The organism is Mycobacterium shinjukuense, from assembly GCF_010730055.1.
In the GTDB taxonomy this organism is placed as follows: domain Bacteria; phylum Actinomycetota; class Actinomycetes; order Mycobacteriales; family Mycobacteriaceae; genus Mycobacterium; species Mycobacterium shinjukuense.
In genome coordinates this window covers 2,131,641-2,189,311 of record NZ_AP022575.1, presented here as the reverse complement: position 1 = coordinate 2,189,311, position 57,671 = coordinate 2,131,641, and the positions used below count along the sequence as shown (strand labels likewise).

Sequence of the window (57,671 nt, the reverse complement as noted above, 5' to 3'; positions counted from 1 at the left end):
CACCCCGGCGCGCCGTCATCGCCCGCAGCGGGCGGTTCCCGAGGCGTTCGGACCCGATTACTTGGCCGAGCTACGGGCGCGACGGCGGCAACGGCGGCAACGGTGTCAACGGCGGAGCCGGCGGTACCGGTGGCAAGGCCGGCCAGTTTGGCCCGCCAGGGACAAACGGAACGCCGTGACTGGACATGGCCAACCGGCCGTCACCTTCACCGGGGTCCACGGGCAGCCACGTAGACTCGTCTGGCGAACGAGCGACAGGAGAGGTATGACACTGCGATGAGCGGCCATTCCAAGTGGGCCACCACCAAGCACAAGAAGGCCGTCATCGACGCCCGCCGCGGCAAGATGTTCGCCCGGTTGATCAAGAACATCGAGGTCGCCGCGCGCGTCGGTGGTGGTGACCCGGCCGGTAACCCGACGCTCTATGACGCGATCCAGAAGGCGAAGAAGAGCTCGGTGCCCAACGAGAACATCGAGCGGGCGCGCAAGCGCGGCGCGGGAGAAGAGGCCGGCGGCGCCGACTGGCAAACCATCATCTACGAGGGTTACGCACCCAACGGGGTGGCGGTGCTGATCGAGTGCCTGACCGATAACCGCAACCGCGCCGCCAGCGAGGTCCGGGTGGCGATGACGCGTAACGGCGGCACCATGGCCGACCCGGGTTCGGTGGCCTATTTGTTCTCCCGCAAGGGCGTGGTCACGCTGGAGAAGAACGGATTGACCGAAGACGACATCCTGACGGCGGTGCTGGATGCCGGTGCCGAAGAAGTCAACGATCTCGGCGACAGCTTCGAGGTGATCTCCGAACCCGGCGACCTGGTGGCGGTGCGGACCGCGTTGCAGGACGCCGGCATCGACTACGAGTCGGCCGAGGCCAGCTTTCAGCCTTCGGTCAGCGTCCCCGTCGACATCGACGGCGCCCGAAAGGTTTTCAAGCTGGTAGAGGCGCTGGAGGAGAGCGACGACGTGCAGAACGTGTGGACCAACGTCGACGTGTCCGACGAGGTGTTGGCGGCGCTCGACGAGGAATGAGGCCGGTTGCCCAACCGGCCTGACCAACCGGCCCGATGGGTGCTAGCGGTATTGCTCGGCAAGCGCGCGCGGGGGATCGCTGTGTTGTTTGCCGCGCCACTGCAGCGCTCGGATCGCCACCGCAACTTCGACGGTGGTGTCGCTGAGGGGGCGGGGGAGGAGCCGCTGAGCGGTCTCCAGCCGGTGCAGCAGCGTGTTGCGATGGGTGAAGAGCAGCTTGGCCGCGCGCGAGGCGTTGCACTCCGCGCTGATGTAGGTCAGCACCGTCGTGTGCAACGTCGAGCTGGCCGACTCGAAATCCCCGAGGGTGGTCTGGATGAAATCGTCTGCACCGTCGGGATTTTCGGTGAGCAGCGCGACCAGCTGAACGTCGGCGAACAAGGCGACCCGTTGGGGTGACCGCAGCCGAGCCACCATGCGCTGCGTGGTGAGCGCGTCGAAGTGGCTGCGTCGGAAGCCGTCGATTCCCGGCAGGGTGGTGCCGATCGCGATCCGGGTGTGTGGCGAGTCGGCGAGCATGTCCCCGACCTTCTCCAGGTCGACGGCGTCGACGTCTTTGACCCACACCCAGCGCGTCGCGGCGCTGGGCACCACGACCAGTGGCTGCGGGCATCCGACGGCTTGGCCGAATGACTCCGCTACCCGGTCAAGGTGGTCGGGGTCGTCGTTGGCCTCGTCGCACCACAGGATGGCGGCGGTATGCGAGCGGTCGAAGGCGTAGTCCAACTGCGCTTGGGCGCGTTGATGGCTGATGGGTGCGGCGTCGAGGATGAGCTCGACGATTTTCCGGCGCTCGGCGCGGATATCTTGGGTCAGGTCTGCATACTCGGACTGCATCTGGGCGGCGATGCCGGCCAGCGTGGCGTCGACGAACTCGTTGGCCGATCGAAAAGGCACGTCGAGCAGCTCGCGCAGTTCCTTGGGGTCGGAGGTGAGTTGAAACGCGATTTCCGTCCAGCGCCGCCAGGCCACGTTGTGTCCGATGCGGTACACCTCGAGCGCCGACGCGTCCAGGCCGCGGCGCACCAGATCCCGGGCCATGCGCAGCGTCTCGGGGCTGAGATTCGGCGGCACCGGCGCGCCGGGATTGCGCAGGATGGAGGAGGCGAAGTGAACGAGATTGCCGCGGCTGGACCGAGTTACCACCGCCGCCAGGGCAGGATCCTGGGCGATCGGCGGGCAGGCGGCCAGCGTGGCGCGATCAAACTCTTCAAGCCATTCCCGCGGGGGGTTAAGGGCCATCCACGCGCCCTTGCGAATCAGCTCTTGCACCCGAGGTGACGGCGGTTGCCATTCCACCCGCTGATCGTAGGTCATCTGTGCACTTTGCACGGTCGGTTCGGACGGGATCGAGCAGCGGGCGGCGACCAACTAGTCGTACCCGTGGCGCATGTCGTCGACGATGCGCGGATTGTCCAGCGTCGAGGGCGCCACCGGGCGGGGCCGGGTGTCGTCGGAGAACACCGTGGCGGCCTGCAGCACCCGCTGGTCCAGGAAGCGCAGCGGGGGCGCATCATTCGGCACGGTGGGGGTGGGCGCGGCGTCACCGCGGCGCGCCAGGACGAAGCCCCAGTCGCCGAACGTCGGCACATGCACGTGGTAGGGGGTGGCCGCATAGCCCGCGGCCTGGATCGTCGAGACGGTGCGCCAGAACGCCATGCGCGTCGAAAACGGGCTCCCCGCTTGCACACTCATCAGCCCGCCGGGTGCCAGCACCTGCCCAACCAGGGCGTAGAACTCCGTCGAGTACAGCCGGCCCAGCACCGGTGTGTCGGGGTCGGGCAGGTCGACGATCACCGCATCAAAGCCGACTGCTTCAGTGGCGCGCAGCCAGCTCATCGCATCGTCGATCACGACGTGCACGCGCGGGTCGTCCAGCGCGCCGCCGTTGGCGTCGCGGATGATGGTGCGGCCCAGCTCGATGACCGCGGGGTCGAGCTCCACCTGCACGATCGACTGCACGCCGGGCTGGCGCAGCAGTTCGCGGGCCGCCAGGCCGTCGCCGCCACCGAGCACCAGCACCGAGTGTGCTCCGGCGCCCAACGCGGGATAGACCAGGCTTTCGGTGTAGCGGTATTCGTCCCGGGTGGAAAACTGCAACCCCCCGTCCAGGTACAGGCGCAGGTCGGCGCCCCGGCGGGTGACCACGATTTCCTGGTAGGCCGAGTGCCGGTAGGCGATGATCGGGTCGGCGTAGAGCCGTTGGCGGCTGGTGGTCTCGATGTCGTGTGCCCGCACCAGCAACGTCACTAGCAGCGTCAGTGCCGCGGCCAGCGAGCTCAACGCGGCCACCAGCTGCCCGATGGACACGACGTGTCGCAGCAAGAAGATGGACACCATCGCCGCGGCCACCAGGTTGACGACGCCGGTGGCCGCCGCCCCGCGGATCATCCCCAGCTGCGGCAGCAGCAGGAAAGGCCAGATGAGCCCGCCGACCAGCGCGCCCAGGTAGTCGGCCGCGTTGAGGTTGGCCAGGGTGCGCCCGGAATCGGCGGGGCCGGCCACTCGGCCGCGCTGCAGCAGCGTCATCAGCAGCGGCACCTCGGCGCCGACCAGCCCGCCGATCAGGGCGGTGCCGATCGCCAGCACCAGCGTCGACCCGCCCGGCTCGTCCAGGAACGCGAAGGCCACATACAGCGCCGCCGCCGACAATCCGCCGATGATGCCCAGGACCGTTTCGAGGGCGATGAAGGTGACGGCCGCACGGGCCAGCAACGGCTTGACCAGCAGGGCACCCACGCCCAGCGCGGCGATGTAGCCGGCGACGATCAGCGAGGTGGCGACGATGCCGCCGCCATTCAGGCTCGCCGACAGCGTCAGCAGCGCAAGCTCGTAGACGATGCCGCAGGCCGCGCACGCCGCGACGGCCGCCAGCAGCACGGCCCGCCAGCGCACCGCAGACTCGGCGGTTCCGACCCGGGTGGATGTCATGACAGCGCGGCGGCGATCACCCCCGCCACGGCCAGCAGCATGGCGGCGGTGGCGAACGCCGCCGGATGCAGCTGCGGTGCGTCGATGTGGTCCCGGAACCGCCCGGGCACGGCCGTCTCGAGGATCACCAACGCCACCCCCTGCAGCGCCACCCCGATGATCCCGTACACGGCCACACCGATCAGTCCCTGGCCCAGCTGGTTGGAGCTGGCGTAGATGGCGGCGATGATCACCACGGCCAGCGCCGCATACATCGCCGAGGCCAGCACGACCGCGTTGGGGCGCCGTTCGATGAACACCAGGCGACGCAGATCCCCCGGGGTCAACAGGTTGACCATCGCAAAGCCAGCGACCAGGACGGCCGCGCCGACCAGGAAGTACAACACGGTGGCCAGCACACCGTGCAGGATCGCTGTGACGTTGACGGTGCCGAAGTCGACTCCGGCCTGGTAGCTGGCCTGGTAGCTGGCCTGGTGCATGAGGTTCTCCTTATGGCGTGGTGGTCTTATTTGCTTCCGCCGGGCCCGCCGGGGCTGCCTCCGGAGCCGCCCGACGGCGACCCCGGGGTAAACCCGGGGCCCAGGAAGATGTAGGAGCCGTGGCTGTAGCCCGCGCCCAGCGGTTCGACGCGGATGCTGCACGGGTAGGTGCCGTCCGGGCCGACGATCACGATGTTGTTGCTGTAGCGCAGGTACTGGTTGTCGCCGCTGGCCGCGCGCGCCGCGGGGGCCTGGTAGTGGGCGAGCGTGTCGGCCACCTGGGTGGCTGATCCGGTGCACAGGTACCGCGTTCCGCGGGCGTCCCGGGATTCTTCGCGGTAGTGGGACGCGATATACGAGCCGATGTTCCTGTTCAGCAGTACCAGTCCGGAAACCAGGGACACCGTGGCGGCGACGGCCAGGGCGCCGGCGGTCAGCAACAGTCGGTTGCGGCTCACGGACGCCACCGGCTGGTGGTGTGCACGACCGTCCCGCCGGACCCAGAAGGGTGCCGCGGGTACAGGTGCCACGTCTGCCACTGCCAGCCGCTGCCGTCGGGGTGGCCGGCCAGCGCCGTCATGGCGGCGTCGTCGCCGGGAAATACCCCGCCCAGCCAGCCGGTGTCGGTGGTGCATCGGGTGCGCAGGTGTTGTGCGAGCAGGCGAAACGTCGCCTCGTCGTGGGTGTCGACCCGGGATTCCAGCCGGTAGCCGGGTGCCCGGGTGTGCGCGGGCAGGCCACCGCCATGGTCGCGCGCGCTGCAGGAGACCAGCTCGGTAAAGCGTCGGCCGCGGTGGTCGACGGCGACCACGTGGGAGGCCCCGAGGACGCCGAGCAGCAGGCTGCCCCCTTGGGGGTGGTCCAGTCGGCAGGTGGCCAGCGGCCGCGGGGCGGGCGCGTTGAGCGCCAGCCCGAGCCGGGCCCCGGACACGTCGGCCGGAGCCACGGCCAGGTGATGAAGCGCCACCGCGACCCTGGTCCTAGTCGGCGGGCGGCGGCGCCGGGTAGATGATGAGTTCGCCGGCCAGCACGGGCTTGCCCGTCGAGATCTCCCAGGGCATGTCGGGCGCCCAGCGCTCGAAGGACAGCAGCGCGGTCTGGTCGGCGTTGGCGTAGTCGACATAGTCCATCTCACCGCCGGCCGGCAGGCCGGTCGTGCCTTCCGTGGTGTAGCCGGCGTGGCCGCGTTCGGACACCCGGAAGGTCATCCCGTCGACCACCGGGTGGCCATCGGGCTCCACCGAAAGATCGCTGCGCTTCACCCACAGTCTCAGCTCGAGCCGTCCGTCGTCCTCGTCGACGCCCAACCACAACGGCTGCTCGCCGCCTTCGAGCAGGTGCTCCCACCACACGAACGGACCCTGGCGGAAGGTGACCGAACCGCGCACCACATAGTCCACGCCGCCGTGGCTGACGATCGCACCGGGACCGAGTTGGCGGGGGCCGAATTGTGCCATCGCGTCCAGGGAGAGCGGGTCCTGGCGCCCGCCCGGTTTGGTCGCCGTCTTGGGCCGTCTGATCACGATGACGAGGACGATGATCGACGCGATGAACAGCGCCACGGCGAGCACCACCAGCAGTGATCCCACGCATACCCTTTCGTGCTGCGGCGTTGAGCGATCGTGCGGTAAAGGTAACAGCTTTGGTGGGACCAACGGGCGGGGCAAGCCCTACAGCAGCAGATGGACACGCGTCAGGTCACCAGCTCAACCTCGACGCGCAACCGCTCGTATGTCGAGACCGCACGCACGTCGCGAGTCAACAGGGTGGCGCCAGCGGCCTTCGCCGTCAAGCCGACCAGCGCGTCGTAGGTTGCGCCACCGGCGACATTGTGCTCGGCGAGATGATCGATCAAGGCGCGATGTAAGCGCGCATCCAGCGTCAGATAGTCGCTCGACGTGATGTCGGTCAAATAGGTGTGCACGGCAGCGGGGGCGACACGGTGCGGCGGTGGCAGACGCGTCAGAACCGAATAGGTTTCCACCGCCGTGTGCGCGATCAGGTGCACGCCACGGCTGAGCGCGCGCACGGCCGACTCATGCCCTTGGTGCCAGGTCGCGAATCCGGCAACGAGGACACTGGTGTCTGCTGTGATCACCGCCGGACGCGATCGAGCGTTTCCCGAACGATTTCGTCGGTCAACGAGGGCAGCGGGCGTTCCGGCCGGGCGACCAGCACCGAACCTTCCCGAACGAGCTCGACACCGGTCGGTGCTGGCTCAATCTCGATGCGCCCGTCGCGCTCGGTGATCTCCACCTGCTCGTTTCCGCGTAAGCCGAGGCGGTCGCGAATCCGCTTGGGGATCACGAGACGCCCCGCCGCGTCGATGGTTGTACGCATGGCAGAAAACCTACCATTATTCTTGCCACGGGCGTGTCCTGCCCGCGGATGTCGGCGTGATCCGCTAGCCTATCGAACAGCTGTTCGGGCCGTGGCGCTGAAGGGGGTTGGGAGCATGCGGTGCGGGTGATGGGTGTCGATCCCGGGTTGACGCGATGCGGGCTGTCGCTGGTCGAGAGACGTGGTCGGCAGCTGGTCGCGTTGGATGTCGACGTGGTGCGAACCCCGGCCGATGCGCCGTTGTCGACGCGGCTGTTGACCATCGGTGACGCCGTCGAGCACTGGCTGGACACCCACCGCCCCGACGTGCTGGCCATCGAGCGGGTGTTCTCCCAGCACAACGTGACCACCGTGATGGGCACCGCGCAGGCCGGCGGCGTGGTCGCCCTGCTGGCGGCCAAGCGCGGCATCGACGTGCACTTCCACACCCCCAGCGAGGTCAAGGCCGCGGTCACCGGCAACGGTTCCGCGGACAAGGCGCAGGTCACCGCGATGGTCACCAGAATCCTCGGGTTGCACGCCAAGCCGACACCGGCCGACGCGGCCGACGCGCTGGCGCTGGCGATCTGTCACTGTTGGCGGGCGCCGATGATCGCTCGGATGGCCCAAGCCGATGCGCTGGCCACGCGGCAGCGTCGCGGCGACGCCGCCAAGGTGAAGGCCGCCCGATGATCGCCTCGGTGCGTGGTGAGGTGCTCGAGGTGGCGCTCGATCACGTGGTGATCGAGGCCGCCGGGGTTGGCTATCGGGTAAACGCGACGCCGGCGACGCTGGCCACGCTGCGGCCGGGGACCGAAGCCCGGCTGATCACCGCGATGATCGTGCGCGAGGATTCCATGACGCTGTACGGGTTCACCGATGTGGATACCCGCGACCTGTTCCTGACGCTGTTGTCGGTGTCCGGCGTCGGGCCCCGGCTGGCGATGGCGACCCTGGCGGTGCATGACGCCCCGGCGCTGCGCCAGGCGCTGGCCGACCGCGACGTTGTCGCGCTGACCCGGGTGCCCGGCATCGGCAAACGCGGCGCCGAACGGATGGTGCTGGAATTGCGTGACAAAGTGGGCCCAGCCGGGGCGTCCGCTTCCGGCGCCTCTGCGATCAATGGCCACGCGGTGCGCGGCCCCGTGGTGGAGGCCTTGGTCGGTCTCGGGTTTGCGGCCAGGCAGGCCGAGGAGGCCACCGACAAGGTGCTGGCCGCAGATCATGACGCGACCACGTCGGGCGCGCTGCGGGCCGCGCTGTCACTGTTAGGTAAGGCGCGATGAGCTCCGGGGACGCCGCGGACCGCGACGTCTCGCCGGCGCTGACCGTCGGCGAGGGCGACGTCGACGTCAGCCTGCGGCCGCGCTCGCTGCGGGAGTTCATCGGCCAGGCCCGGGTCCGCGAGCAGCTGCAGCTGGTCATCGAGGGCGCCAGAAACCGCGGCGGCACACCGGATCACATCCTGCTGTCGGGTCCGCCGGGGCTGGGCAAGACGTCGCTGGCGATGATCATCGCCGCCGAGCTCGGGTCCGCGTTGCGGGTGACGTCCGGGCCCGCGCTGGAACGCGCCGGTGACCTGGCCGCGATGCTGTCCAACCTGGTGGAGCACGACGTGTTGTTCATCGACGAGATCCATCGCATCGCCCGGCCCGCCGAAGAGATGCTCTACCTGGCGATGGAGGACTTCCGGGTCGACGTGGTCGTCGGCAAGGGCCCGGGGGCGACGTCGATTCCGCTGGAGGTCGCGCCCTTCACGCTGGTCGGCGCGACCACCCGGTCCGGCGCCCTCACCGGCCCGCTGCGCGACCGGTTCGGGTTCACCGCCCACCTGGATTTCTACGAGCCCGCCGAGCTGCAGCGGGTGCTGGCCCGCTCGGCCGGCATTCTGGGCATCGAGTTGGGCGCCGAGGCCGCCGCGGAGATCGCGCGCCGCTCGCGGGGCACCCCGCGGATCGCCAACCGGTTGCTGCGCCGGGTCCGGGATTTCGCCGAGGTGCGCGCCGACGGTGTCATCACCCGCGATGTCGCCAAGTCCGCGCTCGAGGTGTACGACGTCGACGAGTTTGGCCTGGACCGGCTGGACCGGGCGGTGTTGTCGGCGTTGACCCGCGGTTTCGGGGGCGGCCCGGTCGGGGTTTCGACGCTGGCGGTGGCGGTGGGCGAGGAGGCCGCCACGGTGGAGGAGGTGTGCGAACCGTTCCTGGTCCGCGCCGGCATGGTCGCGCGCACGCCGCGGGGCCGGGTGGCCACCGCGCTGGCGTGGACCCACCTGGGCATGACCCCGCCGGCCGGGGCGGCCGGTTTGAGTCAGCCGGGGCTGTTCGAGTAGCCAGCGGGACGGAAGCAAGCACGCCGGCTTGGTGCGCACACCTCGTCGGGTGGCGCTACCTGGGTCCGCAGACCGGCTATGACGATCCGTTGCTGCCGTTGGCGCCGATCAGTGTGCCGCCGCTGCCGCCGGTCCCGCCAATACCACCGACGGCACCGTTGCCGCCGTTACCGCCGAAACCGAACAGCCCCGGGGTGAACGAGCCGTTGGCGGTTACCCCGACGTTGCCGCCGTTGCCGCCGTCGGCAGCCAGGGCGCCGTTGCCGGCGTTGCCGCCGTTGCCGCCGAACCCGAGGCTGAGCAGGCCGCCACCGTCGCCGCCGTTCCCGCCTTTGCCACCAGTCCCAACGGCGGTGACGCCTCCGGCACCGCCATCGCCGCCGACGCCTACGCCGATGAGCGCGGAGCCCTGGCCGCCGTGGCCGCCTGCGCCGCCAATGCTATTGGTGGCGAAGCCACCGATGCCGCCGAGACCGCCGGCGCCCAGGCCGATGAGCGCGGCGCCCTGGCCCCCGTGGCCGCCCGCGCCGCTAGCGACGTTGCCGTTGGCGGCGCCACCCATGCCGCCGAAACCGCCGACGCCCGCGCCCAGGAGCACGGCGCCGATGCCGCCCTGGCCGCCCGTGCCGCCGGTGTCCAGGGAGAAGCCGCCCAGGCCGCCGGAGCCGCCCTGGGCGTAACCGATCGAGGCGCTGCTGTTACCGCCGGCGCCACCGTCACCGGCAACGGCCCCGGGGTTGGTACCGGCACCACCCATGCCACCGTTACCACCCAGGCTGAACAGTTGACCCGATGCGGCACCGCCGGCGCCGCCGGGGCCGCCGGCATCGTTGCTCGTTCCGCCGGCGCCGCCGTCACCGCCCAGGCCAACGAGTAAACCGCGTCCCAGGCCGCCGGCCCCCCCGGCGCCGCCGGCGCTGTCGCCCGATCCGCCGGGGCCGCCGTCGCCACCCCAGCCAAACAGCCACCCGCTGGCGCCGCCGTTGCCGCCGGCCCCGCCGATTCCGTCGGGGGCGAAACCGCCAGCCCCGCCCCTGCCGCCCCAGCCGAGGAATGGGGCGCTGCCGCCAGCCCCACCGGCACCACCTTTGCCGCCAAAAACGTTCGTCGGGCCCCCGGCGCCACCATTGCCGCCGTTGCCGAGCAGCCAGCCGCCGCTGCCGCCGGCCCCGCCGGCCGCGGCGGGCCCACCGGCACCACCATTGCCGCCGTTGCCGATCAGCCCGGCGGACCCGCCGTTACCGCCGGCCACGCCGGCCGTTGTCTGCGAATAACCGTTGCCGCCGTTGCCGAGCAACAGGCCGCCGGGTCCGCCGTTGGGATTGGCCGCGGTGCCGTTGGCGCCGTTGCCGATCAATGGGCGGCCCAACAAAGCCTGTGCGGGCGCGTTGATCGCGTCGAGCAACGGAACGCTGGCGGCCTCGGCAGCGGCATAGGATCCGCTGGCCGAGGTCAACGTCTGCACGAACCGGTCGTGAAAGCCCGCCGCCTGGGCGCTGATGGCCTGATAGGTGCGCGCATGGGTGCCGAACAACGCCGCGATCGCCGCCGACACCTCGTCGGCTCCGGCGGGCAGCAGCCGCACGGTCGACGCCGACGCCGCCGCGTTGGCCGCGCTCAGCGACGCGCCGATGCTGGCCAGGTCCTGCGCCGCGGCCGCCAGCATCTCCGGAGCCGCGATCACATATGACATCACTGCCTCCCCACACGTCGTGTGCTCGGCGCCAGGCCCCGGTCCGAATCGTCGATGGCCGGTGCGCTGCGAGTTTATGCGGACGGCGCAGCAGTGTGGGCCATTTCGCGGAAATCGGCATCGGGTGTTCGGCGGGCAGGCGGACCGACTATGACGATCCGTTGTTGCCGTTGGCGCCGATTAATGTGCCGCCGCTGCCGCCGGTGCCCCCGGTCCCGCCGTTGATGCCGTTGCCGCCGTTGCCGCCGAAGCCGACCAGCGCCGGGGTGAACGCGCCGTTGGCGACTACCCCGGCGTTGCCGCCGTTGCCGCCGTTGGCGGGCGCGGCGCCGTTGGCGGCGTTGCCGCCGTTTCCGCCGAACCCGATGCTGAGCAGGCCGCCGCCGTCGCCGCCGTCACCGCCAGCGCCGCCGGTCCCACCGAAAGCGGTGCCGCCGGCACCGCCGACGCCGCCGAGGCCCATGCCGATCAGCGCGGCGCCCTGGCCGCCGTAGCCGCCCGCGCCGCCATCGCCTCCGGAGAACCCGCCGATGCCGCCGGCACCGCCGGTGCCCACGCCGATGAACGTGGCGCCCTGGCCGCCGTGGCCGCCCGCGCCGGCGGTCACGTTGGCGGCGCCACCGACGCCGCCGAAACCGCCGACGCCCGAGCCCAGGAGCGCCGCGCCGATCCCGCCCTGGCCGCCCGCGCCGCCGGTGTCGTCGGCGAAGCCGCCCAGGCCGCCGGCGCCGCCCAGGGCGTAACCGATCACGGCGCTGCCGTCACCGCCGGCGCCGCCGGCCCCGCCGCTGGCGCCGGCAGCGACGGCGCCGCCGACCCCGCCGGCGCCACCCAGGCCAAGGAGCAGACCCTCTGCGGCGCCGCCGGCCCCGCCGGCGCCGCCGGCGGGGCCGCCCGTTCCGCCGCCGCCGGCGGCGCCGCCCAGGCCGAACAGCAGGCCGCGTCCGACACCGCCGGCACCCCCGGCGCCGCCGGTGTCGCCCGTCCCGCCAGTGCCGCCGGCCCCGCCGATGGCCCCCAGGACACCGCCGGCACCACCGGTGCCGCCGGCCCCGCCAGTCGTACCGGCACCAGCGGCGTCACCGCCCGACCCGCCAATGCCGCCTAGGCCGAGCAGCGGCGCGTTGCCGCCGGCCCCACCAGTACCACCTACCACGCCAAGAATGGCCCTACCGCCGCCGCCACCGGGGCCGCCGTTGCCGATCAGCCAGCCGCCGGTGCCGCCGGCGCCGCCGGCCGCGTCGGGCCCGCCGCCACCGCCGGTCCCGCCGTTGCCGATCAGCCCGGCGGGCCCGCCGTTACCGCCGGCCACGCCGGCCGCCGTCTGCGTATAGCCGTTGCCGCCGTTGCCGATCAACAGGCCGCCGGGTCCGCCGTTGGGATTGGCCGCGGTGCCGTTGGCGCCGTTGCCGATCAATGGGCGGCCCAACAAAGCCTGTGCGGGCGCGTTGATCGCGTCGAGCAACGGAACGCTGGCGGCCTCGGCGGCGGCATAGGATCCGCTGGCCGAGGTCAACGTCTGCACGAACCGGTCGTGAAAGCCCGCCGCCTGGGCGCTGATGGCCTGATAGGTGCGCGCATGGGTGCCGAACAACGCCGCGATCGCCGCCGACACCTCGTCGGCTCCGGCGGGCAGCAGCCGCACGGTCGACGCCGACGCCGCCGCGTTGGCCGCGCTCAGCGACGCGCCGATGCCGGCCAGATGCTGCGCCGCGGCCGCCAGCATCTCCGGAGCCGCGATCAGATATGACATCACTGCCTCCCCACACGTCGTGTGCTCGGCGCCAGCCCCGGGCCGGATCCCCCGGGGACCGGTTGACCGTGAGTTTATGGCGAGGGCGCCGCAGTGGGGGTGGTTTGGCTGACGCCGGGGTGCCGGCGGTGGCGACGACGCGCAGCCCGCCCACGCGGCGCCGGGGCGGGCGCGCCTGCTTACAGCAGCCCCAGCAGGCGCAGGTCGGTGACGTACTTGGTGATGATCGGCGCGCAGACGTGCGGAATGTCTTTGTCGGGGCCGATCTTGGCGTCCTGCACCGCGGCGCGGAACCGGTCGGTGGGTGCGACGGACCCGCACACCGGCTTGTCCGGTTTCTGGTAGTTGTGCAGCAGCGGCAGCAGCGAAGCGTGCCGCTGCCGCTCCGGCAACGCCTGCAGCGCCGTTTCGAACCGGCGCAGCCACTCGCCATAATCACCGATCCGCTGGATGCCACAGCCGGTGTCGATGAGCCAGTCGACGAACTCGTCGAGCCCGATGCCGTCGTCGTAGGGGTTCATCACGTGGTAGGTGTGGAACCCCTGCTCGCTGTGGGCACCTAAGACCGAAATCGCCTCGGCGATGAACTCGACGGGCAGTCCGTCGTAGTGGGCGCGTTGCCGGTGGCCGTCGGCGTCCAACTCGTAGAACGAGCCGGGCGCGATCCCGGTGGCCACCAGGGAAAGCATCAGCCGGGTGAACATGTCGGGCACGTTGAGCTGACCCGCCCACGTGGTGTCGGCCAGGATCATGTCGCAGCGGAAAACCGTGACCGGCAGGCCGCACAACTCGTGGGCCTCCCGCAGCAGCACCTCACCGGCCCACTTGCTGTTCGCATAGCCGTTGGCGTAGCTGTCGTCGATCGTGCGGGTCGCGCTGACCGCCCGGATGTCGGCGTCTTCGGTGAACGCCGCCGGGGTGATCTGGTCGCCCACCGCGATCGTCGAGGTGTAGGTGTAGGGCTTGATCTTGGAGGTCAACGCCAGGCGGATCAGTTCGGCGGTGCCCGCCACGTTGGGACCGAACAGCTGGCTGTAGGGCAGCACGTGGTTGACCAGGGCCGCCGGGTCGACGATCGCGTCGACCGTGTCGGCCAGCCGCTGCCAGGTCTGCGGATCCAGGCCCAGGTCTGCTTCGCCCTTGTCGCCGGCGAGCACCTCGAGGTGATCGGCGGCCAGCTCGCGGTAGTGCCGCAGCAGCGCCGGATCGCCGCTATCGAAGGTTTTGTCGAGCCGGGCTCGTGCCTGTTCATTCGACGTGGCCCGCACTAGGCAGATCAGCGTGCCGTCGACCAGGTTCATCCGCTGCAGCCATTCCAGGGCCAGGTAGCGACCCAGGAAGCCGGTGGCACCCGTCAGCAGGACGGTCCGCACCGGGGCGCTTGGTGCCGGCAGGTTCACCGCCCGAGCAAGCGTGGCGGGGTCAATGAATTTGTCCAACGTGAGGTCACGGGCGTGCACCTCCGCCGCGAAGCGCCCGTGCACCGAGGCGAACGTCGGCCGCTGGGCGCCGGGGCGACGTTGGGTCTCGATGTAGGCGGCCAGGGCCTGCAGGTCGGTGGCCGGGCTGACGATGACGCCCACCGGAACCTCGACGTCGAAGATCTCCTGTAGCAGGTTGGCAAAGGACAAAGCCGACAGTGAGTCGCCGCCCAGATCGGTGAAGTGAGCGTCCGGCCGCGGGTCGGCCTCGCCGGACGGGAGGGTGGTGCCCAGCAGGGCGGCCGCGGCGCGGCTCAGCGTCTCCAGCACCGGCGCGTCGGCGCCGGTTTGCCGCAGCGTGCGCAGCTCGTTGGCCTGGCCGTTCGCCAAGTCGGTGTAGAGCCGTTCCAGTCGCTCGCCGTAGTGCTTCTTGGCCTGCGGCCGCGCCAGCTTGCGAATGCCGGTGAGCAGGCCGTTTTCCAACGTGAACGGCGTCGTCTCGACGATGAAGTCGCGCGGGATCTCATAGGACTGCAGTCCGGCGGATTTGGCGATTTCCTGCAGTGACTCGCGGATCAGCGGCTTGACGCCCGCGACGCCGTGGCGCGACAGCGCCGCCTCGGTGGGGACGATCACCGCCAGCAGATACGCCCGGGCGCTGTTGCCGTAGACGAAGATCTGCCGGATCAGCGGGCTGTCGCCGAACACCGCCTCAAGCTTGGACACGGTGACGAACTCGCCCTGCGAGAGCTTGAGCACATTGTTGCGGCGATCGAGGTAGACGAACTGGTCGGGGCCCACTTGGGCCATGATGTCGCCGGTGCGGTAGAAGCCGTCGGCGTCGAACACCTCGGCGGTGACGTCGGGCCGCTGGTAGTAGCCGGGGAACAGGGCCTGCGTCTTGACCAGCAGCTCGCCGCGTGGGTGGGGCCGGTCGGTTAGGAAGTAGCCCAGGTCGGGGACGTCGACCAGCTTGTAGTCGATCACGGTGGGGCGCCGGATGTGGTCGTCGATCAAGACCATGCCGGCCTCGGTGGAGCCGTAGCCCTCCACCAGATGCACGTCGTGCAGCAGGGACTCGACCCAGGCCTTCATCTCGGGGGAGATCGGCGCCGAGCCGGTCAGCGCGGTGACGAACCGTCCGCCGAGCAGGCCCGCTCGCAGCTCCGACTTCACCTGCTCTTCAAGGGCAGCACGATCGGTGCCGGAGGCCCAGCGCCGGTCGACTTCGCGCTGGAACTCGGCGAACACCATGTCCCAGATGCGTGGCACGAAGCTCAACTCGGTGGGCCGAACCAGCGCCAGGTCCTCGAACAGCGTCGACAGGTCGCTGTTGGCCGCGAAGTAGGCGGTGCCTCCTTTGCACAGCGTCCCGTAGAGGATCTGACGGCCCATGATGTGGCTCATCGGCATGAAGTTGAGCGTGATCGCCGGTTCGGTGCCTAACTCGAACCAGGCGGACGTGCGCCAGAGGTTCGCCACCCGGCTCTGGGGGTACATGGCGCCCTTGGGCGCGCCGGTGCTGCCGGAGGTGTAGATCAGCAGCGCCAACGGGTCCCCCGAGCCGCCGGCAACGGCCGGCACGGGGCGCAGCGCCTGCCCGCGCTCGATCACCTCGGCCAGCGTCTCCACGATCACCGCGGTGCCGGCCAAGCGCGCCCGCGCGGCGTCGACGGCGTCGCGCTGCTCGTCCACCTCGGGACGGTAGTCGAAGACGACAAGCCGCGCCGGCGGGTGACCGGTCAGCACCAATTCGACGGCGTCGGCGAGGTTGGCCACGCTGGCGGCGACCACGGTGGGCTCGGTCTCGACGACGACGTGCCGCAGCTGGGCGATCGCCCCGCCGGTCTGCAGCGGAACCGCCACCGCACCCAGCTGGACCAGCGCGATGTCGATGGTGGTGTAGTCGACGCTGGTGAAGCCCAACACGGCGACCCGGTCGCCGGGCTGGACGTCAGCCGTTAACCCGCGTGCGAACGTGTCGGTGCGGTCGGACAGCTCGCGGTAGGTGATGGTCTCGAACTTGGGCAGCAGTCGCACCGAGGTGCGGCCGGTGTCGGGGTCGGTGACCAGTTGGGCGGCGCGTTGGCCGACGGCGGGCCGATCGGCGTAACCTCGCAGGACGGTGTGGATGATCTGCGGCAATGCCACTTCGGGTGCGTCGATGGCCGCGGTGATCGCCTCGTCGGGCCGAGCGGCGGCGAACTGCGGGTCGTTGGCGTAGTGGTCTTCGATGCGGCGGGCCAACCGCTCTTCGCGCTCTTCGTGGGTGGTGGTCGACATGACACGTCCCCTTGCACTTGCTGAAGGTGTTGACACTCGAGGCGCGGCGCTGCACCCGGGCAATAGAACGTTAGCGAAAGTAAATATATGCCTCAATGGAAGACCGCTGCCAATCGGCTGTGAGATGCGCCACCGGGCGGGCATCAGAGCTCGGCCAGCAGCCCGGCCAGCACGTCCAGGCCCTCGGCCAAGACCTCGTCGGTGATGGTCAGCGGCGGCAGCAGCCGAACGATGTTGCCGAACATGCCGCAGGTCAACACGATGACCCCGGCGGCGTGGGCCGCGGCGGAGAGTTTCCGCGTCAGCTCGGCGTCGGGCTCGGCGGTCCCGGATTTCACCAACTCGACGGCGATCATGGCGCCGCGGCCGCGCACATCGCCGATCCGGTCGTCGGCGGCCTGCAGCCGCAGCAGCGGCTCGGTGATCAGCCGCTCGATCTGCCGGGCCCGCTCGATGAGGCCGTCACGCTCGATGGTCGCGATCGCGGCCAGCGCCGCGGCACAGCACAGCGGGTTGCCGCCGAAGGTGCCGCCCAGGCCACCGACGTGCGGAGCGTCCATGATGTCGGCGCTGCCAGTGATCGCCGACAGCGGCAACCCGCCGGCGATGCCCTTGGCCGTGCAGATCAGGTCGGGCGCCACGCCCTCGTGCTCGCAGGCGAACATTGCCCCGGTGCGGGCAAACCCGGTTTGCACCTCGTCGGCGATGAACACCACGTTGTTGGCGCGGCACCAGTCGAGCAGCGCGGGCAGGAAGCCCGGGGCCGGCACGATGAAACCCCCTTCGCCCTGGATGGGTTCGATGACGACGGCCGCCAGGTTGCTCGCACCCACCTGCTTCTCGATCACGTTGATCGCCCGGGCCGCGGCCAGCTGGCCGTCGGTGGCCATGTCCTTGTCCAACAGGCCGTCCCGGTAGGGGTAGGACAACGGCGCCCGGTAGATCTCGGGCGCGAACGGGCCGAAGCCGCTCTTGTAGGGCATGGACTTGGCGGTGAGCGCCATCGTCAGGTTGGTGCGGCCGTGGTAGGCGTGGTCGAACGCGACCACCGCGGATTTACGGGTATAGGCGCGGGCGACCTTGACGGCGTTCTCCACCGCCTCGGCACCGGAGTTGAACAGCACCGAGCGCTTCTCGCCGGAGCCCGGGGTAATCCGGTTGAGCTGTTCGGCGACGGCGACGTACCCCTCGTAGGGGGTCACCATGAAGCAGGCGTGGGTGAACTCGGCCGCCTGCGCGCGCACCGCGTCCACGACGCGCGGGGCGGAGTTGCCGATGGTGGTCACCGCGATGCCGGAACCCAAGTCAATCAGGCGGTTGCCGTCGGCGTCTTCGAGGACGCCGCCGCCGGCACGCACCACAAATACCGGCAGGGTGACCGCGACGCCCCGGGACACCGCCGCGGCCCGGCGCTTGTTCAGCTCCATCGACGCCGGGCCCGGGATATCGGTGACCAGGTGCCGGCTCTGCTCGAGGCTGGCCACGGACCCTCCTTCCGCGGCTCGGCGGTCCCGTCGCGGATCAAGCCTAGCGGTTGGCCCGCGCCCGCCGAGCGGGGCTGCGCCCGCCGGTCGGTTTGCGACCTGCGGGAATGGCAGACTGGACCGTTACCGGGTGTGTGACCGGCACCTATCGATCCGAAAGACAGGCGTGTTGATGGACAGTTTCGTCTTGTTCCTGCCGTTCCTGCTCATCATGGGCGGGTTCATGTACTTCGCGTCGCGGCGTCAACGACGCGCGATGCAGGCCACCATCGAGTTGCACGAGTCGCTGCAACCGGGCGACCGGGTGCACACCACGTCCGGCCTGGAGGCCACCGTCGTCGACATCACCGAAGACACCGTCGACCTTGAGATCGCGCCCGGTGTGGTGACCACCTGGATGAAGCTGGCAATCCGCGACAAGATCCTGCCGGACGACGACGTGGCGGACCCCGTCGTCGGCACCGAAGACGACGACGAGCCGGCGCCGGTCGACGAGATGCCAAGCGTGTCCGAACGCGACACGTAGGCTCTGTCAGGGGTAACGAACCGACTTCAAGGAGAGGAACGTGGCATCGTCTTCGGCGCCGGTGCATCCTGCTCGCTACCTGTCGGTGTTTCTGGTCATGCTCATCGGCGTGTACCTGTTGGTGTTTCTCACCGGAGACAAGAAGGCCGCCCCCAAGCTCGGCATCGACCTGCAGGGCGGCACCCGGGTGACGTTGACCGCCCGCACCCCGGACGGGTCGGCACCCAGCCGCGAGGCGCTGGCGCAGGCGCAGCAGATCATCAGCGCGCGGGTCAACGGCCTGGGAGTCTCCGGCTCGGAGGTCGTCGTGGACGGCGACAACCTGGTCATCACGGTGCCAGGAACCAACGGCAACGAGGCCCGCAACCTCGGGCAGACCGCGCGGCTCTACATCCGGCCGGTGCTCAACTCGATGCCGGCCCAGCCCGAGGAAGCCAATCCCGCGCCCCAGCAGCCGGGCGGGTCGCCGCCCGGAATCCCGGGTGCTCCCGGCCCTCAGCCGCCCGGTCAGCCCGGGGCGCCCAGCGGCCAACCGGGCACTCCGACGCCGGCACAGCCGGGCGCGCAGCCGCGGCCCTATCCGCAGGAACCGGCGCCGTCACCCAGCCCCGCCCCCGTGCCATCGCCGGCCCCGACCACCGATCAGGTTCCGCCCACCGATGCGCCCGCACCCCCGGATCCGCGCAAAGACCTCGCGGAGCGCATTGCGCAGGAGAAGAAGTGGCGGCAGAGCACCAACCAGTACCTCCAGATGGTTGCGCTGGAGTTCCAGGCCACCCGCTGCGGCAAGGACGACATCCTGGCCGGCAACGACGACCCGAACCTGCCGCTGGTGACCTGCTCCACCGACCACAAGACCGCCTACCTGCTGGCGCCGTCGATCATCAGCGGCGACCAGATCCAAAACGCCACCTCGGGCATGGACCAGCGCAGCATCGGCTATGTCGTCGACCTGCAATTCAAGGGCGCAGCGGCCAACACCTGGGCCGATTACACCGCCGCCCACGTCGGCACCCAGACGGCCTTCACCCTGGACTCCCAGGTGGTCAGCGCGCCGGTGATCAACGAGGCGATCCCCGGTGGGCGGACCCAGATCAGCGGTGGCGACCCGCCGTTCACCGCGGCCAGCGCACGCCAACTCGCCAACGTCCTGAAATACGGCTCGTTGCCGCTGTCCTTCGAATCGTCGGAAGCCCAAACCGTTTCGGCGACATTGGGTTTGACATCGATGCGGGCCGGCCTGATCGCCGGCGCCATCGGTCTGGTGCTGGTTCTGGTGTATTCGTTGCTGTATTACCGGGTGCTGGGATTGCTCACGGCATTATCGCTGATAGCTTCCGGCGCAATGGTTTTCGCTATCCTGGTGCTGTTGGGCAGGTATATCAACTACACCCTGGACCTGGCCGGAATCGCGGGTCTGATCATCGGCATTGGGACCACCGCCGACTCGTTTGTGGTGTTCTTCGAACGCATCAAAGACGAGATCCGCGAAGGCCGTTCGTTCCGCTCAGCGGTGCCGCGCGGCTGGACGCGGGCCCGCAAGACGATCGTGTCGGGCAACGCGGTGACCTTCCTGGCCGCGGCCGTGCTGTACTTCCTGGCGATCGGCCAGGTGAAGGGCTTTGCTTTCACGCTGGGCCTTACCACGATCCTGGACCTGGTCGTGGTGTTCTTGGTGACGTGGCCGCTGGTGTATTTGGCTTCCAAGTCCGCGACGCTGGCCAAGCCGGCGTACAACGGCCTGGGAGCCGTTCAGCAGATCGCACGCGAACGCCGGGCTCGAGCGGGTGCCGCCAGGACGGGACGGGGATAACGCGATGGCATCCAACGCCAAGGCCGGCATCGACGCGGCCGAACTCAGCGAAGCCACCGAGACCGCGGTGCAGCCGACCGGCGCCGAGGCCGCCAGCGAGCTGCCGCACCACGGGTTCTTCTCGCGGCTCTACACCGGCACCGGCGCGTTCGAGGTCGTCGGACGCCGCAAGCTGTGGTTCGGCATCAGCGGTGCGATCATCGCGGTCGCGATCCTGTCCATCGTCGTGCGCGGGTTCACCTTCGGGATCGATTTCAAGGGCGGCACCACGGTCTCGATGCCCGCCGGAACGGGTTCGGTCAAGGTCAGCCAGGTGGAAGACGTTTTCCACCGGACCATCGGCCGGGATCCCGAGTCGGTGGTCGTCGTCGGCAAGGGCGCCTCGTCGTCGGTGCAGATCCGTTCGGAAACCTTGACCAACGAGCAGACGTCGCAGCTGCGCAACGCGCTATTTGATGCCTTTCAGCCCAAGGGCGCCGACGGCAAGCCCAGCAAGCAGGCCATCAGCGACTCGGCGGTGTCGGAGACCTGGGGCGGCCAGATCACCAAGAAGGCGGTGATCGCGCTGGTGGTGTTCCTGGCGCTGGTCGCCCTCTACATCACCGTGCGCTACGAGCGCTACATGACCATCGCGGCGCTGGCGGCCATGATTTTCGACCTGACGGTGACCGCCGGGGTGTACTCGCTGGTGGGCTTCGAGGTCACCCCGGCGACGGTCATCGGCCTGCTGACGATCCTCGGTTTCTCGCTGTATGACACCGTCATCGTGTTCGACAAGGTCGAGGAGAACACCCACGGCTTCCAGCACACCACCCGCCGCACCTTCGCCGAGCAAGCCAACCTGGCGATCAACCAGACGTTCATGCGTTCCATCAACACCAGCCTGATCTCGGTGCTGCCGGTGCTGGCGCTGATGGTGGTGGCGGTGTGGCTGCTGGGCGTCGGCACCTTGAAGGACCTGGCGTTGGTCCAGCTGGTCGGCATCGTGGTCGGGACCTATTCGTCGATCTTCTTCGCCACCCCGCTGCTGGTCACCCTGCGGGAACGCACGGAGCTGGTGCGCAGCCACACCCGCCGGGTGGTCCGACGGCGCGGCCCTGACCAGCAACCGGAGGCCGCCGACGACTCGCCGCAGGTGGTGACCGAAGCCCCCGCCCGGCCTGGCCCGCCGTCCGGCAAGCCGGCGGTGGCCACCAAGCCGGCGCCCGGTGCCCGGCCGGTGCGGCCCACCGGCACCCGGCGTCCGACGGGCAAGCGCGGCGCCGGCCGGCGGTAGTCCGGGATGGCCAGCTGGGCTCGCCGGTGCGGCCTCATCGGCGTGGCTGCGATCCTGGCCGCGGCATCGGCACTGACCGGGTGCTCGGGCGGTGCGGCGGGTCAGGTCGACTACGTGGTCGACGGTGCGCTGGTCACCTACAACGCCAACACCGTCGTCGGCGCCGCGTCGGCCGCCGCGCAGGCGTTTGCCCGCACGCTCACCGGTTTCGGCTATCACGGGCCCGACGGGCAGGTGGTCGCCGACCGCGACTTCGGAACCGTCTCGGTGGTGGGCGGCGCGCCGTTGGTGCTCGACTACCAGATCGCCGACAACGCAGTCTATTCCGACGGCAAGCCGGTGACCTGCGATGACCTGGTGCTGGCCTGGGCGGCCCAATCCGGGCGTTTTGCCGGCTTCGACGCCGCCTCCCAGGCCGGCTATCTCGACATCGCCAACATCGAGTGCACCCCGGGGCAGCGCAAGGCGCGGGTGTCGTTCATCCCGGATCGCGGTGTCGTCGACTACCTGCAGCTGTTTACCGCGACGTCGCTGATGCCGTCGCACGTCATCGCCGACCAGCTGAACATCGACGTCACCACGGCGCTGCTGACCAACAGGGTGCCGTTGGTGGAACAGATTGCGCGGCTATGGAATACCGCCTGGGACCTCAAGCCGGGTCTCACACCGGAAGAAGTCCTCAAACGCTTCCCGTCGTCGGGACCGTACCGGATCGAGTCCGTGCTGGACGGTGGTGCGGTGGTGTTGGTCGCCAACGACCGTTGGTGGGGCGCCAGGGCCGTCACCAAGCGGATCACCGTGCGGCCACAGGGCGCCGACATCCAGGACCGGGTCAACAGCCGAAGCGTCGCCGTGGTCGACGTCTCGACCGGGTCGTCGGGGGTGCTGGCCACCCCGGACGACTACCAGCGCAGCGACTCGCCCTCGGGCGGGATCGAGCAGCTGATCTTCGCCCCGCAAGGACCGCTGGCGCAGGTCCGTGCGCGCCGCGCGGTGGCCCTGTGCACGCCGCGGGAGGCGATCGCCCGCGACGCCGGGGTGGCGATCGCCAACTCGCGGCTGTCCCCGGCCGCCGACGACGCGGTCGCCGCGGCCGACGGCGTCACCGAGGCCGCCCGGTTCACCACCGGGGATCCCGCCGCGGCGCGCGACGCGCTGGGCGGTGCGCCGCTGACGGTGCGGATGGGCTACCAGGGACCCAACGCTCGGTTGGCGGCCATCGTCGGGACCATCGCCACGTCGTGCGCCCCGGCCGGGATCACCGTTTCCGATGTGACGCTGGACACATCCGGGCCGCAGGCGCTGCGCGACGGAAAGATCGACGTCCTGCTGGCCAGCACCGGTGGGGCCACCGGCAGCGGGTCGAGCGGTTCGTCGCCGATGGACGCCTACGACCTGCACAGCGGCAACGGAAACAACCTGTCGGGCTACGCAAATCCTCAGGTTGACGGGATCATCGGCGGGCTGGCAGTATCGGCCGACCCCGCCGAGCGTGTCAGGTTGCTTGCCGATGCCGCGCCGGTACTCTGGGCGGAGATGCCAACGTTGCCGTTGTACCGGCAGCAGCGGACGTTGTTGATGTCGACAAAGATGTATGCCGTGAGCAGGAATCCCACCCGCTGGGGAGCGGGCTGGAACATGGACCGATGGGCGTTGATGCAGTGATTACCGTCCGGGGGAGTGCGCCGGTAGCCGACGTGATCGCGTCGCTGACTCGCGATGTGGCCGATTTTCCGTTGCCAGGCATCCAATTCAAGGACCTGACTCCGTTGTTCGCCAACCGCGCGGCGATGTCCGCGGTGATCGACGCGCTGGCCGATGTCGCGTCCGGCGCCGATTTGGTGGCCGGCATCGAGTCGCGGGGATCCTTGGTCGCGGCGGCCATCGCCGCACGGCTCGGCACGGGCGTGCTGTCCATCCGCAAGAGCGGCAAGCTTCCGCCGCCGGTGCTGTCCGAGGACTACGACATGGAGTACGGCTCGGACACCCTGGAGATTCCCGCCGACAGCCTCGAGCTGCGGGGCCGCAGCGTGGTGCTCGTCGACGACGTGTTGGCCACCGGTGGCACCATCGGTGCGGCCAGCCGGTTGCTGCGGCGCGCCGGCGCCACCGTGACCGCCGCGGCGGTGGTGGTGGAGCTCACCGCGCTGGGCGGACGCGAGGCAATCGCCCCGTTGCCGGTGCACAGTTTGTGCCAGTTCTGATTGTCCGCTGCTAGCGGGCCACCAGCGCTTTCGCGATATCCTCAAGGTCGGAGGTGACGACCGTGGCGGATGACCAGAGCACAACGCAAGCCGTCGCGCCGCCGACGGAATCGGCGCCCGTGTCGCGGTCGGTGTTGGACGCCCCCGAGCCGCCGGTCGAGACCCTCAAAACCACCAGCAGCGCGTCGCGTCGGGTGCGGGCCCGGTTGGCCCGCCGGATGACCGCCCGCAGCGGCGCCCTCAATCCGGTGCTCGAACCGCTGGTGGCGGTGCACCGGGAAATCTATCCCAAAGCCGACCTTTCCATACTGCAGCGCGCCTACGAGGTAGCCGAGCAGCGGCACGCCAGCCAGCTGCGGCACTCCGGCGACCCCTACATCACCCACCCGCTGGCGGTCGCCAACATTCTGGCCGAGTTGGGCATGGACACCACCACGTTGGTGGCCGCGCTGCTGCACGACACCGTCGAGGACACCGGTTACACGCTGGAGGCGCTCAGCGAGGAATTCGGTGAGGAGGTGGGCCATCTGGTCGACGGGGTGACCAAGCTGGACCGGGTGGTGCTCGGCAGCGCCGCCGAGGGCGAGACCATCCGCAAGATGATCACCGCGATGGCCCGCGACCCGCGGGTGCTGGTGATCAAGGTGGCCGACCGGCTGCACAACATGCGCACCATGCGGTTCCTGCCGCCGGAGAAGCAGGCGCGCAAGGCCCGCGAAACGTTGGAAGTGATTGCGCCCCTGGCACATCGGCTGGGCATGGCCAGCGTCAAGTGGGAGCTGGAGGATCTGTCGTTCGCGATCCTGCACCCCAAGAAGTACGAGGAGATCGTGCGGCTGGTCGCCGGTCGCGCACCCTCGAGGGACACCTACCTGGCCAAGGTTCGCACCGAGATCGTCAACACCCTAAACGCGTCGAAGATCAAGGCAACCGTGGAGGGCCGCCCCAAGCATTACTGGTCGATCTATCAGAAGATGATCGTCAAGGGCCGCGACTTCGACGACATCCACGACCTGGTCGGCATCCGCATCCTGTGCGACGAGATCCGAGACTGCTACGCCGCCGTCGGTGTGGTGCATTCGTTGTGGCAGCCGATGGCCGGACGGTTCAAGGACTACATCGCCCAGCCCAGATACGGGGTGTACCAGTCGTTGCACACCACCGTCGTCGGGCCCGAGGGCAAGCCGCTGGAGGTGCAGATCCGCACCCGCGACATGCACCGCACCGCCGAATACGGCATCGCCGCGCACTGGCGCTACAAGGAAGCCAAGGGCCGCAACGGAGTTCCGCATCCGCATGCCGCCGCCGAAATCGACGACATGGCCTGGATGCGCCAGCTGCTCGACTGGCAGCGAGAGGCCGCCGACCCGGGCGAATTCCTGGAGTCTTTGCGTTACGACCTTGCGGTGCAAGAGATTTTCGTGTTCACCCCGAAGGGCGACGTGATCACCCTGCCGGCCGGGTCGACACCGGTGGACTTCGCCTACGCGGTGCACACCGAGGTCGGCCACCGCTGCATCGGCGCCCGGGTCAACGGGCGGCTGGTGGCGCTGGAACGCAAGCTGGAAAACGGGGAAGTCGTCGAGATTTTCACGTCCAAGGCGCCCAACGCCGGCCCGTCGCGGGACTGGCAGCAGTTCGTGGTGTCGCCGCGCGCCAAGACCAAGATCCGGCAGTGGTTCGCCAAGGAGCGTCGTGAGGAGGCGCTGGAGGCCGGCAAGGAGGCGATGGCCCGGGAGGTGCGCCGGGGCGGACTTCCGTTGCAGCGCTTGGTCAATGGCGAATCCATGGCCGCGGTGGCCCGGGAGCTGCACTACGCCGACGTGTCGGCGCTGTACACCGCGATCGGGGAGGGGCACGTGTCGGCCCGGCACGTCGTGCAGCGGCTGCTGGCCGAGCTCGGCGGCATCGACCAGGCCGAGGAGGAGCTCGCCGAGCGGTCCACCCCGGCGACCATGTTGCGGCGGCAGCGCAGCACCGACGACACCGGGGTTGCGGTGCCCGGCGCCCCCGGCGTGCTGACCAAGCTGGCCAAATGCTGTACCCCGGTGCCCGGCGACCAGATCATGGGATTCGTCACCCGCGGCGGCGGGGTCAGCGTGCACCGCACCGACTGCACCAACGCCGCGTCGCTGCAACAGCAGGCCGAGCGCATCATCGAGGTGCAGTGGGCGCCGTCGCCGTCGTCGGTGTTCCTGGTGGCGATCCAGGTCGAGGCGCTCGACCGGCACCGGCTGCTATCGGATGTGACCCGCGCGTTGGCCGACGAGAAGGTCAACATCCTGTCGGCGTCGGTGACCACCTCGGGTGATCGGGTGGCGATCAGCCGGTTCACCTTCGAGATGGGTGACCCCAAGCATCTGGGCCACCTGCTCAACGTGGTGCGCAACGTCGAAGGCGTCTACGACGTCTACCGGGTGACGTCGGCGGCCTAGCGCGGCGCGTTCCCCTGTGCGAGCAGACGCAAAAGCCCCCAAATTCGGGCCGAATTTGGGCTTTTGCGTCTGCTGACGCGGTCCTAGTCCAGCAGCACCGACGTGATGATCACCTCGGTGGCCGGCGGGCCGTCGGCGCCGCCGCCGGCGACCCCGGCCTTGGCGATCTTGTCCAGGGTGGCCAGCCCGTCGGCCTGGATGGTGCCGAACACGGTGTAGTCGGGCGGCAGCTGCGAATCGCGATAGACCATGAAGAACTGGCTGCCGTTGCTGTTGGGGGCCTGGGAGTGGGCCATGGCCAGGGTGCCGCGCGGATACAGCACCGGCTGCGCCAGCTTGGGGTCGTTGGGTGGGTACTGGTCGGTGGGGTATTCGTTGGCGAAGTGGTAGCCGGGGCCACCGGTGCCGTCGCCCTTGGGGTCGCCGCATTGCAGGACGCTCAGCTGCGGGGAGGTGGTCAGCCGGTGGCATTTGGTGTCGTTGAAGAACCGCTGGCCGACCAAACTGGCGAAACTGTTGACCGTGCAGGGCGATTCGTTGTTGGCCAGCATGAGGCCGATGTTGCCCTGGTTGGTCACCATGCTGACGCTGATCTGGGCCGGCTCGGTGGGAATCTTGCCGGTCCGCGGCGGCTTGACCGGCTTGGCGGGCTTGTCCGGCGACGGCGGGTATTGGCAGTTGGCGCCGACGTTGGCCGACGGCTGAAAGGGCGGCAACGGCGGGACGGGGGCCGTGTCCGGGGCCGGGGTGGTCGCTGCGGAGCTGGATGTCGTCGTGCTGGTGCTCTTGTGGTCGTCCTTGTTGACCACCACCGCGACCACCACCGCGGCGATGACGGCCACCGCGGCCGCGGAGCCCCCGCCGATGGCCAGGATGCGGCGTCTCTTGGCTTGCTTGGCGCGGCGCTGAAGTTGCCGCTCGAGTTTGCGCTTGGCGGTCGCGCGTCGTTGTTGATTGGTCGGCACGACAGCTCAGGCTAATCGGGGAGCCGCGATCGGTGTCAACCGCCCCGTACACGTGGGCCGCGTCGTCGCCGACCGGCGCGGATGGGAAACTGGGCACTGTGTTTCTCACCGGATTTCCCGCCGGGTTGCTGCAATGCAACTGCTACGTGCTGGCCGAGCGGCCCGGCACCGATGCCATCATCGTGGACCCGGGGCAGCGTGCGCTGGGCCAGCTGCGGCGCATCCTCGACGAAAACCGCCTGACCCCGGCCGCGGTGCTGCTCACCCACGGGCACATCGACCACATCTGGTCCGCCCAGAAGGTGTCCGACACCTTCGGCTGCCCCAGCTACATTCATCCCGAGGACCGGTTCATGCTGACCGACCCAATCTACGGCCTGGGTCCGCGGATGGCGCAGCTGATCACCGGGGCGTTTTTCCGGGAGCCCAAACAGGTCGTCGAGCTGGACCGCGACGGCGACAAGATCGACCTGGGCGGCATCGCCGTCACCATCGATCACACCCCGGGCCACACCCGCGGATCGGCGTGCTTTCGGGTGGTTGGGGCGACCAAGAACGGCGCCGACGTGGTGTTCAGCGGCGACACCCTATTCGAGCGTTCGGTGGGCCGCACCGACTTGTTTGGCGGCAGCGGCCGCGACCTGCTGCGCTCCATCCGCGACAAGTTGTTGGTGCTCGACGACACCACCGTGGTACTACCCGGGCATGGCAACTCCACCACCATCGGGGCCGAGCGCCGGTTCAACCCGTTCCTCGAGGGCCTGTAGCCGGTGACGGAGTTCTCGGCGTTCTCGGCGCCCAAGGGGGTGCCGGACTACCTCCCGCCCGACTCGGCGCGGTTCGTCGCGGTGCGCGACGGGCTGCTGGCCGCCGCCCGCCGGGCCGGTTACGCCGATGTCGAACTGCCCGTCTTCGAGGACACCGCGCTGTTCGCCCGCGGTGTCGGCGAGTCCACCGACGTGGTGTCCAAGGAGATGTACACGTTCGCCGACCGCGGTCACCGCTCGGTGACGCTGCGGCCCGAGGGCACCGCCGGGGTGGTGCGCGCGGTGATCGAACATGGCCTAGACCGCGGCGCGCTGCCGATCAAGTTGTGCTATGCGGGCCCGTTTTTCCGCTACGAGCGCCCGCAGGCCGGCCGGTTTCGCCAGCTGCAGCAGGTCGGGGTGGAGGCGATCGGGGTTGACGACCCGGCGCTGGACGCCGAGGTGATCGCCCTTGCCGACGCCGGCTTCCGCGCGCTGGGCCTCGACGGGTTCCGGCTGGAGATCACCTCGTTGGGCGACGAGAGCTGCCGACCGCAGTACCGGGAACTGTTGCAGGAGTACCTGTTTGGGCTCGACCTCGACGAGGAGACCCGCCGGCGCGCCGAGATCAACCCGCTGCGGGTGCTCGACGACAAGCGCCCGCAGATGCGGGCGATGACGGCGGAGGCACCGGTGCTGTTGGATCATCTGTCCGATAGCGCCAAGCAGCACTTCGACACCGTGCTGGCCCATCTGGACGCGCTGGGGGTGCCCTATGTGCTCAACCCGCGGATGGTGCGCGGCCTGGACTACTACACCAAGACCACCTTCGAGTTCGTCCATGACGGGCTGGGCGCGCAATCCGGCATCGGCGGCGGCGGACGCTACGACGGCCTGATGCGCCAGCTCGGTGGGCAGGACCTGTCGGGCATCGGGTTCGGGCTGGGGGTGGACCGCACCCTGCTGGCGTTGCGGGCCGAGGGGAAGACGGTGGGGGAGACCACCCGGTGCGACGTGTTCGGGGTGCCGCTCAGCGAGGCGGCCAAGCTCAGGCTGGCGGTGCTGATCGGGCGGCTGCGGGCCGCCGGTGTGCGCGCCGACCTGGCCTACGGTGACCGCGGGCTCAAGGGCGCGATGCGCGCGGCCGACCGGTCCGGCGCCCGCATCGCGCTGGTCGCGGGCGGTCGTGACATCGAGGCGGGCGCGGTCGGGGTGAAGGACTTGTCGACCGGTGAGCAGGTTTCGATTTCGGTGGATTCGGTTGTCGCCGAGGTGGTTTCGCGGCTGGGCCGGTCACGTTTGGACGTCAGCCGGCGACCGTAGCCGCCGAACGAACTGCGCCACGGCCGAACCGATTTCGTCGGGGCTGTCTTCCTGAATGAAATGCACGCCGGGCACCGTGATTTCGGTCTGGTTGGGCCAGCTCCGGACATAGTCACGGATACGCCCGGTGACGATCGCCCCGGGCTCGGCGTTGACGAACAATTTCGGCACGTCGCTTTCCTCCAGCCAGCTGCGGTACTCGTTGACCACCGCGACGACCTCGGCGGGCTCGCCGTCGAGGGGCAGGTTGCGTGGCCACGACAAGGTGGGGCGGCGGTCCTCGCCGGGGTTGACGAACGGCCGTCGGTAGTGGTTCATTTCCTCGTCGCTGAGCCGGCGCAGGATCGCGCCGGGCAGGACCCCTTCGACAAAGATGTTCTGCTCCAACACCATTCGTTCGCCCTCCGGCGATCGAAAACCCTGGAAAACACCCCGCACGTTGGGTGGGAAGTCGGCCCATGTCATCGGGGCCACGATCGCCTCCATGAACGCGATCCCCTGCACCCGGTCGCGATGCTGGTTGGCCCAGTCGAAGCCCAGCGCCGCGCCCCAGTCATGCAGCACCAACACCACGCGATCGCCGAGGTCGAGCGCATCCCAGAGTGCGAACAAGAAGTCACGCTGCTCGTCGTAGTTGTACCGGTCGGGTCCCGACTGGCTGAGCTTGTCCGACGCTCCCATCCCGATCAGATCGCAGGCCACCAGCCGGCCTAGTCCCTGCAGATGCGGCATGATGTTGCGCCACAGGTACGACGACGTGGGATTGCCGTGCTGAAAGACGATGGCGTCGCCGTCGCCCTCATCGACGTAGGCCATGCGGGTGCCCGCGATGTGCTGGTATCGCAGCTGCCCGTACGGCTCGACTCCGCGCGGCGTCATCGGGTGGTCCTTTCCATCGGGTGCCGGTGTCGACATGGCTGCCAGGTGCGCGGTGCCCCACGGTACCTGCTTTGAGCCGGCAAACGCACGCCCGGTGTGTATCGCGGCGGCTCGACCGGCAGCGTTCTGCGGTGTCGAAGTCGCGTACGGGCTGGTGGGTGCGTGCAGCCGGCGCCACACTTGACACCACGTCGAACTGCTGTTCGAATAGAAGCATGCGTTGGGCGGGTCAAGCCGTCGCCGTCAACGGACTGCCCATCGACGACGGGGCGCTGCCGGGGTTGCAGCGGATCGGGCTGGTGCGCAGCGTGCGCGCACCCCAATTCGAGGGCCTCACGTTTCACGAGGTGCTGTGCAAGTCCGCGCTGAACAAGGTGCCCAACGCGGTGGCCCTGCCGTTCCGGTACACCGTCAACGGCTACCGCGGCTGCTCGCACGGCTGTCGCTACTGTTTCGCGCGTCCCACCCACGAATACCTGGACTTCAACTGCGGCACCGACTTCGACACCCAGGTGGTGGTCAAGATCAACGTCGTCGAGGTGCTGCGCCGCGAGCTGCGGCGGCCGTCCTGGCGGCGCGAGACCGTTGCGCTGGGCACCAACACCGATCCCTACCAGCGCGCCGAGGGCCGGTACGCGCTGATGCCGGGGATCATCGGCGCGCTCGCGGGATCCGGTACCCCGCTGTCCATCCTGACCAAGGGCACTCTGCTACGGCGGGACCTGCCGCTGCTCGCCGAGGCGGCCCAACAGGTTCCGGTGTCGGTGGCGGTGTCGCTGGCGGTCGCCGATCCGCAGCTGCACAAGGACGTCGAGCCGGGCACGCCGACGCCACCGGCTCGCCTGGGGCTGATCACCGCGGTCCGCCAGGCCGGCCTGGACTGTCATGTGATGGTCGCCCCGGTGCTGCCGCATCTCACCGACTCCAGCGAGCACCTCGACCGGCTGCTTGGCCAGATCGCCGCCGCGGGTGCCACCGGCGTGACGGTTTTCGGCCTGCACCTGCGCGGCTCGACACGCGGCTGGTTCATGTCCTGGCTGGCTGGTGCGCATCCGGAGCTGGTCGGCCGCTACCGCCAGTTGTATCGGCGCGGAGCGTATCTGCCGCCCAGTTATCGCGCGATGCTGCGGGAGCGGGCGGCGCCGTTGATCGCGAAATACCGGCTGGTCGGTGAGCACCGCCCGCTCCCGTGGGCGACCGAAGCGGCGGCGGGCCCCGCTCAGGCGACGCTGTTCTGATGAGCCCCTGAATTAGCCGCCGCGCGGCTTGGCCAAGGTGAATTGGTCGACGACGGTGATCGCCCCGAACGGCCCGTTGAGCCTGTAGTACGTCGCCTTGATCGTCGTGTTGCCGCCCGGCTGACCCGGGTCGACGTCGAAAGCCACGAAACCGTAGGGGTTGTCGTGGTCGCGAAACGCCGACCACGGCGCATCCTCCACCGTGAACATGGACGGCTTGCGCCGGATCACGGGATCGGAGGGGCCGACGCCGGTTATCACACGGCACCGAGGTTGCGGGAAAAGTAGCCCGTTGGTCGGTTTGGAGGTCCCGCCGCCGCCGATGACGAGGTGTACGGTGCCTCGGGTCGTGTCGATGAGATCGGCACGGGTGTCGACGGGTGCGGGTGTTTGGGTGTCGGTACCCAGCGTGCCCCGCAGCGGATGCGATCGTTCGTAGTGGTGTTCATGGCCGCACACCACCAAGTCGACCCGGTAGCGGTCGAACAACGGCAGCCAGTCTTGCCGGATCCCAAGGTCGGCACCGTTGGCTTGGTCGGCGGTAGAGATCGCCGTCTGGTGCATGCAGACGACCACCCAGTCGATATCCGGGTCGCGCCGCGCCTGGGCGAGTTCGGTTTCCAGCCAACGTTTTTGCTCTCCACCGGAGTAGCCGCGCACATACGAGTTGCCGCCATCTTGGACGCACACGTCGTCGTTGTTCAGGCTGATCACGCGCACCGAGCCGGCGGTGAACGAGTACCACAGCCCGCGCAGCTGCGGGCTGGCCCCGGAATCGGGCACCGCGAAGTATGTCTGGTAGGCGCCGTAACCGATTGGGCCGTTGCCTAATTCGTTCTCGTGGTTGCCGGCCGCCGGCATCCACGGGCGGTATCGCGCCGAGCGGGTGTTGTTGTCGAACCAGTCGGACCAGGTACGAATCCGGTCGTCGGCCAGGTTGGCGTAGCACAGGTCCCCGTTGATCAGGTTGAACAGCGGGGCGATCCGCTCGATCGCGAGCGTGATGTCGCCCGCCGCGGGCGATCCGATGTTGCCGCTGACGTACCGTCCGTTTGCCAACCTGCCCAGCGTCGGAGTGGATTGGTCTCCGAAACTGGTGAAACGCAATGGCTTTCGCCCAGATGGAGCCGTATGGAGCGTCCCCAGCTCCGGCGCGGCGCCGTCGTGCATGGCGGCGTACACGTAGTCGGTGTCCGCCGTCAGATTGGTCAGGCGAGCGTGATTGACGCGAACCTCGATGTTGGACTGGGCATCCCGGTATGTTCGGGTTTCGGCCGCCACGGTACGGCCAAATCCGGACGTGGGCGTGCCCAGCACCACGCGCGGATTGCGGACGGCGTCGGTGGTGTGCCAGGACACCACGACCTCGGTGCTGGCGTTCCGGCCGAACTGCAGATGCAGCCCGCCCACCGGCGGTGCGCCGCTTCGATCAGGCTGGTACCAGACGGCGGGGCCGGCGCGGTTTGACCACAGCAGCGTGGCCCCGCCCGCCGCGACGCCGGCGCCCAGAACCGCCGAGGCGGCACCAGTGGTCAACAACGTGCGGCGGCTGATGCCCTTCGTCGGCGCGGACTCCTCGCCAGCCCGATCCGGATCGTCGCTCACCCAGGCTTCATACCCGCCGTGGATTACCTGCGGGTGAACGGGCGGCTAGTGGCGGTGCACCGCAAGCAATTGAGCCTGGCCGGTGGGCGGCGGGTGAGCCGCCAGCCACTCTCGGGTGGCCGCGTGCGAGCGCTCGATGAGCGTTGCCGCGTGCGAGAAGTCCGCTCCGGAAATGGCAACCGGGCACAGTGGCCGGATCACGTGAAGGTCGCACACCTGCTCGAAACGGTCGATGTCGATCGCCAGCCGATGATTGACCGTGGTGGTCAGCGCATGCAGGGCCATGGTGATCGCGGTCTTGGGCGCGGCGGGCAGATCGCACGAGTAGCCGGTGGGCAACACCCAGACGTGGTCGGCACCGAGCGCGACGGCGTGAGACACCGGGGTGTTGTTGACCACGCCGCCGTCCATGAGCGCGCGTCCGTCGATGTGCACCGGCGGGAAGATGCCCGGGATGGCGGCGCTGGCCGAGATCGCGTCGACCGCGTCTCCAGCCGACAGCAGAACGTCGGTGCCCGAAATCACGTCCGTGGCCACCACATGGAGCGGGATCGGCGCGTCCTCGAGCCGAGTGAACTGCAGCTTCTCCGCGAGCAGGCGTCGCAGACCCGTGTTGGGTATCAGGTGCGGACGGCGCCCGAGAAAGCCCATCATGCCCGCCAGTGGGCGGGCGGGAAAGACGTCCTTGCGTGACAGCGACAACCACAGGTCGGCCAGCCCACGAATGCCTGCCGTGTCGGGCCGCGACGCGATCCACCCGCCGTTGACCGCGCCGACCGAGGTGCCCACGATGAGGTCGGGTGTTATGCCCTCTTCGGCCAGCGCGAGCAGCATCCCGACGTGGATCGCGCCGAGACTTGCGCCGCCGGACAACACGAACGCTGTGGGCACCTATGCATCGTACGAACCAACGCCGCCGCCGCGGTAACGAATCCCCTCGCGTCGTCGATATGAGGAACGTGCGAAAAGTGGCGGCCGGCGTCGTGCTGGCAACGTTTGCGGCCATCGCGGTGGCTACGCCCCCGTTAGCGCATGCGGCTCCAGCCGGACACCAGGTGACCTACACCGTGACGACCACCAGCGATCTGACCGCCAACATCCGCTACATGAACTCGGATCCGCCGAGCCAGGCGGCGTTTGACGCCGACGCGTCGAAGTACATGAACGCCGTGCACGCACCGATCACCGGCGGGGTCCCGCTGGTCTACACGACCACGCTGATCAACCCGAACCAGTGGGCGATCGTCACCGCCAGCGGCGGCCTGCGGGTCAATCCGGAATTCCACTGTGAGATCGCCGTCGACGGGCAGGTGGTGGTGTCGCAGCAGGGCGGCAGTGGCGTGCAGTGCTCGACGCGGCCCTGGTAGCGGGTGGAGGCCGGTCGCAACGGCACCGCGATCGGGCGGTAGCCGTCAACGAGCGCCCACCGGGTCCACGTCGCGGGGCGCAGTGTGGTGGTAGCACACGTGATCAGCGCTGCGGTGACTGATCCGGCGAGCACCCCAGCGCCTCAGCCGGGTGCCCTTTCCACCTCAGAACGGCGGGGTTCGTTGTCGGGTTGGGGTGGGTCGGGTGAGGTGTGGCTGGGGCCTTGGGTTGGTGGGGTGCTGCGGGCAACCATGCGCGCAGCGTGGTTGTGGCGGCGTTCGGTGGCGATGCACCGGTGTTGCCGCCGGCCGGCCCCCGGCGGTGCAATCGGGGCGCCCGCAGCGGCAGCCCAGCCGATCGGCCCCGGCGGCCAGCGCCCCCAGCGCATCGGCGCGGCGCTGCTGGCGGCTGCGCGGATCGTGCGCACACACCGTGGCCGCCAGCGCGGTCAACCGCTTGTCCAGCGCCTGCGCATCCGGGGTCAGCAGGCTGCCGTGGATCTCGCAGACGCCCTCGCCGGCATCGCCGATCCAGATCTCCCGATCAACCTGGCGCTCCCTGCGCCGGCGCACCGCATCGGCGTCGGCGCGGGCCACGATCTTGTCGACCTGCCCGGCCAGCCGACCCCGGGTCAGCGACGGCCAGCGCGGCACCGTCACCGCCAGCTCGGCGTCCACCGCCGCCAGCACCTCGCGGTCGGTGATCAAATCGGTGCGATACACCAGCGTGGCAAACATCCGAAAGTCGATCTCCCCGGCCTTGAACAGCTCAGCCACCTTCGGCAACCGCTCACGCATCGCCCGCGCACAACGCAGCCGGCTGGCCGCCAACCCCTGACCGATCCGCAACGCCGCGGCCAGCTCGGCGGCCACCGCCTCCATCGTGTCGATCGCCCAGTCCTCGTTCTGCGAGCAGCGCGCCAACCGGTAGCCGAACAAGTCACCGATCGCGCCCAGCTGCGCGGCCGCCGCCCGGTTCTCCGCCCGCGACGCCGAGCAGATCCGATCCACCAACACCGCCGACTCCGCGGTGGCCGACGGGTAACGCCGCTCAACGAGCTCATCGAAGCGGGCAATCACCTCCGGCGCAGACCCACGATCAACCATCTGTTCGAACACGCATGCGATTATGCCAGGGCGGTCCGACCAGAAACGCCCACAGCCCACCGGCTGCGGATAACCACACGACAAGCCCCGAAAGCATTGGGTGTCAGCCTCGGCCCAGTACCAACGACGGCCTAGAGCTCTGCGGCGGTGAACGTATTGCACTTGTTGGGGTCGCCGCTCTGGTAGCCGATGGTGAACCACTTCTGGCGTTGCGCGGCCGAACCGTGCGTCCAGGACTCGGGATTGGTTCGCCCGCTGGCCTGCTGCTGGATGCGGTCATCGCCGACCGCCGCCGCGGCCGAGAGGGCGTCGTGGATGTCCTTGTCGCTCAACGGCTCCAGGTACGGCACGCCGGTGCTCGCCTGAACGACCGTCGACGCGTAGTGCGCCCAGACGCCCGCGTAGCAATCGGCCTGCAACTCGGTGCGTACCCCGTTGCCCGCAGCACCCTGCGCGCCCTGCTGGCCGCGGCCGAGCACCCCCAGCAGGTTCTGCACGTGGTGGCCGAACTCGTGGGCCACCACGTACTCTTGCGCCAATGGTCCACCGCTGGAACCGAATCGGGTGATCAGCACCCCAAAAAAGTCGGTGTCGAAGTACGCGGTCTTGTCCACCGGGCAGTAGAACGGCCCGATGTCGCTGCTGGCCGGTCCGCATGCGGTGCCCACCTGGCCGGTGAACAGCCGCACATGGGGTCGGGTGTAGCCGGACAACAGCTGCTTCCACACCGCGTCCAGCGAATTGCCGGTGGCCACCACCCGGCACTGCACAAACTTGTTGGCGTCGGCCCCGGTCTTGCACTGGCGCAGGTCGAAACCGGGTGCGACGGCTCCGTTGACGTCCATCGGCAGCTGACTTCGCACCCCGCCGGGATCGATTCCGAGCAGCATCGCGACCATCACCAACAGCAACCCGCCGAGACCGCCGCCGATCGCGATCACTCGACTGCCCGTGCTGCTCGTCGACGACGACGTGCTGGTGTCGATCTGTATGCCCTCGTTGAAGGTCATCGCGGGCCGCTATCCGAGATCGGCGGCATCGAAGGTGTCGCACTGGCTGGGGTTGCCGGTCTGGTAGCCGACGGTGAACCACTTCTGCCGTTGCACGGCCGAACCGTGCGTCCAGGATTCGGGATTGGTTCGCCCGGTCGCCTGCTGCTGGATGCGGTCGTCGCCCACCGCCGCCGCGGCCGAGAGGGCGTCGTGGATGTCCTTGTCGCTCAACGGCTGCAGGTAGGGCACCCCGGTGCTTTCCTGTTTGACGGTGGACGCGTAGTGCGCCCAGATCCCGGCATAACAGTCGGCCTGCAGCTCGGTGCGCACGCCGTTGCCCGCTGCGCCCTGCGCGCCCTGCTGGGCGCGGCCAAGCACCCCCGCCAGGTTCTGCACGTGGTGGCCGTATTCGTGGGCCACCACGTACTCCTGGGCGAATGGTCCACCGCTGGAACCGAATTGGGTGACCAGCACCCCAAAGAAGTCGGTGTCGAAGTATGCCGTCTTGTCCACCGGGCAGTAAAACGGCCCGATGTCGCTGGTGGCCGACCCGCAGCCGGTGCCCACCTGGCCGATGAACAGCCGCACATGTGGCCGGGTGTAGCCGGGCAGCAACTGCTTCCACACCGCGTCCACCGAATTGCCGGTGGCCACCACGCGGCACTGCACGTACTTGTTGGCGTCGGCCCCGGTCTGGCACCGGCTCAGATCGAACCCGGGCGCCGCGACGTCGCTGATGTCCTGCTGGTTGGCGACCTGGCCGGGATCCACGCCGAGGAGCACCGCGACCACCACCAACAGCAGCCCGCCGATGCCGCCGCCCATGGCGATCGTCCGACCGCCACCACCGCCCGAGGACGACGCGGTGCTGGTGTCGATCCGCATACCTTCGTTGAAGGTCATCGCATGCTCCCGAAAACTGGCGCGGCAGGCACCCAGCCTAACGCGGGTCCGCGGCGGCGAACCGGGTGTCGGTGTAACGGCGCAGGTTGGTCAGGAAGCGGCGAAAAACCAGGTTCAACAGCGGCCGAAACACGAACATCCCCAGCCGCGCCGCGCCGGCGGGCTTCTGCGCCATCGTCCAGGTCAGCCGGCAGCCTCCCGGGATGGCCTCGACCCGGTAATCTTCGGCGAACGCGGCGACGGCCCGGGTGGAGCATTCGTTGAAACGAAACGCCATGCGGGTGACCGGTTCCCACACGAGGAACACTTCGTCACCGACGATGCCTCCGCGCATTTCGACGGTGCGGGTGCTGCCGACGCCGAGCGGTGCGGGACTGGTCCAGGTCACCGTGGTGATCACCGTCGCCCACCGCGGCCAGGACTGGGCGTCGGCGAGGACCTCGAACAGCTGCTGGGGCGTGATGGCCAGATCGACGCTATTGCGGAAGCGGTATGGCGCGGTATCGGTGAAGCTCACGTCGACGCGCTCGCAGGGGAACATGGTCCTAACCTAACCGGGGCCGTCGCCGGCCGTGGCCAGCGCCATGCGCCCGGTGATGATGCCGGCCTCTAGACTGGGCAATCGTTTCCGGTGAAGGGGGTTGTTTGTGCTGCGCAGCCACGCCGCAGGTGCGCTACGGGAAAGCGACGCCGGGCAGCAGGTGACGCTGGCCGGCTGGGTGGCGCGCCGCCGCGACCACGGCGGCGTCATCTTCATCGACCTGCGCGACGCCTCCGGCATCGCACAGGTGGTGTTCCGCGCCCCCGACGTGCTGGCACAGGCGCATCGGCTGCGCGCCGAGTTCTGCATCGCCGTGCACGGCGTGGTGGAGATCCGCCCGGAAGGCAACGCTAACCCCGAGATCGCCACCGGCGATATCGAGGTCAACGCCGCCTCGCTGACGGTGCTGGGTGAATGCGCGCCGCTGCCGTTCCAGCTGGACGAGCCCGCGGGCGAGGAGTTGCGGTTGAAGTACCGTTACCTCGACCTGCGCCGCGACGGCCCCGCCGCGGCAATCCGATTGCGTTCCAAGGTAAATGCCGCTGCGCGCGCGGTGCTGGCGCGGCACGACTTCGTCGAGATCGAGACGCCCACGATCACCCGCTCGACGCCGGAAGGGGCGCGCGACTTTCTGGTGCCGGCCCGGCTGCACCCCGGTTCGTTCTACGCCCTGCCGCAGAGCCCGCAGCTGTTCAAGCAGCTGCTGATGGTGGCCGGGATGGAACGCTACTTCCAGATCGCCCGCTGCTACCGCGACGAAGACTTCCGTGCCGACCGTCAGCCGGAATTCACCCAGCTCGACATGGAGCTCAGCTTCGTCGACGCCGACGACGTCATCGCGATCTCCGAGGAGATCCTGACCGAATTGTGGGCGCTGATCGGCTACCGGCTTGCGACGCCGATCCCGCGCATCACCTACGCCGAAGCCATGCGCCGATTCGGCACCGACAAGCCCGACCTGCGGTTCGGGCTGGAACTCGTCGAGTGCACGGAGTTTTTCAGGGACACCACATTTCGCGTTTTCCAGGCGCCGTATGTCGGCGCCGTCGTGATGCCCGGCGGGGCGTCGCAGCCGCGACGCACGCTGGATGGCTGGCAGGAGTGGGCCAAACAGCGCGGACATCGGGGCCTGGCCTACGTGCTCGTCGGCGACGCGTCATCTGGGGGCGCCCTGGCCGGCCCGGTGGCCAAGAACCTCACCGAGACCGAACGCGAGGGCCTTGCCGCCCATGTCGGAGCCAACCCCGGGGACTGCATCTTCTTTTCGGCGGGTCCGGTCAAGTCGTCGCGGGCGCTGCTGGGCGCGGCCCGCATCGAGATCGCCAACCGCCTGGGCCTGATCGACCCGGACGCGTGGTCGTTCGTCTGGGTGGTTGACCCGCCGTTGTTCGAACCCGCCGACGAGGCCGCCGCCGCCGGTGAGGTCGCGGTCGGCTCCGGGGCGTGGACCGCGGTGCATCACCCCTTCACCGCGCCCAAGCCGGAGTGGGAGCACAGCATCGAATCCGATCCGGGCGGCGTGCTGGCCGACGCCTACGACATCGTCTGCAACGGCCACGAGATCGGCGGCGGTTCGATCCGTATCCACCGCCGCGACATCCAGGAACGGGTGTTCGCGGTGATGGGTCTGGACAAGGCCGAGGCCGAAGAGAAGTTCGGATTCCTGTTGGAGGCCTTCATGTTTGGCGCACCGCCACACGGCGGGATCGCGTTCGGCTGGGACCGGACCACCGCGCTGTTGGCCGGGGCCGACTCGATCCGGGAGGTGATCGCCTTCCCCAAGACCGGCGGCGGGGTCGACCCGCTGACCGACGCCCCGGCCCCGATCACCGCCCAGCAGCGCAAGGAATCCGGCATCGACGCCAAGGCCTAAGTATCGCGAGCAGACGCAAAATCCCCCGAAACGCCGTGCGTTCGGGGGATTTTGCGTCTGCTCGCGATGGCAGGCAAGGCCTAGATCGGCGGTCCGCGCTGCGGTAAGCAAGCGCTATGCACACTTCGCTGCTGGGCAGGGCGGCCGCCGGCGGCCTTGCTGTCGCCCAACGCCTGCGCGCCGCGTTGTGGCCGATCACTCAGACCTCGGTCGCCGCCAGCCTCGCCTGGTATCTCACCCATGACGTGCTCGCCCATCCCCAGCCGTTCTTCGCGCCGATCTCCGCGGTGGTGTGCATGTCGGCGACCAATGTTCTGCGGGCACGACGTGCCACCCAGATGATCGTCGGGGTGGCACTGGGGATTGTCCTGGGTGCGGGCGTGCACGCCGTGCTCGGTGCCGGTCCCCTCGCCATGGGTGTGGCGGTGTTGATCTCGCTGAGCGTCGCGGTGCTGATCGCGCGTGGCTTCATCGCGCAGGGCTTGATGTTCGTCAACCAGACCGCCGTCTCGTCGGTGCTGGTCTTGGTGTTCGCTCCGACCGGCGGGGTGGTCGCCGAGCGCTTGTTCGATTCGCTGATTGGCGGCGGCCTGGCCCTGGTGTTCGCCATGCTGCTGTTTCCTGCCGACCCGGTGGGCATGCTGTGCGCGGCGCGCGCCGAGGTGCTGACCGCCCTGCACGACACCTTGGCCGCGGCCGCGACTGCGGTGAATGATCCCGACCGCGCCGGTCCCGACTGGCCGCTGTCCGCCTTCGATCGACTGCACCATCAGCTGAGCGGGCTGATCGAGGCCCGCGCTACGGCCGTCCTGGTGTCCCGCAGAGCGCCCCGCCGATGGGCGGCGCGTGCCGCCATTCGCGACGTCGACCTGCAGTCGGCCCGATTGGGGATGCTGGTCAGCTGCGTGGTGCAGCTGACCCGGGCGATCACCCGGTTGGGCGCCGCGGAGGTTCCGCAATCCGTGCGCGGCGCGCTTGCCGACCTCGCGGCGGGCACGGCGCTGGCCGACGAGGATCCCGCGACGGCGGCCGAGCATGCCGCCGCGGCCCGCCGCCAGGCCGTGGACTTGCAAGCACGGGCCCGCAGCAGATCCGAGGTGGTGCTCGCCGACATCGTGCATGTCTGCGCCGACGACCTGCAACAGGTGATCGAGCGGCCCCACGGTCAGCCCTCGGGCTCACGGTGAGTCCGTGAGGAACTCCTGCGCCAGCTTTTTCGGGGCCTGCGTCAGCCAGGCCTCGGTGATCAGCTCCTCGAGGCCGGGTACCTCGATCGCGGCCAGCTTGACCAGCACCGCGGGATACCCGTCGAAATGCGGGGTGGTGAAATACACCTCCGGCTCGTCGGCGATCAAGGCGAACTTGACACCCTCGTCCGACACCCGCACGGCCAGGATGTCGCCGTCCGGCGGTTCCGACCCGGCCCTGATCAAAGCTTCCCGGTCGGACGGTCGCAGCGGCCGCTCCCACGCCAGCGGTTTCTTGCCGACCCGCCAGTCACGCGGCGACCGCTCGGCGGTAAGGGGCAGCTCAGCGACAATGCGGGCAACGTCGTCCCAGGTGGCCACGTCTTGATTGTGCGCCCGATAGGGTGCGCTTGGTACCGCATTGGCCGTGCCGCAGCGGCGCGGCGGGTGACGGGGCGGCCGTGTGGGCCAGCGTCGAGCAGTCAGGAGTGAGCCGTTGTCGTTGCCGATTGACGACCTGCCCGGTGCCCCGGCCACCAAGCGTTGGCGTGTCACGCACCGCACCGAATACCGCTATTCCGACGTCGTCACCAGCTCGTATGGCCGTGGTTTTCTCACCCCGCGGGACTCGCTGCGCCAGCGGTGTGTCGCGCACCGGCTGATCGTTGAGCCGACCCCCGCCGACAGCTCCACCAGCCGCGACAGTTACGGCAACATCAGCTCCTATTTCCACGTCACCGAGCCGCACCGCATCTTGACGATCACCAGCGACTCCATCGTCGATGTGGCCCCGCCCGGTGACGGGCTCTACACCAGCGGGCCGGCCCTGCAGCGATGGGAGGCCGCCCGGCCGAGCGGGCCGCAGGGGGCGCTGGCGGTCGATTTCACCCTGGACCTGAACCCGCCGGAGATCACCGACGAGGTGCGGGAGTACGCGGCCCCCAGCTTCGTGCCGGAACGCCCGTTGGTGGAGGTGCTGCGCGACCTCGCCGCGCGGATCTACCGCGACTTCTCCTACCGGTCGGGGTCGACCACCGTCTCCACCAGAGTCGCCGAGGTTCTGCGGGCGCGGGAAGGGGTATGCCAAGACTTTGCCAGGCTGGCGATCGCTTGCCTGCGCGCCAACGGTCTGGCGGCCTGTTACGTGTCGGGGTATCTGGCCACCGACCCGCCGCCGGGAAAGGATCGGATGATCGGCATCGACGCCACCCATGCCTGGGCGACGGTGTGGACGCCCCAGCAGCCAGGTCAGTTCGAGTGGCTGGGCCTGGATCCCACCAACGACCAGCTGGTCGACCAGCGCTACATCGCCGTCGGTCGCGGCCGCGACTACGCCGACGTGCCGCCGCTGCGCGGCATCATCTACACCAACTCCGAGCACAGCGTGATCGACGTCGCCGTCGATGTCGTCCCGTTCGAGGGTGACACGCTGCATGCGTGACTTCCACTGCCCCAACTGCGGTCAGCGCTTGACGTTCGAGAACTCCGCGTGCCTGTCGTGCGGCAGCGCCCTGGGGTTCTCGCTTGACCAGATGGCCCTGTTGGTGATCGCCCACGGCGAGGGGGGCGAGCATGCCGGCGCCGTTGCCGCCAGCGACTATCGGTTGTGCGCCAATCTGCATCGCGCCGAATGCAATTGGCTGGTCCCTGTCGATCGGCCCGGCGGCCTGTGTGCGTCGTGCGCGCTGACCGTGGAGCGACCCAACGACGCCGACGGTGTCGGCTTGGCGGTGTTCGCCCGGGCCGAGGCGGCCAAGCGGCGGCTGGTCGCCGAGCTGCACGAGCTGAAACTGCCGGTCGTCGGACGCGACCAGGATCCCAACCGCGGGCTGGCATTCCGGCTGCTGTCTAGTGCGCACGAGGCCGTGACCACCGGGCACGACAACGGCGTCATCACCCTGGATCTGGCCGAGGGCGACGACGTGCACCGCGAGCAGCTGCGGGTCGAGATGGACGAGCCCTACCGGACCCTGCTGGGGCACTTTCGCCACGAGGTCGGGCACTACTACTTCTTCCGGCTGATCTCCGGCTCAGGTGACTACCTGGCGCGGTTCCGTGGGCTGTTCGGCGACCCCGACGCCGATTACCAGCAGGCGCTGGACCGGCATTACCGCGACGGCGTGCCCGAGGGCTGGCGGGAGCGCTTCGTGTCGTCGTATGCGACCATGCACGCCGCCGAGGATTGGGCCGAGACGTTCGCCCACTACCTGCACATCCGCGACACCCTGGACACCTGCGCCTGGTGCGGCCTGGCGCCGGCGTCGGCCACCTTTGATCGGCAGCCGTTGGGCCCCAGCGCTTTTCCCACCATCATCGACATGTGGCTGCCGTTGTCGTGGTCGCTGAACATGGTGAACAGGTCGATGGGCCACGACGACCTGTACCCCTTCGTGCTGCCGCCCGCGGTGTTGGAGAAGATGCGGTTCGTCCACACGGTCATCGACGAGGTGGCTGCCGCCGCGAGCGGGCCCGCGGCACAGTCGTGACAAGTGCGCACAGTAGTTGCTGATAACGCAACATTCTGTTCGAAATCTTCTGCTGGAAGCTGATATTCGGGCTGCATAGCCTTGCCTTGCGGGTGTGGGCGCGCTGATGAGCGGCCGGCCCGAGTGATGGGAGCCGCAGATGTCGTCATTTGTGATCGCTGTGCCGGAGGCGTTGGCGGCAGCGTCGAGCGAGTTGACCGGGATCGGGTCGACGATCAGGGCGGCTAACTCGGCGGCGGCCGCATCGACGACGGAGATACTGGCCGCCGGTAGCGACGAAGTGTCCGCGGCGATCGCACGGTTGTTCGGCAGCTATGCGCGGGACTTTCAGGCGCTCAGCGCGCAGGCGGCGGCGTTTCATGACCAATTCGTGCGGGCTATAGCTGCGAGCGGTGACGCGTATGCGGCCGCCGAAGCCCTGAACGCGTCACCCCTGCAGGTCCTGGAGCAGGACATCCTGAGCCTGATCAATGCGCCCACCAACATGCTGTTTGGGCGCCCGCTGATCGGCAACGGCGCCGACGGCGCGCCGGGGACGGGGCAGCCCGGTGGGGCTGGCGGGATCCTGATTGGCAACGGCGGCAACGGTGGGTCGGGCGCGACCGGCCATGCTGGCGGGGCTGGCGGGTCGGCGGGACTGTGGGGTGCCGGCGGGGCCGGCGGGGCCGGCGGTGCCGGCGTGGCGGGCAAGGCCGGTAATGGCGGGCCGGCGGTGTGCGGCCGGCGGTGGCGATCGGCATGGCGGGCCGGCGGTGGCAGGGGCCGGCGGTGGGCCGGTGCGGGTGTCGCTGGCGTCGCGGGCAAGCGGTGACGGGGCCGGGGGCCGGCGGGCCGGCAGGGCCGGCAGGGCCATGTTAGGGTTCGCTGGGCTGTTGGGTGCTGGCGGTGATGGTGGCGTTGGCGGTGTTGGCGGCGCCGGCGGGACGGGCGGGACCGGCGGCGCTGGTGTGGACGTCAATGCACCGGCTGCGACCGGTGGTACCGGTGGAGTCGGCGGTAGCGCCGGGGTCGGCGGGGCCGGCGGCGCTGGTGCGTGGTTCGGTAGCGCCGGCCACGCGGGTGGCATAGGGACTGGCGGGGTCGGCGGGACCGGCGGTACCGGCGGGGCCGGCGCCACCGGCATAGCCGGCGTTAGCGACCCGACCGCGCCCACCGGGGGCAACCTGGGCGGCATGGGTGGGGCCGGCGGTCAGGGTGGGGCCGGCGGCGTGGGCGGGGCGGCGGGCGGTGGCGGCGGCCGGGCGGACACCGGCGGCGGCGACGGCGCCACGGGCGGTCAGGGCGGTACCGGTGGCAGTGCTGGTGTGGGTGGTTCGGGAACCGACGGTGGTGCGGCGGGCGCCAACGGCACCGGCGGGTCGGCGGCACCGGCGGTAAAGGTGGCCAGGGCGGCACTGGCGCTGCTGGTCTCGACGACCCGACCGCGCCCACTGCGGGTGCCCAGGGCGGCATGGGTGGGGCCGGCGGTCAGGGCGGCTCCGGGGGCGCGGGCATCGGCGGGGTCGGCGGCGGTGCCGGTGGCCAAGGAGGCATGGGCGGTCAGGGCGGTACCGGCGGGGCCGGCGGCGCCAACATCGGCACCGGGACCAGCCCCGGCGGCGGTGCCGCGGGCGGGCAGGGCGGTACCGGTGGCACTGCTGGTAGCGCGGGTGTCGGGACCGACGGCGGCGCCATGGGCATTGGGGGCGTTGGCGGTGTGGGCGGCCAGGGCGGTCAAGGCGGCGCCGGTGGCACCGGCGCCGACGCCACGCAGCCGTTCGACTACGGCTTCAACGGTGGCCCAGGTGGGCAAGGCGGCGCCGGCGGCACCGGGGGCGACGCCGTCGACGGCGGAACCAACGGCAGCGGCGGCCAAGGTGGGCAGGGCGGCACCGGCGGCGCCGGCGGCGCCGGCTATAACGACGACGGCATCAACGGGACCACCCCCGGTGGCTACGGTGGCAATGGCGGTACCGGCGGCGTTGGCGGCGCGATCGGCACCGGCGGTACCGGCGGCACCGCCGGCCAAGGCGGCACCGGCGGCACCGGCGGTGTCGGCGGCCAAGGCGGCAGCACCAATTTCACCGGCGGCAGCGCCGCTGAGGGCGGTGAAGGGGGCGTCGGCGGCAACGGCGGCGACGGTGGGTTCAGCCCCACCGACCCCGGGGTCGGCGGCACCGGCGGCCGAGGCGGCCAGGGCGGCACCGGCGGTTCCAACGCGCTCGGCACGGGTGCCGACGGCGGCCGGGGCGGTGAAGGAGGGGTCGGCGGCAACGGCGGCATCGACCCTGGCGGCGAAGGCGGCACCGGTGGCACCGGCGGGACCGGCGGGACCGGCGGCACGGGCTCTACCGGCGACCCCGGCGCAGAGGGCGACCCGGGCGCCGCAGGGATGGGCCCCTGGGGAAGTGTCGGTGGTTTCGGCGGGGACGGCGGCTCCGGCGGCGCCGGCTCCCCGTAGGTCAAGTCCTCGCAGTCGTTAAGCCGGCATCACCCGTCGTTCGTCGGGCCCCCACAGCGGCTGCATGCCGCCGGGCAACGTCAGCTGCGTCGCGGTGATGACGTCGGACAGGTCGCGCAACGCCGAATGTACCGCGGCGAGCAGATCTGCCAGCTCCGCGCGGCGCCCGTCGGCGACCTCTTCCAGCTCCGCCGGATCCGATCGGCGCAGACGGGTGCTGATCTCCTCCACCACCCGCTCCGGACGTGATGACCCCGACGCGCCGGGCAGATCCTTGAGGTTGGCCCGCAGCCGCTCCAGCTGGTAGACCAGCGACCGCGGGTTGTGCGCGTCGAACAGCATCAGCTCGGTCACCGCGGCGACGCTGACCTTGCCAACCGTGCGGCGCCGGTAGATCACCGACGATTCACACGCCACCAGGGTGGCCTCCGTGATGGCTTCCTCGGCCGCGGCACCGCGGACGGTGGTCAGCGTGTCGCGCAGCAGCGCGGTCAGCCACAGGCCGCGCTCGATCCGTTTGCCGATGTCCATCATCGTCCAGCCCACGTCGTGCACCATCGACTCGGCGGCCACCCCCGCGAGCGTCAGCATGCCGGCCAACGTCTGCGCCTGAGCCGCGGCGAGCAGCACGTCGGCCTCGGCGAGCGGCTCCGGCGGGTCGGATGGCTGCGCAAGCGCACGCTCCACCCCGGCCAGCACCATCCAGGTGTCGTTGGACAACTGGTCGCGCACCGCGCGGGCGGCCAGCGCCAGCCCCTCCACCGACTGGGCAAGCGATCCTGGCCGGTCGGGGTCCACGGTCATGGCCCACAGCATCGACGGGGCGACGGCGATCATCTCGGCGTGGTCATGAGCCGCGCCGGTGTCGGTCCCGGTGATCTGGCCCAGCGCGGCCATCAGCACCGGCACACACTCGCTTTCCTCGGTGTCCTGTGCATGCCGGAACACGTGGAAGCGCTCGCGCGCGACGATCAGCAACCGGGCCATGTTCTCGGCCCGCTCGCCGTAGCGTCCCATCCAGAACAGGTCGGACAGCACCCGCGGCGAGCTGACGGCCCAGGTGCCCGCGCCGGTCTTCGCCGGCAGCTCCACCGGCAGCTCAACCGCTGGCAGTGTCACCGTCTCGACCAGCGCACGCTCCGTCGGCCGCACCCAAATATCCTTTGCCGCAACGGTTTTTAGCGTGAATGCGGCAGGACCGGACGCCAGTACGTAGCCCAGGCCGCCGATCATCGGCGCATAGCCGCTGCGCTGGGCGACGGTGAACAGCCGGATGCCGACGCCGGCCGAGGACAACACGCCGGCATGGTCGGTGGGCGCCGACGAAAACGTCGGTAGCTCCTGGCCGACCCACTGCCACGGCATGGCTTCGATCCGCGCGGCCAGTTGCGCCAGCTGCCCCGACGACATCGCCGGCCCGACCAGGGTTTCCCCGCCGACCGTCGGCTTGATCAGCAGTGACGAGAGATTGGCCAGCAGGTGTGCGCGTTCGCTGGGGATGCCGCCCCAATAGAGGGGCGCGGTGGGTAAAAGCGGGGCCTCGCCGAGCAACCGCTCGGCGAGCTCGGGCAGAAACCGCAGCAGCCCGGGGTTTTCCAGGATGCCGCTGCCCAAGGTGTTGACGACGGTCACCGTTCCCCGATGTTGCGCCTCCACCAGACCGACCACACCGAGCCGGGAATCGGCGCGCAGATCCAGCGGGTCCGCGTAGTCCGCGTCGACGCGGCGCAGCACGACGTCGACGCGTTTCAGGGTGCCCAGGGAACGCATCCACAGCTTGCCGTCGCGCACCACCAAATCCGTGCTTTCCACCAGCGGGAAACCCAGCAACGTCGCCAGATACGCCTGATCGAAGGCCGTCTCGGAGTAGATGCCCGGGCTGAGCACGACCACCATCGGGTCCTGGGCAACGTCGGGTGCCGCGTCGATCAGCGCCAGCCGCAGCGCCTGGGCGAACGGTGTGGTGGGGCGCGGCGCGATCCGTTCGTAGAGATCGGGGATGGCGTGCGCGACCACCCGCCGGTCGGCCAGCGCGTAGCCGGCCCCCGAGGGCGCCTGGGTCCAGTCGGCGTTGACTTGGAAGCCGCCGTCGGGCAACCGGCTCAGGTCGCACGCGTGCATGAACAGCTGGTGACGCCCGGGCACCCTGATGCCGTTGGCGGCGCGCAGGTAACCCGGGTGGGCGAACAGCAGCTCCGGTGGCAGCACACCCTCGAGCAGCATGCGGCGAGGCCCGTAGAGGTCTGCGAGCACGGTATCGAGTAGGCGTGACCGCTGGACCAGCCCGGCCTCCAGGACGTTCCAGTCGTCCGCGGAGACCACCAGCGGCAGCGTGTCCAGCCGCCAGGGCCCCGGCTCGGGGGGGTGGCCGCCGTCGTGGGCGACGCGGTGGGAATCGACCTCGGTGTAGGTGATGCCGTCGTGGTCGATCAGGCCACCCACCACCGACCGCAGCCGATCCAGCCCGGCCCTGCCACGCTCGGCCACCGCGTCGGCCAGCTCGGTCCAGGCCGGCCGCACATTCCCGTCGGCGTCGACGAATTCGTCGTAGCCGATTCCCGGGCCGCTGCGCAGGTCGAACAGCGCCTGTTGGGCACGCGCCGCCTGGTAGCCGGCCAGCAGGCGGTCGGCGTCGTAGCGGTCGCCGGCAGCGCCAGCGGCCGCCGTCCTCGTGTCGAGTGCCAATTCTGCGGACGCCATTACTGGTGCACGGTACGCACGCGGCGCAGGTCGAGGATCCCCGGCGCGCCGATGTCGGTCAAAATCCGGGCCTGTTTCTCGCGGAGGTCTGATAGATCCAGTTTGCCTGGTGTGAACCCGGTCGCCTCGAAGCGACGGGCGCGGCGGGACTCGGCCTCCACGGCGTTGACGGGCGGCTCGTCGTAGGCGCGCCCTCCGGGGTGGGCGACGTGGTAGGTGCAGCCGCCGCACGACGTGCCGGCGGTGAGGTCGATGAGCTCGAACTGCAGCGGGCCGTCGGCGCCGATGGTCGGGTGCAGCGCGCTGGGCGGCTGCCAGGCCTTGAACCGCACCCCGCCGACGTGGATGTCGGGGTTGTCGGTGGCCAGCAGCGGGACCGGGTAGCCGTTGCAGGTCACCACGTAGCGGTGCCGGTCGGCGCCGATGACCCGGACCTGGATGCGTTCGACCGACGAGTCGACGTAGCGGGCGGTGCCGGTGGCGGTGGCCTCCTCGCCGAGGGTGTACCACGGCTCGATCGCGCCGCGCAGCTCGATCTCCACACCGTTGAACACGGCGGTGCCGATGCGCGGGAAGCGGAACTCGGTGAACGGATCCAGCCAGCTGGTCTCGAACGCGATGCCGTGCGCGCGCAGGTCGGCGGCCACCTCGGCGATGTCATGGATCAAGAAGTGCGGCAACAGGTATCGCCCGTGCAGGTTGTCCCCGTGCCGGATCAGCGGGGCGCGCAGCGGCTGCTCCCAGAACCACGCCACCAGCGAGCGCACCAGCAGCGACTGCACCATCGCCATCCGCAGATGCGGCGGCATCTCGAAGCCGCGCAGCTCCAGCAGGCCCTGTCGGCCGCGGGGTCCCTCGGGGCTGTAGAGCTTGTCGATGCAGAACTCGGCGCGGTGGGTGTTGCCGGTGATGTCGGTGAGCAGGTGCCGCAGCGCGCGGTCGACCAGCCACGGTTCGGCTCGGTTCGCCGCGGGCCCCCCACCTGCTAGCCGGGCGATCTCGGCGAACGCGATCTCGAGCTCGTAGAGCGCCTCGGAGCGGCCCTCGTCCACTCGCGGTGCCTGCGACGTGGTGCCGACGAATCGCCCAGCGAATAGATACGACAGCGACGGGTGCCGCTGCCAGTAGGTCAGCAGGGAGACCAGCAGGTCGGGCCGGCGCAGCAGCGGTGAGTCGGCCGGGGTGACGCCGCCCAGCGTGATGTGGTTGCCGCCGCCAGTGCCGCCGTGGGTGCCGTCGACGTCGAACGACTCCGTCGAGAGCCGAGCCAACCGGGCCTGCTCATACAGGGTTTCCAGCTGCTGATGTTGTTCGTCGAAGCTGGCGGTGGGCGCGATGTTGACCTCGATCACGCCGGGGTCGGGGGTGATCGTCGTCGATGCCAGCCGCGGGTCGGGTGGGGGGCCGTAGCCCTCGACCACGACCGGACAGTTGGCCTGCGCCGCCGCTGCCTCGACGCGGGCGATGAGGTCCACGAAGTATTCCAGCGCCTCGGTGGGCGGCATGAAGAGGTAGAGCAGCCCGTCGCGCACCTCGGCGACCATCGCGGTCGTCGGCGCGGTCTCGGGATCCTCCAGCACCGCCGCTGCCGCCTCCGCGGCGTCGGGCTCCGGCGCTCGAGCATCCGCCACGGTCATCGGGTCGACGTCGAACGACACCCGGGGCGGGCGCCAGCTGATCGAGTTCAGCGGCAGCCGTAGACCCGCCGGGGAATCCCCCTCGATCAGCACCAGGCGACCGCGGCGCAGCCGCCAGTTCGCGCTGGCCCAGCCGAGGCCATCGGCACGGCGATGCAGCGGCAGCACGAACGCCGCCGGGGTGGCGACGGACCCGTCGAGGCGCGCCAGCAGCGCCACGCGGGCGGCGGCGGTGTCGGGGTTGGTGTCGGGGGACAGGTCGTCGCCCGGGTCCACCGGGTCGCCGGACGGCAGTCGCACCGCGGCCGCCAGCCGGCTCAACGGGTCCTCGTAGGCCGGCCGCACCTGTGACAACGGCAGCCCCAGGCCCTCGGCGACACCGGCGAGCACCCGCTGGGCCGCCTCGTTGTCGGCCGGCGGCGGCTGGTTGAGCCAGGGGTCGGCCAGCAGCGCGTCGTTGGTCCACAGCGGGCGCCCGTCGGTGCGCCAGTACAGCGCTATCTGCCAGCGCGGCAACGGTTCTCCCGGATACCACCTGCCCTGGCCGCGCTGGATCAGTCCGTGCGGGGCCCACCGGGCCTTGAGCCGGGCGGCTAGGTCGGAGGCCCGTTGCCGCTTGTGCGGACCGTCGGCGGCGGTTCGCCACTCGGTGTCGACGTGGTTATCCACCGAGACGAACGTGGGTTCGCCGCCGATGGTCAGCCGGACGTCACCGGCCGCCAGCCGCTGGTCGACGCCACGGCCGACCGCGCAGATCGCCCGCCACGCCTGGTCGCTGTAGGGCAGCGTGACGCGCGGGTCTTCGTGCACGCGGGTGACGGTGTTGGAGAACTCCAGCACGGTGTGGCAGACATCGGTGCCGCCGCTGATCGGCGCCGCGGTCGCGGGGTGCGGGGTGGCCGCCAGCGGGATGTGCCCCTCCCCGGCGAACAGCCCCGACGTCGGGTCCAGTCCGATCCACCCCGCGCCGGGCAGGTACACCTCCGCCCAGGCGTGTAGGTCGGTGAAGTCGGCGGCCGGCCCGGACGGCCCGTCCAGCGCCTCGACGTCGGAAGCCAGCTGCACCAGGTAGCCGGACACGAAGCGGGCGGCCAGCCCCAACTGGCGCAGGATCGACACCAACAGCCAGGCCGAGTCCCGGCACGATCCAACGCCGGCGCGCAGCGTGAAGTCCGGTGTCTGCACGCCCGGTTCCATGCGCACGGTGTAGCCGACGTCGGCGTGCAGTGCGCGGTTGAGCGCGACCAGCAGGTCGATGGTGCGGGTGCCCTCCGGCATGGTGAAGTTCCGCACCCACGCCCGCACCAGCTCACCCGGTCCGGCCCCGGGGGCGTCCGCGCCGTCCTCGTCGACCGGCCGCAGATACGGTTCCAAGTCATCGGCCAGCGGCTTGGGGTAGGTCAATCCTGTCGAAGGCCAGGTTTCGGCCCAGTCTTCGACGAAGAAGTCGAACGGGTTGATGACCTTGAGGTCAGCGATGAGCCCGACGGTGATGGTCAGCTGCCGCATGGGTTTCGGAAACACCAACCGGGCCAGGAAATTGCCCACCGCGTCCTGCTGCCAGTTGATGAAGTGCTCGGCCGGCTGCACCCGCAGCGAGTACGCCTCGATGGGTGTGCGGCAGTGCGGCGCCGGGCGCAGCCGCACGATGTGCGGATACACCCGAACCGGCTGGTCAAAGGTGTAGCTGGTGCGGTGCTCCAGCGCAACTTTGATGCTCATAACCGCTGATCTCATCACAGGCGGCCGGATCGCCGCAGCGCATGCGGCCAGAGTCGGCCAGAGCGGTGTCATACCGGCGCCGCATCACCCGGCTGTCCCCAGCCCGCCTACACCAGGCGTGCCGCACACTTCGCGCTAGCACCGGGTGCTGACCGCCGTCGGGCGTCCGATGGGCGGGTATTAGGCGTACTGCTGTCCGGGCGGTGGCGGTGGTGGTGGCGGCCCTGGCGGGAAGCCGGCCGGGGGCCCGGGCGGGCTCAACTCAACGACGTGGCCGCCGGAAAGCTTGCGCCAGGTGTAGGTCTGGATCAGGCTGGCGACCGGAATGCCGGCCAGTATGCCGACGAAGCACAGCAATTCGCCGACCAGCACCGCCGCGTACTGCGCCAGCCACGACAGCACGCTGCCACCGACGTTGGACCTGACCGCCGCGATGCTAGCCCGGATGGAGTCGACGGGCGACAGGGATCGGTCGACGACGGCCACGATGGCGAACTGGGCGAGGAAGCCGAAGATGATGCCGGGGATGATGCACAGCACCCATCCGATCAGGGTGCCGATGACCACCAGCAGCCCGGTGACCAGCACCATGCCCAGGTTGCGTGGCCGGAAAAACGTCCCCATCGTCACCGGCCTGCCGTCGGCGATGGCCAGGCAGCCAGTCGTCAATCCGGCATGCATGTAGAGCGCCACCACGAACAGCACGACATAGCCCACGATCATGGCGACCACCGCGATTGGGCTCAGGTTGGTGGTCGTCGTTTCCGCGGTGGCGCCGAAGGCGTCGGTGTAGGTCGTGGTGGTGCTGTTCGAGGAGGCGAAGATGAGCCCGAACATCACCCCGACGACGCCGGCTATCGCCACGAAATAGCCGAGCACGGGAACGATGAGCGTCACCGCGTTCTGGGTGAACCGGTTCCATCCCCAGCTGATGGCGTCACCCACCTTGAACGTGGACACCGGGCCACCGAGGCCGGGCGGGGGCGGGTAACCGACAGGGGGTGCGCCCCCCGGTGGGCCGTAGCCGGGAGGCGGGGGCGGCGGCGTACCGTAGCCGGGCGCCGAATAGCCCCCGGGGGGCGCGCCGTAGCCGGGTGGCGGCGGTGGCGGGGGCGGCGCGCCGTAGCCCGGGGGCGGCGGTGGCGGGGGCGGCGCGCCGTAGCCCGGTGGCGGGGGTGGTGGGTAGCCCGACGGGCCCTGGTTGCCGCCCTGCGGCTCGGCCGGGGTGCCTGCATGTTCTGGTGGCTGGCTCATTGCCGTCCTTATTCGCTTGTAGTTCGCTCGGTCGGGTGTGCGTGAGACGTAGCAAACCGGAACTTAGCAAATGTGCGCCCCCGGCGCGCGCATTGGCGCCGTTCCGCTCGGGGGTGGAGTCCGGTCGCGGCCCGCGTTGACCGTCCGTGGTATGCCTGAAGCCGTGTCCGACGGTCTATTCGACCTGCCCGGCGCATCGAAGATGAGCGATCCTGGCCTGGGCGCTCCGGCCGGGGCGCCGCTGGCGGTGCGGATGCGCCCGGCGTCGCTGGACGAAGTGGTCGGGCAGGACCACCTGCTGGCCGCGGGGTCGCCGTTGCGCCGCCTGGTCGAGGGCTCGGGCGTGGCGTCGGTCATCCTGTACGGCCCGCCGGGAAGCGGCAAGACGACGCTGGCGGCGCTGATCTCACGGGCCACCGGCCGCCGATTCGTGGCGTTGTCGGCGTTGTCGGCGGGCGTTAAGGATGTTCGGGCGGTTATCGACTATGCGCGCAAGGCGCTCCTTTCCGGCGAGCAGACGGTGCTGTTCATCGACGAGGTGCATCGGTTCTCCAAGACCCAGCAGGACGCCCTGCTGTCGGCGGTGGAGAACCGGGTGGTGTTGCTGGTGGCCGCGACCACCGAGAACCCATCGTTTTCGGTGGTGGCCCCGCTGCTGTCGCGGTCGCTGATCCTGCAGTTGCGGCCGCTGACGGCCGACGACATCCGCGCCGTGGTGCGGCGCGCGATCGAGGATCCGCGCGGCTTGGGCGGGCGGATCTCGGTGGCGCCCGAGGCCGTCGACCTGCTGGTGCGCCAGGCGGCCGGCGACGCCCGCCGCGCCCTGACCGCGCTGGAGGTCGCCGCCGAGGCCGCCCAGGGGACCAACGAGCCGGTCACGGTTGCGACCATCGAGCGGTCGCTGGACAAGGCCGCGGTCCGCTACGACCGAGACGGCGACCAGCACTACGACGTGATCAGCGCGTTCATCAAATCGGTGCGCGGTTCCGACGTCGACGCCGCGCTGCACTATCTGGCCCGCATGCTGGTCGCCGGGGAGGATCCGCGGTTCATCGCCCGCCGGCTGATGATCCTGGCCAGCGAGGATATCGGCCTGGCCGATCCGACCGCGCTGCAGGTCGCGGTCGCCGCGGCGCAGACGGTGGCGCTGATCGGCATGCCCGAAGCCCAGCTGACGCTGGCGCACGCCACCATCCACCTGGCCACCGCACCAAAGTCGAACGCGGTCACCACGGCCCTGGCCGCGGCGATGAACGACATCAAGGCCGGCAAGGCCGGCCTGGTGCCGGCCCATTTGCGCGACGGGCACTACTCGGGGGCCGCCGCGCTGGGCAACGCGCAGGGCTACAAATACTCCCACGACGACCCGGATGGCGTTGTCGCCCAACAATATTCGCCGGACGAGCTGGTGAACGTGGACTACTACCGGCCCACCGGCCGCGGCGGTGAGCGCGAGATCGTCGGCCGCCTGGACCGGCTGCGGGCGATCATCCGCAACCAGCGGCGCAATCAGCGCAGCTGAGCTCAGACCAGCTCGGGCACCCGCAGGTGCGCGATCGCCAGCTCGAATTCGGCGACGTCGAGCACCTCGGCTCCCAGCTCCCGGACACGCCTGCTGCGCAGCTCGCTGGCCCGGTCGCGGTTGCGGGCCATGGCGTCCAGGCTGTCGAACGTCGAGCACGACACCGCGCGTCGGCGTGCCGGGTGGTCGACCATCAGGCTGGCGCTGCAGAATCCGTCCAGATCCTCCATCTCGGGCAGGACGTGCGTCCGGTAGAACTCCAGGGACCGGCCAAGCTGGTCCGGCACCACCTTGAGCCAGGTGGCGCGCACGCACGCTCCGTCCTGCGACCGGTGATCCCGGTGCAGCACGGCGATTTCCCACTCTTCGACCCGGGCGCTGCCGGCGAACATCAGCGCGGCGCGGTCGCGGATGGGCGCCACCCGCGTGGCGCTTGCGCGCATCGCCTCCAGGGTCTCCCAGGCGCTGGTGGCGATGCATGTGCCGGACTGTCGGTCGACCAGCAGTGACAGCCCAACAAACCCGTTGACCTCCTGGAGGGCGGGCATGACGACATCGCGAACATGCGCAATACCGATGTCGACCGACAAGGGCTGCGCGTGGATGGTGGTAGAGCGTGCGTACACGATCGACCCCTCCTGTTATCGGGGCAGCGCCCCGGTGGCGCCACCGGTCCCACCGATTACCTTCCTCCTACCGAATGGCCCTGGCAATGCTTGTCGGGGGCTTGTCTGGGGTAGCTGCCGGTGCCGTTTCGGCGGCTGCAGCCAGGCACGAATCCTGGTTGATGTCGGGGCGCAGGCAGCCGAACAGCAGGCGGTGGTACGTGCGGGTGTTCCGGCTGCTACATCACCTGGATTTAGCCCGACCCGTGTGTGCCGCCGGCGGCCTACGGCAACCCGTTGTTGCCGTCATTGCCGAGCAGCAGCCCGCCGGTGCCGCCGGCGCCGTGGTCATAGGTGACGCTCGTCCACGCGGTCGGGCGCACCAGCGGCACGCACAGCTCGCCCGCCGAACGTGCAACCACGGCGGCATCGCCCGGCGTGTCCCCGCAACCAGTGCACGCTCGGCGCGGAGTCAGGAATTGCTCATCGAGTTTGGCCGGTATGGCCGCCGGAATCTTGATCAGACCAGTTCGGGTACCCGCAGGTGCGCCAGCGCCAGTTCGAACTCGCACTCATCGAGTTCCTCGCCGCCCGCCTCGCGCAGCGACCTGGTCTTGAGGGCGGTCGCCTGCTCCCTGTTGCGGTCCATCGCGGCGAGGCTGTCGAACGTCGTGGAGGCCACCGCACGCCCGGAGGCGCGGTCGACCAACAGGCTGGCGCTGCAGAACCCGTCGAGGGCCTCGATCTGCGGCAGCACGGACGACTTGTAATACTCGATGCCCTGGTCAACTTGGTCCGGTGGCACCTTGACCCAGGTCGCCCGCACACAGGCACCGTCGGCCGAGCGGTGGTCGCGATGCATCGACGCGATCTCCCACTCCTCGACGGCGGCGGTGCCGCCGAACATCTCCGCGCACCGATCACGGATAGGCGTGACTTGTTCCCCGGTGGCACGCATCGCCTCCGCGGTCTCCCAGGCGCTGGTGGCGATGCAGCGGCCGGATCTCCGGTCGACCAAAAGGGATACGCCGACGCACCCGTCCATCTCCTGCAGCGCGGGCATAACCACATCGCGAACATGCGCAATCCCGGTGTCGATGGACTGGGGTTGCGCCTGAATAGTGGTAGAGCGCGCGTACACGATCCACCCCTCTTTCACTGTTCGGGGCAGCGCCCCGGTGGCGCCACCGGTCACTCAATACCTTCCTCCGACCGACCGCGCGGGGCAATGGGCAATCCGGGCGCTAGACGGCCGGCTCGAGGCGGTAACGGGTTGGCGGGTCGGCGAGCCCTCACCGTAGGCTGGGACGGGTGGATACCGATGTGCTGGATGTGGACACCGCGCGTCGCCGCATCGTCGATCTCACCGACGCCGTGCGTGCCTTCTGCGCGACCCACAACGACGGCCTGTGCAACGTGTTCGTCCCGCATGCGACGGCCGGTGTGGCGATCATCGAGACCGGAGCCGGTTCCGACGAGGACCTGGTCGACACCCTGAACCGGTTGTTGCCGCGCGACGACCGCTACCGGCACGCCCACGGCTCCTACGGTCACGGCGCCGATCATGTGCTGCCGGCGCTGGTCGCACCGTCGGTGACGGTGCCGGTGTCGGGTGGTGAGCCGCTGCTGGGGATCTGGCAAAGCGTGGTTCTGGTCGACCTCAACCGGGATAATCCGCGTCGGTCGGTGCGTTTGAGTTTTGTGGAGGGCTAAGCGCAGTCAATTGGGGCGTTGGTAACCAGGAACGAGGAAGCGACAACTGTGCAAACACACGAGATCAGGAAGCGGTTCCTTGATCACTTCGTGAAGGCGGGCCACACCGAGGTACCGAGCGCCTCGGTGATCCTCGACGACCCCAACCTGTTGTTCGTCAACGCCGGCATGGTCCAGTTCGTCCCGTACTTCCTGGGGCAGCGCACGCCGCCGTATTCCACGGCCACCAGCATCCAGAAGTGCATCCGCACCCCCGATATCGACGAGGTCGGCATCACCACCCGGCACAACACGTTCTTTCAGATGGCCGGCAATTTCTCGTTCGGCGACTATTTCAAACGCCGGGCGATCGAACTGGCCTGGTCGCTGCTGACCAACCCCGTCGCCGACGGCGGCTACGGACTGGATCCGGACAGAATCTGGGCCACGGTGTATCTCGACGACGACGAGGCCGCGCAGCTGTGGCAGCAGATCGCCGGGCTGCCGCCCAAGCGGATTCAGCGCCGCGGCATGGCCCACAACTATTGGTCGATGGGCATCCCCGGGCCCTGTGGGCCGTCGTCGGAGATCTACTACGACCGCGGGCCCGAGTTCGGCCCCGAGGGCGGCCCGATTATCAGCGAGGACCGCTACCTTGAGCTGTGGAACCTGGTGTTCATGCAGAACGAGCGCGGCGAGGGCACCAGCAAAGAGGACTATGTGATCCTGGGGCCGCTGCCCCGCAAGAACATCGACACCGGCATGGGGGTGGAGCGGGTCGCGCTGGTGCTGCAAGGGGTGCACAACGTCTACGAGACCGATCTGCTGCGACCGATCATCGACACCGTGGCCGCTCGCGCGCCGCGCCCCTATGATGTCGGCAATCACGCCGACGACGTGCGCTAC

The 57,671-nt window shown here is 69.7% G+C and carries 47 protein-coding genes and 3 pseudogenes (1 of these 50 only partly in view); 23 read left to right on the top strand and 27 right to left on the bottom strand.

Going from position 1 to position 57,671, the window contains the following annotated elements; genetic code table 11:
- Window positions 1-276 precede the first annotated feature (276 nt).
- Window positions 277-1,032 (top strand): YebC/PmpR family DNA-binding transcriptional regulator, encoded by a 756-nt coding sequence (locus tag G6N20_RS09640; RefSeq protein WP_083047539.1) that lies wholly within the window; start codon window positions 277-279, stop codon window positions 1,030-1,032.
- A gap of 42 nt (window positions 1,033-1,074) precedes the next feature.
- Here the strand turns inward: G6N20_RS09640 and G6N20_RS09635 are convergent, their stop codons facing one another.
- The 8 genes from G6N20_RS09635 to G6N20_RS09600 form a co-directional block, all read right to left on the bottom strand.
- Window positions 1,075-2,349, bottom strand: coding sequence for an Rv1453 family transcriptional regulator (locus G6N20_RS09635; RefSeq protein WP_083047596.1), 1,275 nt, complete (start codon window positions 2,347-2,349; stop codon window positions 1,075-1,077).
- Window positions 2,350-2,403: 54 nt separating this feature from the next.
- Complete coding sequence (locus G6N20_RS09630; protein ID WP_083047537.1) at window positions 2,404-3,963, bottom strand: polyamine aminopropyltransferase; 1,560 nt, start codon at window positions 3,961-3,963, stop codon at window positions 2,404-2,406.
- Window positions 3,960-4,442, bottom strand: coding sequence for a DUF350 domain-containing protein (locus tag G6N20_RS09625; RefSeq protein WP_083047535.1), 483 nt, complete (start codon window positions 4,440-4,442; stop codon window positions 3,960-3,962). Before G6N20_RS09625 ends, G6N20_RS09630 begins: the two co-directional genes overlap by 4 nt.
- Before the next feature lie 26 nt (window positions 4,443-4,468).
- Window positions 4,469-4,900: a DUF4247 domain-containing protein gene (locus G6N20_RS09620; protein WP_083047594.1), complete on the bottom strand. Its 432-nt coding sequence runs from the start codon at window positions 4,898-4,900 to the stop codon at window positions 4,469-4,471.
- Window positions 4,897-5,409, bottom strand: a complete 513-nt coding sequence (locus G6N20_RS09615; RefSeq protein WP_083047533.1) for a DUF2617 family protein — start codon at window positions 5,407-5,409, stop codon at window positions 4,897-4,899. Before G6N20_RS09615 ends, G6N20_RS09620 begins: the two co-directional genes overlap by 4 nt.
- Before the next feature lie 13 nt (window positions 5,410-5,422).
- Window positions 5,423-6,031, bottom strand: coding sequence for a DUF4178 domain-containing protein (locus G6N20_RS09610; RefSeq protein ID WP_083047530.1), 609 nt, complete (start codon window positions 6,029-6,031; stop codon window positions 5,423-5,425).
- Window positions 6,032-6,135: 104 nt separating this feature from the next.
- The gene (locus G6N20_RS09605) at window positions 6,136-6,540 is read right to left on the bottom strand and encodes a type II toxin-antitoxin system VapC family toxin (RefSeq protein WP_083047528.1); all 405 of its coding nucleotides are present in this window, start codon (window positions 6,538-6,540) and stop codon (window positions 6,136-6,138) included.
- Window positions 6,537-6,782 carry an AbrB/MazE/SpoVT family DNA-binding domain-containing protein gene (locus G6N20_RS09600; RefSeq protein ID WP_083047526.1) on the bottom strand — a complete coding sequence of 82 codons (246 nt, stop codon included), beginning with the start codon at window positions 6,780-6,782 and terminating at the stop codon, window positions 6,537-6,539. The genes G6N20_RS09605 and G6N20_RS09600 overlap by 4 nt, the downstream gene beginning before the upstream one ends.
- A 120-nt stretch (window positions 6,783-6,902) precedes the next feature.
- Between G6N20_RS09600 and ruvC the strand changes: the two genes are divergently transcribed.
- From ruvC to ruvB, 3 genes are read left to right on the top strand one after another with little or no spacing between them, the layout of a single operon-like run.
- Window positions 6,903-7,454 (top strand): crossover junction endodeoxyribonuclease RuvC, encoded by a 552-nt coding sequence (gene ruvC / locus G6N20_RS09595; RefSeq protein WP_083047524.1) that lies wholly within the window; start codon window positions 6,903-6,905, stop codon window positions 7,452-7,454.
- Window positions 7,451-8,047 carry a Holliday junction branch migration protein RuvA gene (gene ruvA, locus G6N20_RS09590; RefSeq protein ID WP_083047522.1) on the top strand — a complete coding sequence of 199 codons (597 nt, stop codon included), beginning with the start codon at window positions 7,451-7,453 and terminating at the stop codon, window positions 8,045-8,047. Before ruvC ends, ruvA begins: the two co-directional genes overlap by 4 nt.
- Window positions 8,044-9,093, top strand: coding sequence for a Holliday junction branch migration DNA helicase RuvB (gene ruvB / locus G6N20_RS09585; RefSeq protein ID WP_083047520.1), 1,050 nt, complete (start codon window positions 8,044-8,046; stop codon window positions 9,091-9,093). The genes ruvA and ruvB overlap by 4 nt, the downstream gene beginning before the upstream one ends.
- A 76-nt stretch (window positions 9,094-9,169) precedes the next feature.
- On the opposite strand, the gene G6N20_RS09580 is transcribed toward ruvB, so the two are convergent.
- The 4 genes from G6N20_RS09580 to gabT form a co-directional block, all read right to left on the bottom strand.
- Entirely contained in the window at window positions 9,170-10,786 is a 1,617-nt protein-coding gene (locus G6N20_RS09580) for a PE family protein (protein WP_083047518.1), read from the bottom strand.
- Window positions 10,787-10,934: 148 nt separating this feature from the next.
- The gene (locus G6N20_RS09575) at window positions 10,935-12,539 is read right to left on the bottom strand and encodes a PE family protein (protein ID WP_163662925.1); all 1,605 of its coding nucleotides are present in this window, start codon (window positions 12,537-12,539) and stop codon (window positions 10,935-10,937) included.
- A gap of 179 nt (window positions 12,540-12,718) precedes the next feature.
- Complete coding sequence (gene car, locus G6N20_RS09570) at window positions 12,719-16,243, bottom strand: carboxylic acid reductase (RefSeq protein WP_083047514.1); 3,525 nt, start codon at window positions 16,241-16,243, stop codon at window positions 12,719-12,721.
- Window positions 16,244-16,386: 143 nt separating this feature from the next.
- Window positions 16,387-17,727, bottom strand: a complete 1,341-nt coding sequence (gene gabT / locus G6N20_RS09565) for a 4-aminobutyrate--2-oxoglutarate transaminase (protein WP_163662922.1) — start codon at window positions 17,725-17,727, stop codon at window positions 16,387-16,389.
- A gap of 172 nt (window positions 17,728-17,899) precedes the next feature.
- Between gabT and yajC the strand changes: the two genes are divergently transcribed.
- From yajC to G6N20_RS09535, 6 genes are all read left to right on the top strand, one after another.
- Window positions 17,900-18,253 carry a preprotein translocase subunit YajC gene (yajC, locus tag G6N20_RS09560; protein WP_083047510.1) on the top strand — a complete coding sequence of 118 codons (354 nt, stop codon included), beginning with the start codon at window positions 17,900-17,902 and terminating at the stop codon, window positions 18,251-18,253.
- Between the two features lie 40 nt (window positions 18,254-18,293).
- Window positions 18,294-20,066 carry a protein translocase subunit SecD gene (gene secD, locus G6N20_RS09555; RefSeq protein ID WP_083047507.1) on the top strand — a complete coding sequence of 591 codons (1,773 nt, stop codon included), beginning with the start codon at window positions 18,294-18,296 and terminating at the stop codon, window positions 20,064-20,066.
- 4 nt (window positions 20,067-20,070) lie between these two features.
- On the top strand, window positions 20,071-21,342 hold the full coding sequence (secF, locus tag G6N20_RS09550) for a protein translocase subunit SecF (protein ID WP_083047505.1): 1,272 nt from the start codon (window positions 20,071-20,073) through the stop codon (window positions 21,340-21,342).
- Window positions 21,343-21,348: 6 nt separating this feature from the next.
- Window positions 21,349-23,007 carry an ABC transporter substrate-binding protein gene (locus tag G6N20_RS09545; RefSeq protein WP_083047503.1) on the top strand — a complete coding sequence of 553 codons (1,659 nt, stop codon included), beginning with the start codon at window positions 21,349-21,351 and terminating at the stop codon, window positions 23,005-23,007.
- On the top strand, window positions 23,007-23,546 hold the full coding sequence (locus G6N20_RS09540) for an adenine phosphoribosyltransferase (protein ID WP_179961551.1): 540 nt from the start codon (window positions 23,007-23,009) through the stop codon (window positions 23,544-23,546). The genes G6N20_RS09545 and G6N20_RS09540 overlap by 1 nt, the downstream gene beginning before the upstream one ends.
- A 62-nt stretch (window positions 23,547-23,608) precedes the next feature.
- Window positions 23,609-25,981 carry a RelA/SpoT family protein gene (locus G6N20_RS09535; protein ID WP_083047592.1) on the top strand — a complete coding sequence of 791 codons (2,373 nt, stop codon included), beginning with the start codon at window positions 23,609-23,611 and terminating at the stop codon, window positions 25,979-25,981.
- An 83-nt stretch (window positions 25,982-26,064) separates the two neighbouring features.
- Here the strand turns inward: G6N20_RS09535 and G6N20_RS09530 are convergent, their stop codons facing one another.
- Window positions 26,065-26,946: a peptidylprolyl isomerase gene (locus tag G6N20_RS09530; RefSeq protein WP_083047499.1), complete on the bottom strand. Its 882-nt coding sequence runs from the start codon at window positions 26,944-26,946 to the stop codon at window positions 26,065-26,067.
- A gap of 98 nt (window positions 26,947-27,044) precedes the next feature.
- Between G6N20_RS09530 and G6N20_RS09525 the strand changes: the two genes are divergently transcribed.
- Complete coding sequence (locus tag G6N20_RS09525; protein WP_083047590.1) at window positions 27,045-27,713, top strand: MBL fold metallo-hydrolase; 669 nt, start codon at window positions 27,045-27,047, stop codon at window positions 27,711-27,713.
- Between the two features lie 3 nt (window positions 27,714-27,716).
- Entirely contained in the window at window positions 27,717-29,015 is a 1,299-nt protein-coding gene (hisS, locus tag G6N20_RS09520; RefSeq protein ID WP_083047497.1) for a histidine--tRNA ligase, read from the top strand.
- Here hisS and G6N20_RS09515 read toward each other — a convergent pair.
- Entirely contained in the window at window positions 28,986-29,894 is a 909-nt protein-coding gene (locus G6N20_RS09515; protein ID WP_083047588.1) for a haloalkane dehalogenase, read from the bottom strand. The genes hisS and G6N20_RS09515 overlap by 30 nt on opposite strands.
- Before the next feature lie 215 nt (window positions 29,895-30,109).
- On the opposite strand from G6N20_RS09515, the gene G6N20_RS09510 reads away from it, so the two are divergent.
- Complete coding sequence (locus G6N20_RS09510; protein ID WP_083047495.1) at window positions 30,110-31,132, top strand: Rv2578c family radical SAM protein; 1,023 nt, start codon at window positions 30,110-30,112, stop codon at window positions 31,130-31,132.
- Between the two features lie 12 nt (window positions 31,133-31,144).
- Here G6N20_RS09510 and G6N20_RS09505 read toward each other — a convergent pair whose 3' ends face one another.
- Both G6N20_RS09505 and G6N20_RS09500 read right to left on the bottom strand, forming a co-directional pair.
- Window positions 31,145-32,737 carry a purple acid phosphatase family protein gene (locus G6N20_RS09505; protein WP_083047493.1) on the bottom strand — a complete coding sequence of 531 codons (1,593 nt, stop codon included), beginning with the start codon at window positions 32,735-32,737 and terminating at the stop codon, window positions 31,145-31,147.
- Window positions 32,738-32,782: 45 nt separating this feature from the next.
- Window positions 32,783-33,628 (bottom strand): patatin-like phospholipase family protein, encoded by an 846-nt coding sequence (locus tag G6N20_RS09500; RefSeq protein ID WP_083047491.1) that lies wholly within the window; start codon window positions 33,626-33,628, stop codon window positions 32,783-32,785.
- 59 nt (window positions 33,629-33,687) lie between these two features.
- On the opposite strand from G6N20_RS09500, the gene G6N20_RS09495 reads away from it, so the two are divergent.
- Window positions 33,688-34,104 carry a hypothetical protein gene (locus G6N20_RS09495; protein WP_083047489.1) on the top strand — a complete coding sequence of 139 codons (417 nt, stop codon included), beginning with the start codon at window positions 33,688-33,690 and terminating at the stop codon, window positions 34,102-34,104.
- A 282-nt stretch (window positions 34,105-34,386) separates the two neighbouring features.
- On the opposite strand, the pseudogene G6N20_RS09490 reads toward G6N20_RS09495, so the two are convergent.
- From G6N20_RS09490 to G6N20_RS09475, 4 genes and pseudogenes are all read right to left on the bottom strand, one after another.
- Window positions 34,387-35,211: pseudogene (locus G6N20_RS09490) on the bottom strand (DUF222 domain-containing protein); the annotation flags it as partial.
- A 131-nt stretch (window positions 35,212-35,342) separates the two neighbouring features.
- Window positions 35,343-36,221: a KPN_02809 family neutral zinc metallopeptidase gene (gene ypfJ / locus G6N20_RS09485; RefSeq protein ID WP_083047487.1), complete on the bottom strand. Its 879-nt coding sequence runs from the start codon at window positions 36,219-36,221 to the stop codon at window positions 35,343-35,345.
- A gap of 9 nt (window positions 36,222-36,230) precedes the next feature.
- On the bottom strand, window positions 36,231-37,106 hold the full coding sequence (gene ypfJ, locus G6N20_RS09480; protein WP_083047485.1) for a KPN_02809 family neutral zinc metallopeptidase: 876 nt from the start codon (window positions 37,104-37,106) through the stop codon (window positions 36,231-36,233).
- A gap of 37 nt (window positions 37,107-37,143) precedes the next feature.
- Entirely contained in the window at window positions 37,144-37,647 is a 504-nt protein-coding gene (locus tag G6N20_RS09475) for an SRPBCC family protein (RefSeq protein ID WP_083047483.1), read from the bottom strand.
- Window positions 37,648-37,747: 100 nt separating this feature from the next.
- On the opposite strand from G6N20_RS09475, the gene aspS reads away from it, so the two are divergent.
- Window positions 37,748-39,520, top strand: coding sequence for an aspartate--tRNA ligase (gene aspS, locus G6N20_RS09470; RefSeq protein ID WP_083047481.1), 1,773 nt, complete (start codon window positions 37,748-37,750; stop codon window positions 39,518-39,520).
- A 116-nt stretch (window positions 39,521-39,636) separates the two neighbouring features.
- Window positions 39,637-40,707, top strand: coding sequence for an FUSC family protein (locus G6N20_RS09465; RefSeq protein ID WP_083047479.1), 1,071 nt, complete (start codon window positions 39,637-39,639; stop codon window positions 40,705-40,707).
- Here G6N20_RS09465 and G6N20_RS09460 read toward each other — a convergent pair.
- The gene (locus G6N20_RS09460; RefSeq protein ID WP_083047477.1) at window positions 40,699-41,088 is read right to left on the bottom strand and encodes an MmcQ/YjbR family DNA-binding protein; all 390 of its coding nucleotides are present in this window, start codon (window positions 41,086-41,088) and stop codon (window positions 40,699-40,701) included. The two genes, G6N20_RS09465 and G6N20_RS09460, sit on opposite strands and share 9 nt — an antisense overlap.
- A 115-nt stretch (window positions 41,089-41,203) precedes the next feature.
- Here G6N20_RS09460 and G6N20_RS09455 point away from each other — a divergent pair, with 115 nt between their 5' ends.
- The 3 genes and pseudogenes from G6N20_RS09455 (at window position 41,204) to G6N20_RS22205 (ending at window position 45,633) form a co-directional block, all read left to right on the top strand.
- Window positions 41,204-42,148: a transglutaminase family protein gene (locus G6N20_RS09455; protein ID WP_083047475.1), complete on the top strand. Its 945-nt coding sequence runs from the start codon at window positions 41,204-41,206 to the stop codon at window positions 42,146-42,148.
- On the top strand, window positions 42,141-43,193 hold the full coding sequence (locus tag G6N20_RS09450; RefSeq protein ID WP_083047473.1) for a zinc-binding metallopeptidase family protein: 1,053 nt from the start codon (window positions 42,141-42,143) through the stop codon (window positions 43,191-43,193). Before G6N20_RS09455 ends, G6N20_RS09450 begins: the two co-directional genes overlap by 8 nt.
- 139 nt (window positions 43,194-43,332) lie before the next feature.
- A pseudogene (locus G6N20_RS22205) lies at window positions 43,333-45,633 on the top strand (PE family protein).
- Between the two features lie 18 nt (window positions 45,634-45,651).
- Here the strand turns inward: G6N20_RS22205 and G6N20_RS09440 are convergent.
- Window positions 45,652-48,333 (bottom strand): circularly permuted type 2 ATP-grasp protein, encoded by a 2,682-nt coding sequence (locus tag G6N20_RS09440; protein WP_083052512.1) that lies wholly within the window; start codon window positions 48,331-48,333, stop codon window positions 45,652-45,654.
- Window positions 48,333-51,692 (bottom strand): transglutaminase family protein, encoded by a 3,360-nt coding sequence (locus G6N20_RS09435; RefSeq protein ID WP_083052510.1) that lies wholly within the window; start codon window positions 51,690-51,692, stop codon window positions 48,333-48,335. Before G6N20_RS09435 ends, G6N20_RS09440 begins: the two co-directional genes overlap by 1 nt.
- A 68-nt stretch (window positions 51,693-51,760) precedes the next feature.
- Here G6N20_RS09435 and G6N20_RS09430 point away from each other — a divergent pair.
- Window positions 51,761-51,844, top strand: a pseudogene (locus tag G6N20_RS09430) (type II toxin-antitoxin system PemK/MazF family toxin); the annotation flags it as partial.
- Window positions 51,845-51,872: 28 nt separating this feature from the next.
- Here the strand turns inward: G6N20_RS09430 and G6N20_RS09425 are convergent.
- On the bottom strand, window positions 51,873-52,946 hold the full coding sequence (locus G6N20_RS09425) for a hypothetical protein (protein WP_179961528.1): 1,074 nt from the start codon (window positions 52,944-52,946) through the stop codon (window positions 51,873-51,875).
- 151 nt (window positions 52,947-53,097) lie between these two features.
- Between G6N20_RS09425 and G6N20_RS09420 the strand changes: the two genes are divergently transcribed.
- Window positions 53,098-54,468, top strand: a complete 1,371-nt coding sequence (locus G6N20_RS09420; RefSeq protein ID WP_083051528.1) for a replication-associated recombination protein A — start codon at window positions 53,098-53,100, stop codon at window positions 54,466-54,468.
- Between the two features lie 2 nt (window positions 54,469-54,470).
- Here the strand turns inward: G6N20_RS09420 and G6N20_RS09415 are convergent, their stop codons facing one another.
- The 3 genes from G6N20_RS09415 to G6N20_RS09405 form a co-directional block, all read right to left on the bottom strand.
- Complete coding sequence (locus G6N20_RS09415; RefSeq protein WP_083051525.1) at window positions 54,471-55,094, bottom strand: hypothetical protein; 624 nt, start codon at window positions 55,092-55,094, stop codon at window positions 54,471-54,473.
- Between the two features lie 263 nt (window positions 55,095-55,357).
- Complete coding sequence (locus tag G6N20_RS09410) at window positions 55,358-55,495, bottom strand: hypothetical protein (protein WP_158084796.1); 138 nt, start codon at window positions 55,493-55,495, stop codon at window positions 55,358-55,360.
- A gap of 98 nt (window positions 55,496-55,593) precedes the next feature.
- Window positions 55,594-56,214 (bottom strand): antibiotic biosynthesis monooxygenase, encoded by a 621-nt coding sequence (locus tag G6N20_RS09405; protein WP_179961549.1) that lies wholly within the window; start codon window positions 56,212-56,214, stop codon window positions 55,594-55,596.
- Window positions 56,215-56,396: 182 nt separating this feature from the next.
- Between G6N20_RS09405 and G6N20_RS09400 the strand changes: the two genes are divergently transcribed.
- Both G6N20_RS09400 and alaS read left to right on the top strand, forming a co-directional pair.
- Window positions 56,397-56,786 (top strand): secondary thiamine-phosphate synthase enzyme YjbQ, encoded by a 390-nt coding sequence (locus G6N20_RS09400; RefSeq protein ID WP_142272183.1) that lies wholly within the window; start codon window positions 56,397-56,399, stop codon window positions 56,784-56,786.
- A 48-nt stretch (window positions 56,787-56,834) separates the two neighbouring features.
- A protein-coding gene (alaS, locus tag G6N20_RS09395) for an alanine--tRNA ligase (RefSeq protein WP_083051516.1) crosses the window boundary here: on the top strand, window positions 56,835-57,671 show its 5' portion. Its footprint extends 1,878 nt past the window's final position; 837 of the gene's 2,715 nt are visible here — the first part of the coding sequence; the start codon lies at window positions 56,835-56,837; the stop codon falls past the right edge of the window.

Coding starts and splice junctions, on each gene's coding strand:
- G6N20_RS09420 (WP_083051528.1), top strand. CDS start 53,098: ATGCCTGAAGCCGTGTCCGACGGTCTATTCGACCTGCCCGGCGCATCG.
- G6N20_RS09635 (WP_083047596.1), bottom strand. CDS start 2,349: ATGACCTACGATCAGCGGGTGGAATGGCAACCGCCGTCACCTCGGGTG.
- secF (WP_083047505.1), top strand. CDS start 20,071: ATGGCATCCAACGCCAAGGCCGGCATCGACGCGGCCGAACTCAGCGAA.
- G6N20_RS09425 (WP_179961528.1), bottom strand. CDS start 52,946: ATGAGCCAGCCACCAGAACATGCAGGCACCCCGGCCGAGCCGCAGGGC.
- ruvA (WP_083047522.1), top strand. CDS start 7,451: ATGATCGCCTCGGTGCGTGGTGAGGTGCTCGAGGTGGCGCTCGATCAC.
- G6N20_RS09625 (WP_083047535.1), bottom strand. CDS start 4,442: ATGCACCAGGCCAGCTACCAGGCCAGCTACCAGGCCGGAGTCGACTTC.
- yajC (WP_083047510.1), top strand. CDS start 17,900: ATGGACAGTTTCGTCTTGTTCCTGCCGTTCCTGCTCATCATGGGCGGG.
- G6N20_RS09510 (WP_083047495.1), top strand. CDS start 30,110: ATGCGTTGGGCGGGTCAAGCCGTCGCCGTCAACGGACTGCCCATCGAC.
- car (WP_083047514.1), bottom strand. CDS start 16,243: ATGTCGACCACCACCCACGAAGAGCGCGAAGAGCGGTTGGCCCGCCGC.
- G6N20_RS09575 (WP_163662925.1), bottom strand. CDS start 12,539: ATGTCATATCTGATCGCGGCTCCGGAGATGCTGGCGGCCGCGGCGCAG.
- G6N20_RS09515 (WP_083047588.1), bottom strand. CDS start 29,894: ATGACGCCGCGCGGAGTCGAGCCGTACGGGCAGCTGCGATACCAGCAC.
- ypfJ (WP_083047485.1), bottom strand. CDS start 37,106: ATGACCTTCAACGAAGGTATGCGGATCGACACCAGCACCGCGTCGTCC.
- G6N20_RS09495 (WP_083047489.1), top strand. CDS start 33,688: ATGAGGAACGTGCGAAAAGTGGCGGCCGGCGTCGTGCTGGCAACGTTT.
- G6N20_RS09475 (WP_083047483.1), bottom strand. CDS start 37,647: ATGTTCCCCTGCGAGCGCGTCGACGTGAGCTTCACCGATACCGCGCCA.
- G6N20_RS09600 (WP_083047526.1), bottom strand. CDS start 6,782: ATGCGTACAACCATCGACGCGGCGGGGCGTCTCGTGATCCCCAAGCGG.
- G6N20_RS09465 (WP_083047479.1), top strand. CDS start 39,637: ATGCACACTTCGCTGCTGGGCAGGGCGGCCGCCGGCGGCCTTGCTGTC.
- ypfJ (WP_083047487.1), bottom strand. CDS start 36,221: ATGACCTTCAACGAGGGCATACAGATCGACACCAGCACGTCGTCGTCG.
- G6N20_RS09545 (WP_083047503.1), top strand. CDS start 21,349: ATGGCCAGCTGGGCTCGCCGGTGCGGCCTCATCGGCGTGGCTGCGATC.
- G6N20_RS09440 (WP_083052512.1), bottom strand. CDS start 48,333: ATGGCGTCCGCAGAATTGGCACTCGACACGAGGACGGCGGCCGCTGGC.
- ruvB (WP_083047520.1), top strand. CDS start 8,044: ATGAGCTCCGGGGACGCCGCGGACCGCGACGTCTCGCCGGCGCTGACC.
- G6N20_RS09580 (WP_083047518.1), bottom strand. CDS start 10,786: ATGTCATATGTGATCGCGGCTCCGGAGATGCTGGCGGCCGCGGCGCAG.
- G6N20_RS09640 (WP_083047539.1), top strand. CDS start 277: ATGAGCGGCCATTCCAAGTGGGCCACCACCAAGCACAAGAAGGCCGTC.
- G6N20_RS09630 (WP_083047537.1), bottom strand. CDS start 3,963: ATGACATCCACCCGGGTCGGAACCGCCGAGTCTGCGGTGCGCTGGCGG.
- G6N20_RS09435 (WP_083052510.1), bottom strand. CDS start 51,692: ATGAGCATCAAAGTTGCGCTGGAGCACCGCACCAGCTACACCTTTGAC.
- G6N20_RS09450 (WP_083047473.1), top strand. CDS start 42,141: ATGCGTGACTTCCACTGCCCCAACTGCGGTCAGCGCTTGACGTTCGAG.